General features: G+C 64.5%; 54 protein-coding genes and 1 riboswitch (2 of these 55 only partly in view). Of the genes, 27 read left to right on the top strand and 27 right to left on the bottom strand.

Translation table 11 applies throughout. From position 1 onward, the window contains the following. A protein-coding gene (locus HV823_RS13915; protein WP_176950312.1) for an EAL domain-containing protein crosses the window boundary here: on the top strand, positions 1-933 show its 3' end. Its footprint begins 1980 nt before the window's first position; the window shows 933 of its 2913 coding nt (coding positions 1981-2913); its start codon lies beyond the left edge, outside the window; the stop codon is at positions 931-933. A 56-nt stretch (positions 934-989) separates the two neighbouring features. On the opposite strand, the gene HV823_RS13910 is transcribed toward HV823_RS13915, so the two are convergent. Next, positions 990-2051, bottom strand: coding sequence for a zinc-binding metallopeptidase family protein (locus HV823_RS13910; protein WP_176950311.1), 1062 nt, complete (start codon positions 2049-2051; stop codon positions 990-992). Between the two features lie 239 nt (positions 2052-2290). Next, positions 2291-2896 (bottom strand): YqgE/AlgH family protein, encoded by a 606-nt coding sequence (locus tag HV823_RS13905; RefSeq protein ID WP_176950310.1) that lies wholly within the window; start codon positions 2894-2896, stop codon positions 2291-2293. Positions 2897-3086: 190 nt separating this feature from the next. Here HV823_RS13905 and HV823_RS13900 point away from each other — a divergent pair, with 190 nt between their 5' ends. Together HV823_RS13900 and HV823_RS13895 are read left to right on the top strand one after the other, a co-directional pair. After that, the gene (locus tag HV823_RS13900; protein ID WP_176950309.1) at positions 3087-3914 is read left to right on the top strand and encodes a protein-disulfide reductase DsbD domain-containing protein; all 828 of its coding nucleotides are present in this window, start codon (positions 3087-3089) and stop codon (positions 3912-3914) included. Positions 3915-3981: 67 nt separating this feature from the next. Continuing rightward, positions 3982-4467 carry a redoxin family protein gene (locus HV823_RS13895; protein ID WP_176950308.1) on the top strand — a complete coding sequence of 162 codons (486 nt, stop codon included), beginning with the start codon at positions 3982-3984 and terminating at the stop codon, positions 4465-4467. Positions 4468-4880: 413 nt separating this feature from the next. Here HV823_RS13895 and rnhA read toward each other — a convergent pair whose 3' ends face one another. The 11 genes from rnhA to coxB all read right to left on the bottom strand — a co-directional run bounded on the left by rnhA (position 4881) and on the right by coxB (position 14183). Next, the gene (rnhA, locus tag HV823_RS13890; RefSeq protein ID WP_176950307.1) at positions 4881-5321 is read right to left on the bottom strand and encodes a ribonuclease HI; all 441 of its coding nucleotides are present in this window, start codon (positions 5319-5321) and stop codon (positions 4881-4883) included. 10 nt (positions 5322-5331) lie between these two features. Next, positions 5332-6297, bottom strand: coding sequence for a homoserine kinase (locus HV823_RS13885; protein WP_176950306.1), 966 nt, complete (start codon positions 6295-6297; stop codon positions 5332-5334). A 138-nt stretch (positions 6298-6435) separates the two neighbouring features. Beyond that, positions 6436-7443 carry a 4-hydroxy-3-methylbut-2-enyl diphosphate reductase gene (ispH, locus tag HV823_RS13880; protein WP_425487662.1) on the bottom strand — a complete coding sequence of 336 codons (1008 nt, stop codon included), beginning with the start codon at positions 7441-7443 and terminating at the stop codon, positions 6436-6438. A gap of 139 nt (positions 7444-7582) precedes the next feature. Then, positions 7583-8347, bottom strand: a complete 765-nt coding sequence (locus tag HV823_RS13875) for an SURF1 family protein (protein WP_176950305.1) — start codon at positions 8345-8347, stop codon at positions 7583-7585. Further along, on the bottom strand, positions 8316-8699 hold the full coding sequence (locus HV823_RS13870; protein ID WP_176950304.1) for a DUF983 domain-containing protein: 384 nt from the start codon (positions 8697-8699) through the stop codon (positions 8316-8318). The genes HV823_RS13875 and HV823_RS13870 overlap by 32 nt, the downstream gene beginning before the upstream one ends. 198 nt (positions 8700-8897) lie before the next feature. Beyond that, entirely contained in the window at positions 8898-9776 is an 879-nt protein-coding gene (locus tag HV823_RS13865) for a cytochrome c oxidase subunit 3 (protein WP_176950303.1), read from the bottom strand. Between the two features lie 61 nt (positions 9777-9837). After that, a complete protein-coding gene (locus HV823_RS13860) occupies positions 9838-10443 on the bottom strand; it encodes a cytochrome c oxidase assembly protein (RefSeq protein ID WP_176950302.1) in 606 nt (201 codons plus the stop codon). 2 nt (positions 10444-10445) lie between these two features. Beyond that, on the bottom strand, positions 10446-10586 hold the full coding sequence (locus HV823_RS13855) for a hypothetical protein (protein ID WP_097135614.1): 141 nt from the start codon (positions 10584-10586) through the stop codon (positions 10446-10448). Continuing rightward, a complete protein-coding gene (locus tag HV823_RS13850) occupies positions 10586-11530 on the bottom strand; it encodes a heme o synthase (RefSeq protein ID WP_176950301.1) in 945 nt (314 codons plus the stop codon). The genes HV823_RS13855 and HV823_RS13850 overlap by 1 nt, the downstream gene beginning before the upstream one ends. 85 nt (positions 11531-11615) lie before the next feature. Then, positions 11616-13280 (bottom strand): cytochrome c oxidase subunit I, encoded by a 1665-nt coding sequence (gene ctaD, locus HV823_RS13845; protein WP_176950300.1) that lies wholly within the window; start codon positions 13278-13280, stop codon positions 11616-11618. Between the two features lie 18 nt (positions 13281-13298). Beyond that, entirely contained in the window at positions 13299-14183 is an 885-nt protein-coding gene (gene coxB, locus HV823_RS13840; RefSeq protein ID WP_176950299.1) for a cytochrome c oxidase subunit II, read from the bottom strand. A gap of 392 nt (positions 14184-14575) precedes the next feature. On the opposite strand from coxB, the gene HV823_RS13835 reads away from it, so the two are divergent. Further along, the gene (locus tag HV823_RS13835; RefSeq protein ID WP_176950298.1) at positions 14576-15109 is read left to right on the top strand and encodes an invasion associated locus B family protein; all 534 of its coding nucleotides are present in this window, start codon (positions 14576-14578) and stop codon (positions 15107-15109) included. A gap of 602 nt (positions 15110-15711) precedes the next feature. Here the strand turns inward: HV823_RS13835 and HV823_RS13830 are convergent. After that, on the bottom strand, positions 15712-16749 hold the full coding sequence (locus tag HV823_RS13830; RefSeq protein ID WP_176950363.1) for an aldo/keto reductase: 1038 nt from the start codon (positions 16747-16749) through the stop codon (positions 15712-15714). 125 nt (positions 16750-16874) lie between these two features. Between HV823_RS13830 and HV823_RS13825 the strand changes: the two genes are divergently transcribed. The 3 genes from HV823_RS13825 to HV823_RS13815 all read left to right on the top strand — a co-directional run bounded on the left by HV823_RS13825 (position 16875) and on the right by HV823_RS13815 (position 20135). Then, entirely contained in the window at positions 16875-17429 is a 555-nt protein-coding gene (locus HV823_RS13825; protein ID WP_176950297.1) for a TetR/AcrR family transcriptional regulator, read from the top strand. 135 nt (positions 17430-17564) lie between these two features. Further along, entirely contained in the window at positions 17565-18980 is a 1416-nt protein-coding gene (tldD, locus tag HV823_RS13820) for a metalloprotease TldD (RefSeq protein ID WP_176950296.1), read from the top strand. Positions 18981-19079: 99 nt separating this feature from the next. Continuing rightward, the gene (locus HV823_RS13815; RefSeq protein ID WP_176950295.1) at positions 19080-20135 is read left to right on the top strand and encodes a polysaccharide deacetylase family protein; all 1056 of its coding nucleotides are present in this window, start codon (positions 19080-19082) and stop codon (positions 20133-20135) included. A 174-nt stretch (positions 20136-20309) separates the two neighbouring features. Here HV823_RS13815 and HV823_RS13810 read toward each other — a convergent pair whose 3' ends face one another. The 3 genes from HV823_RS13810 to pdxH all read right to left on the bottom strand — a co-directional run bounded on the left by HV823_RS13810 (position 20310) and on the right by pdxH (position 23098). Then, positions 20310-20807 carry a hypothetical protein gene (locus HV823_RS13810; protein WP_176950294.1) on the bottom strand — a complete coding sequence of 166 codons (498 nt, stop codon included), beginning with the start codon at positions 20805-20807 and terminating at the stop codon, positions 20310-20312. 200 nt (positions 20808-21007) lie between these two features. After that, entirely contained in the window at positions 21008-22198 is a 1191-nt protein-coding gene (locus HV823_RS13805; RefSeq protein WP_176950293.1) for a DUF937 domain-containing protein, read from the bottom strand. A gap of 270 nt (positions 22199-22468) precedes the next feature. Further along, positions 22469-23098 (bottom strand): pyridoxamine 5'-phosphate oxidase, encoded by a 630-nt coding sequence (gene pdxH / locus HV823_RS13800; RefSeq protein ID WP_176950292.1) that lies wholly within the window; start codon positions 23096-23098, stop codon positions 22469-22471. 113 nt (positions 23099-23211) lie between these two features. Here pdxH and HV823_RS13795 point away from each other — a divergent pair, with 113 nt between their 5' ends. From HV823_RS13795 to HV823_RS13780, 4 genes are all read left to right on the top strand, one after another. Further along, on the top strand, positions 23212-23598 hold the full coding sequence (locus HV823_RS13795) for an RT0821/Lpp0805 family surface protein (RefSeq protein ID WP_343051864.1): 387 nt from the start codon (positions 23212-23214) through the stop codon (positions 23596-23598). Positions 23599-23783: 185 nt separating this feature from the next. Further along, the gene (locus HV823_RS13790) at positions 23784-24884 is read left to right on the top strand and encodes a DnaJ C-terminal domain-containing protein (protein WP_176950362.1); all 1101 of its coding nucleotides are present in this window, start codon (positions 23784-23786) and stop codon (positions 24882-24884) included. A 121-nt stretch (positions 24885-25005) separates the two neighbouring features. Beyond that, positions 25006-25824: an enoyl-ACP reductase FabI gene (gene fabI, locus HV823_RS13785; protein ID WP_176950290.1), complete on the top strand. Its 819-nt coding sequence runs from the start codon at positions 25006-25008 to the stop codon at positions 25822-25824. A 20-nt stretch (positions 25825-25844) separates the two neighbouring features. Continuing rightward, entirely contained in the window at positions 25845-26426 is a 582-nt protein-coding gene (locus tag HV823_RS13780) for a histidine phosphatase family protein (RefSeq protein ID WP_176950289.1), read from the top strand. Between the two features lie 94 nt (positions 26427-26520). Here the strand turns inward: HV823_RS13780 and HV823_RS13775 are convergent, their stop codons facing one another. Continuing rightward, the gene (locus HV823_RS13775) at positions 26521-26781 is read right to left on the bottom strand and encodes a DUF1344 domain-containing protein (protein WP_176950288.1); all 261 of its coding nucleotides are present in this window, start codon (positions 26779-26781) and stop codon (positions 26521-26523) included. A 339-nt stretch (positions 26782-27120) separates the two neighbouring features. Between HV823_RS13775 and HV823_RS13770 the strand changes: the two genes are divergently transcribed. The 3 genes from HV823_RS13770 (at position 27121) to HV823_RS13760 (ending at position 33115) form a co-directional block, all read left to right on the top strand. After that, entirely contained in the window at positions 27121-30627 is a 3507-nt protein-coding gene (locus tag HV823_RS13770) for an EAL domain-containing protein (RefSeq protein WP_176950287.1), read from the top strand. 150 nt (positions 30628-30777) lie between these two features. Then, positions 30778-31875, top strand: a complete 1098-nt coding sequence (aroC, locus tag HV823_RS13765; protein WP_176950286.1) for a chorismate synthase — start codon at positions 30778-30780, stop codon at positions 31873-31875. A 118-nt stretch (positions 31876-31993) separates the two neighbouring features. After that, positions 31994-33115, top strand: a complete 1122-nt coding sequence (locus HV823_RS13760) for a hypothetical protein (protein ID WP_176950285.1) — start codon at positions 31994-31996, stop codon at positions 33113-33115. Positions 33116-33122: 7 nt separating this feature from the next. On the opposite strand, the gene HV823_RS13755 is transcribed toward HV823_RS13760, so the two are convergent. After that, complete coding sequence (locus HV823_RS13755; RefSeq protein ID WP_176950284.1) at positions 33123-34316, bottom strand: winged helix-turn-helix domain-containing protein; 1194 nt, start codon at positions 34314-34316, stop codon at positions 33123-33125. 100 nt (positions 34317-34416) lie between these two features. Between HV823_RS13755 and HV823_RS13750 the strand changes: the two genes are divergently transcribed. The 8 genes from HV823_RS13750 to dxs all read left to right on the top strand — a co-directional run bounded on the left by HV823_RS13750 (position 34417) and on the right by dxs (position 41645). Beyond that, positions 34417-35097 carry an energy-coupling factor ABC transporter ATP-binding protein gene (locus HV823_RS13750; protein ID WP_176950283.1) on the top strand — a complete coding sequence of 227 codons (681 nt, stop codon included), beginning with the start codon at positions 34417-34419 and terminating at the stop codon, positions 35095-35097. After that, on the top strand, positions 35091-35696 hold the full coding sequence (locus HV823_RS13745) for an energy-coupling factor transporter transmembrane component T family protein (protein WP_176950282.1): 606 nt from the start codon (positions 35091-35093) through the stop codon (positions 35694-35696). The genes HV823_RS13750 and HV823_RS13745 overlap by 7 nt, the downstream gene beginning before the upstream one ends. Positions 35697-35753: 57 nt before the next feature. Further along, complete coding sequence (locus HV823_RS13740) at positions 35754-36317, top strand: biotin transporter BioY (RefSeq protein ID WP_176950281.1); 564 nt, start codon at positions 35754-35756, stop codon at positions 36315-36317. A 131-nt stretch (positions 36318-36448) separates the two neighbouring features. Next, positions 36449-37375, top strand: a complete 927-nt coding sequence (locus HV823_RS13735) for a histone deacetylase family protein (protein ID WP_176950280.1) — start codon at positions 36449-36451, stop codon at positions 37373-37375. Between the two features lie 2 nt (positions 37376-37377). Further along, positions 37378-37632, top strand: a complete 255-nt coding sequence (locus HV823_RS13730) for an exodeoxyribonuclease VII small subunit (protein WP_176950279.1) — start codon at positions 37378-37380, stop codon at positions 37630-37632. Positions 37633-38095: 463 nt separating this feature from the next. Then, the gene (locus tag HV823_RS13725) at positions 38096-38488 is read left to right on the top strand and encodes a winged helix-turn-helix transcriptional regulator (RefSeq protein ID WP_176950278.1); all 393 of its coding nucleotides are present in this window, start codon (positions 38096-38098) and stop codon (positions 38486-38488) included. A 91-nt stretch (positions 38489-38579) separates the two neighbouring features. Beyond that, on the top strand, positions 38580-39503 hold the full coding sequence (locus tag HV823_RS13720) for a pirin family protein (RefSeq protein ID WP_176950277.1): 924 nt from the start codon (positions 38580-38582) through the stop codon (positions 39501-39503). A gap of 183 nt (positions 39504-39686) precedes the next feature. Next, positions 39687-41645, top strand: coding sequence for a 1-deoxy-D-xylulose-5-phosphate synthase (gene dxs, locus HV823_RS13715; protein WP_176950276.1), 1959 nt, complete (start codon positions 39687-39689; stop codon positions 41643-41645). A 145-nt stretch (positions 41646-41790) separates the two neighbouring features. Here the strand turns inward: dxs and HV823_RS13710 are convergent, their stop codons facing one another. Continuing rightward, positions 41791-43626 carry a methyl-accepting chemotaxis protein gene (locus HV823_RS13710; protein ID WP_176950275.1) on the bottom strand — a complete coding sequence of 612 codons (1836 nt, stop codon included), beginning with the start codon at positions 43624-43626 and terminating at the stop codon, positions 41791-41793. A 273-nt stretch (positions 43627-43899) separates the two neighbouring features. On the opposite strand from HV823_RS13710, the gene HV823_RS13705 reads away from it, so the two are divergent. Together HV823_RS13705 and HV823_RS13700 are read left to right on the top strand one after the other, a co-directional pair. Beyond that, positions 43900-44655 (top strand): TlyA family RNA methyltransferase, encoded by a 756-nt coding sequence (locus HV823_RS13705; protein ID WP_176950274.1) that lies wholly within the window; start codon positions 43900-43902, stop codon positions 44653-44655. Continuing rightward, on the top strand, positions 44652-45902 hold the full coding sequence (locus tag HV823_RS13700) for a class I SAM-dependent RNA methyltransferase (RefSeq protein ID WP_176950273.1): 1251 nt from the start codon (positions 44652-44654) through the stop codon (positions 45900-45902). Before HV823_RS13705 ends, HV823_RS13700 begins: the two co-directional genes overlap by 4 nt. Before the next feature lie 18 nt (positions 45903-45920). On the opposite strand, the gene HV823_RS13695 is transcribed toward HV823_RS13700, so the two are convergent. The 3 genes from HV823_RS13695 to HV823_RS13685 all read right to left on the bottom strand — a co-directional run bounded on the left by HV823_RS13695 (position 45921) and on the right by HV823_RS13685 (position 49321). After that, positions 45921-46670, bottom strand: coding sequence for a crotonase/enoyl-CoA hydratase family protein (locus HV823_RS13695; RefSeq protein ID WP_176950272.1), 750 nt, complete (start codon positions 46668-46670; stop codon positions 45921-45923). 108 nt (positions 46671-46778) lie between these two features. Beyond that, positions 46779-48560, bottom strand: coding sequence for an acyl-CoA dehydrogenase (locus tag HV823_RS13690; protein WP_176950271.1), 1782 nt, complete (start codon positions 48558-48560; stop codon positions 46779-46781). Between the two features lie 218 nt (positions 48561-48778). Next, entirely contained in the window at positions 48779-49321 is a 543-nt protein-coding gene (locus tag HV823_RS13685; protein ID WP_246301344.1) for a BA14K family protein, read from the bottom strand. Positions 49322-49564: 243 nt separating this feature from the next. Here HV823_RS13685 and HV823_RS13680 point away from each other — a divergent pair, with 243 nt between their 5' ends. Continuing rightward, complete coding sequence (locus HV823_RS13680; RefSeq protein WP_246301384.1) at positions 49565-50587, top strand: glycoside hydrolase family 25 protein; 1023 nt, start codon at positions 49565-49567, stop codon at positions 50585-50587. A 42-nt stretch (positions 50588-50629) separates the two neighbouring features. Here HV823_RS13680 and HV823_RS13675 read toward each other — a convergent pair whose 3' ends face one another. After that, complete coding sequence (locus HV823_RS13675; RefSeq protein WP_176950269.1) at positions 50630-51727, bottom strand: FAD-binding oxidoreductase; 1098 nt, start codon at positions 51725-51727, stop codon at positions 50630-50632. A gap of 1 nt (position 51728) precedes the next feature. After that, complete coding sequence (locus HV823_RS13670) at positions 51729-52973, bottom strand: aromatic ring-hydroxylating oxygenase subunit alpha (protein WP_176950268.1); 1245 nt, start codon at positions 52971-52973, stop codon at positions 51729-51731. A 103-nt stretch (positions 52974-53076) separates the two neighbouring features. Beyond that, positions 53077-53271, bottom strand: a riboswitch (cobalamin riboswitch). 359 nt (positions 53272-53630) lie between these two features. Between HV823_RS13670 and HV823_RS13665 the strand changes: the two genes are divergently transcribed. Both HV823_RS13665 and HV823_RS13660 read left to right on the top strand, forming a co-directional pair. Further along, on the top strand, positions 53631-55307 hold the full coding sequence (locus HV823_RS13665) for an arylsulfatase (protein ID WP_176950267.1): 1677 nt from the start codon (positions 53631-53633) through the stop codon (positions 55305-55307). 145 nt (positions 55308-55452) lie between these two features. Beyond that, the gene (locus HV823_RS13660) at positions 55453-56061 is read left to right on the top strand and encodes a DUF6656 family protein (RefSeq protein WP_343051863.1); all 609 of its coding nucleotides are present in this window, start codon (positions 55453-55455) and stop codon (positions 56059-56061) included. Between the two features lie 123 nt (positions 56062-56184). Here the strand turns inward: HV823_RS13660 and HV823_RS13655 are convergent, their stop codons facing one another. Next, positions 56185-56847, bottom strand: a complete 663-nt coding sequence (locus HV823_RS13655) for a peroxiredoxin (RefSeq protein ID WP_176950266.1) — start codon at positions 56845-56847, stop codon at positions 56185-56187. A 158-nt stretch (positions 56848-57005) separates the two neighbouring features. Continuing rightward, a protein-coding gene (locus HV823_RS13650; RefSeq protein WP_176950265.1) for a GGDEF domain-containing protein crosses the window boundary here: on the bottom strand, positions 57006-57020 show its end. It continues 1050 nt past the right edge of the window; only the last 15 of its 1065 coding nucleotides appear in the window; its start codon lies beyond the right edge, outside the window; the stop codon is at positions 57006-57008.

Raw genomic sequence — 57020 nt, 5'->3', positions numbered from 1 at the left:
GCATCGATCGGGCTCGTCTCCTGGCTCGACCCGCAGCAGGACGCGGCAAGCCTGCTCAACGATGCGGAGCTTGCCATGTACCGCGCCAAGAAGGCCGGGGGGAACCGCGTCGAACCCTTCCGCCCCGCCTTCCGCACCATGGGCACCGACCGGCTGCAGCTGGAAACGGACCTGCGGCGCGCCATCGAGCGCAAGGAACTGTCGCTCGTCTACCAGCCGATCGTGCGGCTTGCGGACGCGGAGATCGCCGGCTTCGAGGCGCTGATGCGCTGGGAGCATCCCAAGCGCGGCAGCATTTCGCCGGAAGAGTTCATCCCGATCGCCGAACAATCCGACCTGATCAGCCAGCTCGGCGCGTTTGCCTTCGACAAGGCGGCAAGCGACCTGATGGACTGGCAGTTGCAGACCGGCGATCTGCCGATCTTCGTCTCGGTCAACCTCTCCAGTGCGCAGCTTCTCAACAACGAACTCTACAACGACGTGCGCGCGGTGCTTTCCAAAACCCGCTGCGAGCCGCACAAGCTGAAGTTCGAGCTGACGGAATCGGTAGTGATGGAGAATGCCGAGCAGGCGCGGCTGGTGCTCAACAAGCTGCGCGAGGCAGGCCTCGGACTATCGCTCGACGATTTCGGCACCGGCTATTCCTCGCTCGCCTATCTCACCCGTTTCCCCTTCGACACGATCAAGATCGACAAGGCGCTGGTGCGCGACAGCTCCGACAAGCGCACGGTCCTGCTGCGCTCCGTCATCTCGATGGCGCGCGAGATGGAAATGCAGGTTGTCGCCGAAGGCATCGAGACCGAAGAGGATGCGATCGAACTCGGTCGCATGGGCTGCGAATACGGCCAGAGCTACCTGTTCGGCCCGCCGATCAACTACGATTCCGTGCTGCGGCTGCTGAAGGAACGGTTTCCCCTGATGAAGCGGGCGTGAGCCGGCGACCAATCGTCCCTACCCTGACACGCCGTTTCTTCATACGCCTTGTCCCCTCACTCCCGTGGCTTTGACACAAGGCTGCGGACGAATTCCAGCTTCTCGACCACCGCGGGCGACAGCACGAACGGATAGCTGTCCGGCTGCCCCATGGAGCGCTGGATCTCGTTGACGGCGACGCTGAGCGGCACCCATGAGACGACCAGCCGCTTGGCACTTCGGACGCGGTAGGGATCAAAGGTCACATCCGCCTCCAGTTCCTCGTGCCCCCCCGGGTCGGTGTTGAGGCCGAAGGCACGCGCCGTCTCCAGCGTATCGACGATGTGGACGTAATGCGCCCAGCATTCGGCGAAATCCTCGGCCGGGTGGGCGCTTGCATAGGGGCTGATGAAACGCTGCTCCCAATCGGCCGGGGGGCCTTCGCGATAATGCCGCTGAAGTGCAGTGCCGTAGTCCTCGCTCTCGTCGCCGAAGACGGCGCGGCAGCGGGCGAGATCCTCCTCGTCTTCGACCAGCCGCCCCCAGTAGAAATGGCCTACCTCATGGCGGAGATGACCGAGAAGAGACCTATGGCGCTCATCCATCGCGACGCGGACGGCCTCGCGCACGTCGTCGTCCGCCTCCGCCGCCCGCAGGCTGATCTGGCCGTTCTCATGGCCGGTCATCGCCGGAACGAAGTTGCCGTTCGCGTCGAGCTCGTCGGCCAGGAAGTCGAAGACGAGACCTTTTTCCGGCTGCTCCTCTCGGGTCGGATGCGGCAAGTTCCAGCGCAGGATCGAATAGAAGAGATGCTGCTGCGCAGCGCCGATGCGTTGCCAGCGCTGCAGGCCGACCGGATCGGTGGTCGGTACGATGCGATTGTGCATGCAGGCAAGGCAGAAGGGCCGGTCGCTTCCTTCCGGCACCAGCCAGTTGCACACGTCGATCGCCGCATTGTCGCACAATCGCCTGAGCACACCCGGCTTGCCGACGACCTCGAAACTCCCGTCCTCGACCGGGACAAGTGCGCGCAGGCACATTTCCGACGTGTCGAAGCCGAGCCGCGCGCCGCAGCGAACGCATTGGCGGTTGCGGAAATGAAGCGTCTGACCGCAGGTGTCGCACTGAAAGAGCCGCATAGGGGTCTCCAACGGCAGGCCGGATGCCGCGCCGTGAGGATTGCTGGCACACAACGCACCTGTCCGGCTTCGGTTCCCGCACGATCTTCTATCCGCCCCAATCGACCTGCGTCGGCCATCCAAAGGCACCTCGCCCGACCGATCTGGACGACGGGGAGCGCGACGCGTGTCGGGGCTGCATCTGATGCGTGTGCATGCGCCGGGCGGGCGGCTGCCCACCCGCGTTCGAGCATCGGGCGTCAGGCGTGGCCAGCTTCCATCGAGAGCATCGCGGGCGTGACCCCCATGGAGGCAAGGGCGCGGTCGTACTTCTCGCCGATCGGCGTATCGAAGATCAGCTCGTCGAAGGCCGGGCAGGTCAGCCAGCCGTTGGAGGCGATCTCGTTTTCCAGCTGTCCCGCGCCCCAGCCGGCATAGCCGAGCATCAGCAGGCCGCGCCGCGGGCCTTCGCCACGCGAAATGGCGCGGACGATATCGAGGGTGGCGGTCAGGCTGATTTCGTCGCTGACGGGGATGCTGGATTCGGAACTGTAGTCGTCCGAGTGCAGGACGAAACCGCGGCCGCTTTCGACCGGACCGCCGCAGCGGATCGGAAAGTCGATCGTGCGCGTCGGCAGGCGGATCAGCTCATCCTCCTCGACCAACTGCAGGTGCAGCAGGACGTCGGAAAAGCTCATCTGCTGGGGCCGGTTGATGATGAAGCCCATCGCTCCATCGTCTGAATGGGCGCAGATATAGACCACCGTGCGCTCGAAATTCTTGTCGAGCATTCCCGGCATGGCGATCAGGAATTGACCGTCAAGGAAGCCCCGTTCACGTCTGTTTTTCAGGACCGACATCGCCATAATGCAAACAGCCTATCAATTCGCGGCGAAATGAAAAGCGACTTCTAGACGCCGCGACCCTTTTGTTCGATGCTCGGCGAGCACCCCTCTCCATGAACTGGGCTGGCGAATGCGACATTCAAGAGAATATGATCGGGAATTGCCGGAAATTGATGGAATCTCGCTCCGAGCGACGCTACATGCGCATCTTATGAAACGCTTTCGTTTGCTCCTGTCCGGTCTCTGTGTCCTTGCCCTGTCGCCGGGTATGGCGGCGGCTGCGAGTTCGCCATGGTTCGAAACACAGGGCGGCGGTGTGCGGCTGGTAGTACTGCCTGAGGAGCCGGACGGCGCGATCCCGGCCCTGCTCGACATCAAGCTCGAACCCGGCTGGAAGACCTATTGGCGCGATCCGGGGCAAAGCGGCATATCACCGTCGATCACGTTTTCGAAAGAGTCCGGGCTGACGCTGCAGTCGGTCGGCTTTCCGGCGCCCAAGCAGTTCGACGACGGCTTCACGCGCTATGCCGGCTACGACCGCTCGGTCGCCCTGCCGCTGACGCTGCGGCGCACCGGCGCGCCCGCCGATGGCGGCGACATCTCTGCGTCCATCTTCCTCGGCATGTGCAAGAACATCTGCATTCCCGTCCAGGCTGACCTGTCGGTCGGCGTCAAGGCGGCGATGACGACCGATCCGGTCGAAAAGGCAATCGTCGCCGCCGCCGTGGCGGCGCTGCCGGCTGCCCCTTCGCCCGGCTTCACCGTCACCGACGCGCACTGGAACAAGGCGGGCGACGCGTTGATGGTGTCGTTTACCGCGCCCGAGCCGACGACCGAGCGGCCGATGCAGGTCTTCGTTTCCGGGCCGCCCGGCTACCAGTTCGACACGTCTGCTACACCGGTGCGGGAGGGCGATGCCTATCGCATCGAGGTGCCGCTGCGCTACCGGCCGAAATCGGCGAACCTCGCCGATGGCGATTTCCTGTTCACCGCCGAGAGTGGCGGGAAGACGCTGGAAATGCAGCTTGCCATCGATTGAGCGCGGCCTATATTCCGCGGCGACCGCCGTGCGTCCGCACGGACGTTTCAAGCCAAGGAGAACGATCGTGACGATTGCCGTAGGAGACAGACTGCCCGACCTGAAGCTCAAGGAACGCACCGCGGACGGCCCGGTGGACGTATCCACCGGCGACCTGTTTTCGGGCAAGCGCGTCGTCCTCTTTGCCGTTCCCGGCGCGTTTACGCCAACCTGCTCGCTGAACCACCTGCCGGGCTATCTCGAAAACCGTGACGCGATCCTCGCCAAGGGCGTGGACGACATCATCGTCGTCGCCGTCAACGATCACCACGTCATGGGCGCCTGGGCGAATTCCACGGGTGCAGCCGGCAAGCTGCGCTTCATCGCCGACTGGGACGCAGCCTTCACCAAGGCGCTCGGCCTGGACGCCGACCTCTCCGCAGGCGGCCTCGGCGTGCGCTCCAAGCGCTACTCGATGCTGGTCGAGGACGGCGTGGTCAAGACGCTCAACGTCGAGGAAAGCCCCGGCCAGGCGACCGTCTCGGCCGCCGCTGCGATGATCGGGCAGCTCTGAGGCGAGCAGAAGGACCTGCGGCACTGGCCCCACCTGCACGCCTTGCCGACTGGCCATCCCTGCTCCCGTCGCCCCGGACTTGATCCGGGGTCCAGCAGCGCCGCGTCGGCTGCGCAGGCAAATGCATTTTCGCGCAAGGACTTGCGCGGCTGGATGCCGGATCAAGTCCGGCATGACGGAGAATATTGAAGCCCGGGCATGACGACGAGATGTGTGGCAGCTTCATGCTACCGTCACCCCGGCCTTGAGCCGGGGTCCAGCGGCGCCGCGTCTGCGGCGCGGGAAATGCTCTATCGCGCAAGGATTTACGCGGCTGGATACCGGATCAGGTCCGGCATGACGGAGAATATTGAAGCCCGGGCAGGTTCAGGGCGCGTGACCAGCCCTGACCTGCTGCCCCTGCTTAAAGGCCCTCACCGCTTCTTGAACGGCTCCATGCCCATGCGCGCCAGCTCGTCGGCGCGTTCGTTCTCGGGGTGCCCGGCGTGGCCCTTGACCCAGTGCAGCGTGACCTTGTGGCGGCGGCGGGCCTCGTCGAGGGCCTGCCAGAGCTCACCGTTCTTCACCGGCTTCCTGTCGGCAGTCTTCCAGCCGTTCTTCTTCCAGCCGTGGATCCACTTCTCGATGCCGTCCATGACGTATTTCGAGTCCGTGTAGAGGTCGACCTCGCAAGGCGCCTTCAGCGCGTCCAGCGCAGAAATGGCCGCAAGCAGTTCCATGCGGTTGTTGGTCGTCTGCGGCTCGCCGCCGGAGAGTTCCTTCTCGACCTCGCCGTAGCGCAGCACGGCGCCCCAGCCGCCCGGACCCGGATTGCCCGAGCAGGCGCCGTCGGTGAAAATGTCGACATGCTTCATCGATGCACCATCATCGCACCAGGCCGTATTCTTCGGCCGACTTCACCTGGCGATGGAAGCGCAGCTTCTTCAGGTATTCGAGCGGGTCCTTCTTGACCACCAGGGCACCCGGCGGCGTCATCAGCCAGTCGTAGAGCCGGGTGAGGAAGAAACGCAAAGCCGAGCCGCGCGCCAGAAGCGGCAGCGACTTCAGCTCCGCCCCGTTCAGCGGGCGCACCTGCTCGTAGCCGTCCAAAAGCGCCATGCCCTTGGTCATGTTGAACGAACCGTCCTTCTCGAAGCACCAGGCATTGATGCAGACGGATACGTCATAGGCATAGGTGTCGTTGCAGGCGAAATAGAAATCGATAAGGCCCGACAGCTGGTCGCCGATGAAGAAGACGTTGTCGGGGAAGAGGTCAGCATGGATGACGCCGTGCGGCAGCGTCTTCGGCCAATGGCTTTCGAGGAAATCCAGCTCGTCGGCGATCTCGTCCTGCAGGCCGGCCTCGACCTCGTCGGCACGGGCTGCAGACTTGTCCCAGAGCGGCCGCCAGCCGTCGACGGAAAGCGCGTTCTTGCGGGTGAGCTGGAAGCCAGCGCCTGCGACATGCATCTCGGCCAGCGCACGGCCGACCTCTCGGCAATGCTTCGCTGCCGGCTTGCGCAGCCACATGCCTTCCAGAAAGGTGATCATCGCGGCCGGGCGGCCGGAAAGCTCGCCCAGCAACTCGCCATCCTTGCGCGACAGGGGTAGAGGGCAGTTCAGGCCGCGGTCGGCGAGATGGTGCATGAGGCCCAAGAAGAACGGCAGGTCCTTCGGATCGACGCGCTTTTCGTAGAGCGTCAGGATGAAGGCGCCCTTCGTGGTGTGCAGGAGGAAATTGGAATTCTCGACCCCCTCGGCAATGCCCTTGTAGGAAAGCAGCGTCCCGGCCTCGTAGTTGGTCAGGAAGCGGGCGAGGTCGTCTTCGGTGATATCGGTATAGACTGCCAAATCTCTAGCTCACGCTTGAAGGCCATGCACGGACGCGATCTTTCAGAATCGTTTCCCGCGCTTCGGTTCTAGATACTACGCATATGTTTTCGCGCAAAACCGCAACGCACTTTTGCGCGATGCGCGTGACGGCCAACTCTATTCCCCGTTGACGAATGCCATGTCGGCCTGCGTCAGCTCGATGCCGCGAAGCTCGCGGTTGACGAGGAAGTTCTCGGTCTCCTCCACGGTATCGGCCAGCTCCACCGTCGTGTCGTATCGGGCGCGGAACGCCTCGATGATCTCGTCGACGATGACCTCCGGCGCCGAAGCACCTGCCGACAGGCCGACGGTGCGTATTTCGCCGAGGTCGTTCCAGTCGATCTCGGCGGCGCGCTGGACCAGCAGCGATCTCTTCGCGCCTGCCCGCAGGGCCACCTCGACGAGGCGCTTGGAGTTGGAAGAGTTCGGCGCGCCGACGACGAGAAAGAGATCGCAGCCCGGAGCCGCCTGCTTCACCGCCTCCTGGCGGTTGGTGGTGGCGTAGCAGATCGAATCGGCCGCGGGTGCCGTCAGGTTCGGAAAGCGCTCCTTCAGGCGCGCGATCACACCTGCCGTGTCATCCACCGAAAGCGTCGTCTGCGTCACGAAGCCAAGGTTGTCGGGATCTGCGGGAACATAGGCATCGGCATCCTCGATGGTCTCGACCAGCGAGACAGAGCCTTCCGGCAACTGCCCCATGGTGCCGATCACCTCGGGATGGCCGGCATGGCCGATCAGGACCACGTGACGGCCGAGCCGCTGGTGGCGCATGGCCTGCTTGTGGACCTTGGAGACCAGCGGGCATGTGGCATCGAGATAGAAGAGGTTGCGGGCGACCGCGTCCTCCGGCACCGACTTCGGGACGCCGTGGGCGGAGAAGACGACCGGCTGGGCGCGATGCTCCTCGGGGATCTCATCGAGTTCCTCCACGAAGATCGCCCCCTTGGCCTCGAGCCCTTCCACGACGTAGCGGTTGTGGACGATCTCGTGGCGGACGTACACCGGCGCGCCATAGGCCTTCAGCGCCAGGACGACGATCTGGATCGCCCTGTCGACGCCGGCGCAAAAACCGCGCGGGCCGCAGAGGCGGATCGTCAGGGGAGAAAGGGCAGTGGAAGAAGCCATGTTCAGGATGTCACCGGTGTCCAGTTCATTTGGGCGCTTGCAGGCGTGTCCGCCAGACGTCTGGTCGCAATTTTGCGAAGTCACCGGCATTTATCACAAATCGCCGTCGATGAAAGCGCCAACCGGCAGCCGGCCGGACTCAACGCCGCGAGCGCCAGATATAGAAGCCGCTGACACCGACCAGCGCCAGTGCCAGCCCGTACCACGTCATTGCATATTGCAGGTGGTTGTTCGGCAGGTCGAACTGGGTGACGCCGCCGACCGGCAGGCCGCCGGGATTGGGCGCGTCGCCGGCATCGACGAAGAAGGGCACGAGCGCTTCGGGCGCAATACCGTCGCTCGATGCCATCGCCGAAAGGTCCTTCCAGTAGAACACGTTCCTGGCCAGATCATTGTCGGGGACAAGCGAGGACGGCTTGCCGGCAAGCCTGTCGCGCGCAAGGCCGCTGATCGCCTGAACGCCTTCGACCTCGCCTTCCCGCCGCGTTTGCGGCTCCTTCCTGTCATAGGGCACGAAGCCGCGGTTGACGAAGACGAAGCGCCCGTCGGCCATCTGCAGCGGCGTATAGACGTGATAGCCGGACTGGCCGTCGAAGGTTGCGAGGAAGTGCCGCTCGCGACCGTGGTCGAACACGCCGGTGACCGTGACGGGACGGTATTCGATGTCGCCACCTTCCCGCTTCACCTGCTCGATCGCCTCGATTGCAACGGGTGCGGCATGGCGCCGCTCCGTCATGTCGGCAAGAAGCCTTTCCTTCCAGGCGAGACGCTGCATCTGCCAGGTGCCGAGCGACAAGAGGACTGCAAGGGAAGCGACCAGCGCGCAGACCGCGAACACTGCCCTGCCGCGCCCGGTCCTTGTCGCCGCCTGTTCAGCCACGGTCGATTTCCCCGGGGCGGGCATTGTTGCGGTATTGCAGCGCGACCAGCACGCCCTTGAGCATCCGCGTCAGCGCGAGGCCGAGCCCGATCGCAAGCGGGATCCACAGAATGAAGTGCAGCCACATCGGTGGGCTGAAGTTGACTTCCATCCAAAGGGCGGCACCGACGACGAGGAAGCCTACGATCAGAAGCACGAAGACGACGGGACCGTCGCCGGTCTCGGCAAAGGCGTAATCCAGCCCGCAGGCGGCACAGCGCGGCTTCAGCTTTAGGTATCCGTCGAAAAGCTTGCCCTGGCCGCAGCGGGGGCAATGGCCGCGCAGGCCCGTCGAAAACGGATCAACCGGCGGGTACAGGGCCTTGTCTTCGCTCATTATCGCACTCCGTCCACGCGACCGGTCGCGCACCTTGCCCAGCCTGACGCCATGCCCGTTCAAAATGCAAGGGCACGGCGCGGTCGCTGCGTCCTGCGCAGAGGCTTTGCCGGCCCGATCGCACGGAGGCCGGCGAAGCCATTCCAAAATGAAAACGGCCGCATCTCTGCGGCCGTCTCCGGTATTGCTTGCGGCAGATCACATGTGGGCGACCGGCGCACCCCAACCACCCCAGATGTAGATGGAGAAGAAGAGGAACAGCCAGACGACGTCGACGAAGTGCCAGTACCAGGCGGCGGCTTCCAGGCCGAAATGCTGCTGCGGCGTGAAGGCGCCGCGGGCGGCGCGGATCAGGCAGACCAGCAGGAAGATCGTGCCGACCAGAACGTGGAAGCCGTGGAAGCCGGTGGCCATGAAGAAGGTCGCGCCGTAGATGGAATCCTTGAACGCGAACGGAGCGTGGGCGTACTCGTAGGCCTGCACGAAGGAGAACAGGACACCGAGCAGAACGGTCAGCGTCAGGCCGTTGATGAGGCCCTTGCGGTCGTTGTGCAGGATGGCGTGGTGCGCCCAGGTGACGCAGGTGCCCGACAGAAGCAGGATGATGGTGTTGTAGAGCGGCAGGTGCCAGGGATCGAGAACCTCGATGCCCTTCGGCGGCCAGACGCCGCCGGTGTGCTCGACACGGGTTGCCTGGATCGCCTCGGCCGGGAACAGGCTGGCGTCGAAGAAAGCCCAGAACCAGGCGACGAAGAACATCACCTCGGAGGCGATGAACATGATCATGCCGTAGCGCAGGTGCAGCGAAACGACGCGGGTGTGGTGACCTTCGTCGCCTTCCTTGATCGTATCCGCCCACCAGCCGTACATCGCATAAAGCGTGATCACGAGGCCGATGAGGAGGATCCAGGGATTGGCCATCTCGATGCCGAACAGCTTCAGCGAGCCGCCGGCGTGATAGCGCATGTAGACGATGCCGCCGATGGCGAGCACGAATGCACCGACCGAGGACAAGAGTGGCCAGGGGCTCGGATCGATGATGTGGTAGTCGTGATTCTTCTGGTGCGCTTGCGCCATGTCAGTGATCCCCGAATGTCTCCCGTTGACGTCCTCCGGCAGGCCGGAAAACGCGTGTCTCCTAAAGTTTTTTCGCAGCCTCGCCCCCGGCATCGGATGCCGAAGCCACCGGCTTCGTCTTCTCGTGCGGGAAGAAGGTGTAGGAAAGCGTGATCGTATGCACGTTCTTCGTCTCGACCGGGTCGACGATCGCCGGATCGATGAAGAACAGGACCGGCATTTCCATTTCCTCGCCGGGCTTCAGCGTCGTCTCGGTGAAGCAGAAGCACTGGACCTTGTTGAAATAGGCGCCGGTCGCCTCCGGCGTGACGTTGAACGTCGCCTGGCCGGTGGTCTCGAAGCTGGCGTTGTTGCGCGCCCGGTAGTTCACCATCACCGTCTCGCCGATCTTGAGCTCGATCTCGCGCTGGACGGGCTGGAAGCTCCAGGGCAGGCCTGGCGCCGTGTTGGCGTCGAAGCGGACCTTGATCTTCCTGTCGAGGATGACGGAGGATGCCTGCTCGACGCGCTGCGTGGTGCCGCCGTAGCCGGTGACCTTGCAGAACATCTCGTAGAGCGGAACGGCCGCATAGGCCATGCCGAGCATGGCGATGACAAAGGTGAGGCACACGGTCACGATCGTGCCGTTGCCAAGCTTTCCTTCGTTTCCGGCTCCGCCCTTGCTCATCGTCAGCCTGCAATCCCGCCGGCAATCTTCACCAGCGTGATGATGTAGAACATCACGACCAGCACCGCGAGCACGACGGCAAGTGCCACGTTGCGCCCGCGCCGGGACTTCTTCTGCTTTTCGCTGAGGCTGACCGTTTCCATCACAGGCTCCATCCTGCCGCCATCACGGCATGGTCGATCATCAGGCCGGAGAAGATGGCGAAGAGGTAGAATATCGAATAGGCGAAGAGCTTCTTGGCCGGCACCATGACGCGATCGCTTTCCGGCATGCGCAGCACGCCGATGGAATAGGCGACGAAGGCGAGACCCATGACGGCCGCGAAGATGCCGTAAGCGATGCTGGCAAAGCCAAGACAGCTCGGCACCACGGAAATGATCGCCGTCAGAACCGCATAGATCAGGATCTGCTGCTTGGTCGTCTTCTCACCCGCCACGTTCGGCAGCATGGGCACGCCGACATCGGCGTAATCCTTCATCTTGAAGAGCGCCAGCGCCCAGAAGTGGGCCGGGGTCCACAGGAAGGTGATCAGGAACAGCACGATGCTCTCGATCGAGACGCCGCCCGTGACGCAGGCCCAGCCGATCATTGGCGGGAAGGCGCCTGCAGCACCGCCGATGACGATGTTCTGCGGCGTCGAGCGCTTCAGCCACATCGTATAGATGACGGCGTAGAAGAAGATGGTGAAGGCGAGAAGCCCGGCCGACAGCCAGTTGACCGCAAGCCCCAGGATCGCAACCGAGAAGGCCGACAGCGTCAGCCCGAAGGCCAGCGCCTCGCGCGGCTTGACGCGGCCGGAAGGAATGGGACGCTTTGCGGTGCGCGACATGACGGCATCGATGTCGGCGTCGTACCACATGTTCAGCGCGCCGGACGCGCCGGCGCCCACGGCGATGCAGAGGATGGCGATCGCCCCGATGATCGGGTTGATATGGCCTGGCGCCAGCACCAGTCCGGCAAAGGCGGTAAAGACGACCAGGGACATGACGCGCGGCTTGAGAAGCTCGAAATAATCGCGCGCAGTCGCTTCGGAGAGGAGCGTATCCCCGCCGTCCGCAGCCGCTTCGTGATGATCGATGATTGCCATATCGTCTGTCGCTCGCTTGGCCGGTTCATCCGGCCCTTGATATGAGAGGCCGCCGGACCGGCGGCCTCCATGTTCGAATGGGATCCTACTTGATCCGGGGCAGTTGTTCCCACTGGTGGAACGGCGGCGGAGAAGAGAGCTGCCATTCCAGCGTGTTTGCACCTTCGCCCCACGGGTTGTCGCCGGCGACGCGCTTCCTTGCGAAGGCCTCGAAGACGCCGAAGAGGAAGATCAGCACGGCGACGCCCGAGATGTAGGAGCCGTAGGAGGATACAGCATTCCAGCCTGCAAATGCATCCGGATAGTCGATGTAGCGGCGCGGCATGCCGGCCAGACCCAGGAAATGCTGCGGGAAGAACACGAGGTTCACGCCGATAAACATGACCCAGAAGTGCAGCTTGCCGATGAACTCGGAGTACATGTAGCCGCTCATCTTCGGGAACCAGTAGTACCAGGCCGCGAAGATCGCGAAGACGGCGCCGAGCGACAGCACATAGTGGAAGTGGGCGACCACATAGTAGGTGTCGTGCAGCGCACGGTCGAGGCCGGCGTTCGCAAGCTGGACGCCCGTGACGCCGCCGACGGTGAACAGGAAGATGAAACCGATCGCCCAGACCATCGGCGTCGTGAAGCGGATCGAACCGCCCCACATCGTCGCGATCCAGGAGAAGATCTTGATGCCCGTCGGGATGGCGATGACCATCGTGGCGAAGACGAAGTAGCGCTGCGTGTCGAGCGACAGGCCGACCGTGTACATGTGGTGCGCCCACACGATGAAGCCGACGGCGCCGATCGCCACCATGGCGTAGGCCATGCCGAGATAGCCGAAGATCGGCTTCCTCGAGAACGTCGAGACGATGTGGCTGACGATGCCGAAGCCGGGCAGGATCAGGATGTACACTTCCGGGTGGCCGAAGAACCAGAACAGGTGCTGGAACAGGATCGGGTCGCCGCCGCCGTCGGGCGCGAAGAAGGTCGTGCCGAAGTTGCGGTCGGTCAGGAGCATGGTGATCGCGCCTGCGAGAACCGGCAGCGAGAGCAGCAGCAGGAAGGCGGTGATCAGCACCGACCAGGCGAAGAGCGGCATCTTGTGCAGCGTCATGCCCGGCGCGCGCATGTTCAGGATCGTGGTGATGAAGTTGATCGCGCCGAGGATCGACGAGGCGCCGGCGATGTGCAGGCCGAGGATGGCGAAATCCATCGCCGGTCCGGGCTGGCCGGAAGTCGACAGCGGCGGATAGATTGTCCAGCCGCCGCCCGAACCGTAGGCGCCCGCGGGTCCCTCGACGAACATCGACAGGAACACGAGGAGGAAGGCGGGGATGATCAGCCAGAACGAGATGTTGTTCATGCGCGGGAACGCCATGTCCGGCGCGCCGATCATGATCGGCACCATCCAGTTGGCGAAGCCGCCGATCAGCGCCGGCATGACCATGAAGAAGATCATGATGAGGGCATGCGCGGTGGTGAACACGTTGAACATGTGCTTGCCGCCGTCGATGGCGGCATCGCCCTCGAAGCCGTAGACCATGGCGGCCAGGCCGTGGAAGATCTGGATGCCCGGCTCCTGCAGCTCGGCGCGCATGGCGACCGAGAGCGCGCCGCCGACGATGCCGGCGAAGATCGCGAAGATCAGGTAGAGCGTCCCGATGTCCTTGTGGTTCGTCGAGAGGAACCAGCGGACGAAGAACGAGGGCTTGTGGTCGTGATGACCGTGGTGGTCATCGTGGGCAGCGGTTGTTCCGGCCATTGAGGCTCTCCCTTGGAATTACTGCGCGGCGTTCTGTGCGACGTCGACGGACTTCCGTTCGCCGTCGACGGACGCTACCAGAGCCTTGTTGGCCTCACCGATATTGGTCGCAGCTGCGGCAAGCCAGGTGTCGAACTTGTCCTGCGAGACGACGCGGACAGCGATCGGCATATAGGCATGGTCCTTGCCGCACAGCTCGGAACACTGGCCGTAGAAGAGGCCTTCACGCTCGGCCTTGAACCAGGTCTCGTTCATGCGACCCGGCACGGCGTCGATCTTCACGCCGAAGGAAGGCATCGCAAAGGCGTGGATCACGTCTGCGCCGGTCACGAGGAGACGGACGTGCTTGCCGACGGGAACAACAACTTCGTTGTCCACGGCGAGCAGGCGCGGATAGACCGCCTTGTCTTCCTTGCCGAGAGAAGCGCGATCGGCATCCTGCAGCATCAGGCTATCGAAGGAAAGCGGGTTTTCGCCGACCTGGTACTCATAGCCCCAGTACCACTGAAAGCCGGTCGCCTTGATCGTCAGCTCGGGCTCCTCGGTGGGAGCGAGCTGCTTCGTCAGCAGCTGGAAGGAGGGAACTGCGAGGAGGAGCAAGATCACCACCGGACCGATTGTCCAGATGACCTCGATCGCCGTGTTGTGGCTCGTCCTGGAGGGAACCGGATTCGCGCCCTCGCGGAACTTCACCACGATGATGATCAGGAGGAGAAGAACAAACAGCGTGATCGGAACGATGAACCACAGGGTGTACTGTTCGAACCAGCGGATCTCTTCCATGATCGAGGTTGCCGCGGGCTGCAATCCCTTCTGCCAATCGACCGGCTGGTCGGCGAAGGCGCCCGAAGCAAACAGCAGACAGCATACCGCCGTCATCGCTGCAAAAGCCTTGTTAATCACAACATATCTCCCCAAAGCGTTTGATAGGGATCAAACGATTGCCGCAGAATCCCTGCTATGCTGACTGCTTAAAATCACAGTTTCCCGTTTGCCGCAACAGCCACGAACCGTTGCTCGTGCGGCATTTTTGCGCAAAGACAAGTCCTGGCGGGACATAGCCAAACTTTCGTCCAACTCTTTGTAAACGCGAACGCGCGAGCGCCGGCCGGCAATCTGGGAGCGATGCCGTGGCGGGGGCGGACAGATTATTACTGCGCCGGCCGGGCAATCGCGACGTTTCGTCCCGGCGGTCCAATTTCCGCCGTATAAACTGGAAAAGACGGCAAAGGGCTTTTCATTTCAACGTTCGCTATTCAAGAATGGCGCGTGTGATTCGAGATTTCGAGGTTTTCATGAGTTCCCGCTCTCCTTCGGGCCTGGCCAGGACGATCCGCGCGCTGGCGGCGCTTGCCATCGCAGCGACCAGCACCCCTGCCCTGGCACAGTCCCAGCAACAGCCGGGCACCGTGAAGGCGAACCACGGTGCCTGGTCGATCGTCTGCGACCAGCCGGCAGGCGCCACGGGCGAACAATGCGCGCTGATGCAGAACGTGATCGCCGAGGACCGACCTGAAGTCGGCCTGTCTGTGGTCATCCTCAAGACGGCCGACCGCAAGGCAAAGATCCTGCGCGTGCTCGCGCCCCTCGGCGTCCTGCTGCCCAACGGGCTTGGCCTGAATGTGGACGGTAAGGATATCGGCCGCGCCTATTTCGTGCGCTGCTTCTCCGACGGCTGCTACGCCGAGGTGGTGCTTGAGGACGAACTGCTCAAGACCTTCCGCTCCGGCGCTACCGCCACCTTCATCGTCTTCCAGACCCCGGAAGAAGGCATCGGCATCCCGGTCGACCTCAAGGGCTTCGGCGAAGGCTACGACGCGCTGCCGTAAAGGGCCCGGGGCCAACCGTCCCCGCACCGAAAGCCGGCTTCTTGTGCATGAGCGTTTTGCCTGACGTCGATGTGACGCTCCCTCAACTCCCCCGTCAATCCGGACTTGGTTCGGGATCCGGCGGCACCGCGTCCGCGGCGCGGGAAATGCTCTATCGCGCAAGGATTTGCGCGGCTGAATGCCGGCTCGGGGGCCGGCATGACGGAGAGACAGTAGGGGGCGACGGCGGTGCCCGCAAGGCGCAATGAGGTTGCGAGCGCAATGGACGCGCTGCCGGCAATGCGATGCGCACAGCGTTTCGCAAGACGTCGATGTGGCGCGCCCTTCAACTTCCCGGCATCCCGGACTTGATCCGGGATCCAGTGGCCCGCGTCCGCGGCGCGGGAATGCTTTATTGCGCAAAGACTTGCGCGACTGGATGCCGGCTCGGGGGCCGGCATGACGGAGAGGCAGTAGGGGGCGACGGCGGTGCCCGCAAGGCGCAATGAGGTTGCGAGCGCAATGGACGCGCTGCCGGCAATGCGAGCCGCAGAGGCAGCAGCCCGGCCTTTGCCATACCTCACCCCCTACCCCTAACCCCTCAACCCTTACCGCATCTCACGTCACCGAACGGGCGCCGCGGGCCAGTCGATCAGGTCGGGCCTTAAGCCGGCGAGCACGCCACGCGACTTGGAGACGACGTCGAAGGGGAAGCCGAGAGCGATCTCGCTTGCGGCATCCAGCCTGCCGATCTGCTCCTCAGTCAGGCGAACGTCGAGTGCCGCCAAGTTGTCCGCAAGCTGCTCGGGCGTTCGCGGACCGATGATCGGCAGCGTCGCGCCCTTGGCGAGCACCCAGGCGATCGCCACCTGCCCGGCGGGCAGGCCCGTCTCCCCGGCAATGGCCAGAACCGCATCGACCGTCGCGGTCTTGCGTGCATCGCTCTCGGCATGGATGACGGCGCCCAGCCCCTGCGCCCTGCCCTGCTCGCCCTTGCGGTACTTGCCTGTCAGCAACCCGCCGCCGAGCGGCGACCAGCTGACCGTGCCGAGCCCGAAGGCCGACGCCATCGGCAGGAGTTCGCGCTCGACGGAACGCTCGACCAGGCTGTATTCCACCTGCAGCGCCGAGACAGGCGCCCAGCCGCGCAGCTCGGCAAGCGTTGCCGCCGTCGCCACCCGCCAGGCGGGGAAATCGGAAAAGCCGGAATAGAGGATCTTGCCGGACCGGACGAGATCGTCCAGCCCGCGCACGATCTCGTCGATCGGGGTGACGTCGTCGGGCATATGCACCCAGAGGAGATCGATGCGATCGGTGTTGAGCCGCTTGAGGCTGGCCTCCACGGACTGCACCATCGCCTTGCGGCTGTTGCCGGTGCGCTGCAGACCCGCGCCATGGCTGTCGCCGAGCGAAAACTTGGTCGCAAGCACGACGTCATCCCGGTCGGCGGCGACGAATTCCCCCGTCAGCGTTTCGGACTGGCCGAACTGGTACTGGTCGGCGGTATCGATGAAATTGCCACCGGCTGCGCGATAGCCGTCGTAGATGGCTCTGGCCGCCTCCTGGTCGGCGCCATAGCCCCAGCCGGTGCCGAAATTGCCGGTGCCGAGCGCCAGCTGCGAAATGCGAAGGCCAGTGCGGCCGAAGATCCGATAGCGCATGCTCATGTCCGAACTCCCTGTTGTCGGTGAACTTTTCGATTCAATTTTAAATGACGATCGTCATATGTTGAATATAAATGACGATCGTCATATAACTTGTCAAGACAATTTCGGAGGATGACAAAATGCGGCCGACCAAGGAGCAGGCGAAGGAAAACCGGAAGCGCATTCTTGATGCGGCGGCACGGCTGTTTCGCGAGAACGGCATTCATGCCGTCGGCGTCGATGCCGTCATGAGTGGCGCCGGACTGACGCATGGCGGTTTCTACGGCCATTTCAAGTCAAAGGGCGACCTTACCGAGCAGGCGCTGTCGGAGGCTATGCACAAGACCCTCGAAGCCGAGCCGGCGACACTGACGCTCTCGCAGTTCGCCGGGGCCTATCTGTCCGCCGAGCATCGCGACCATGCCGGTGCGGGCTGCGCGGTCGCAGCCCTCGGACCGGAAATGGCGCGGTTGCCGGAAAAGGAGCGACAGGCCGCGACCGACTATGTCCGCGCCCGGATCGCGCGGATGCAGGAGCTGCAAGAGCGGCAGGGAGAGGCGCCGGACCGCAGGAAGGCGATCGCCGACCTCTCCAGCCTTATCGGCGCCCTGGTCATGGCCCGCCTTGTCAACGACCCCGCACTTTCGGACGAAATCATGGAAAGCGTGCGAAACGAGGTGGCAGGCGCCATGTAGGCCGGCGGAGCCGCTTCGCTTGCCCCGGCCGGGGGGAGCCTCTACATAAGCTGGCAACCCGCTTAGGCGCGCCGGCACCGCATGCATGCGAACCGTGTGGCGCGACGTTTCAGATCTGTGCACCAGGAGTTGCCAATGAACACCGACCTGACCTCACTGTTCGATGCCGACGAGGCGACGGTTCGCGTGGTGCTGGCGGAGACGCTGAAGAACGCCGACGACGGCGAGCTCTACCTGGAGCACGCGCAGGCGGAATCGCTGACCTTCGACAACGGGCGCCTGAAGGGCGGCAGCTTCAACACCGACCAGGGCTTCGGCCTGCGCGCCGTAGCCGGCGAGGCGGTGGGCTATGCCCATTCCGGCGAGATGTCGCTTTCCGCGCTGAAGCGGGCGGCGGACGCTGCGGGCGCTGTCACGCGCGGATATGCCGGCACCTATTCCGCAGCACCCCAGGGAACCAACCGCCGGCTCTACGGCCCGGAAAACCCGATCGGCAGCCCCGGCTTCGAGGAGAAGGTGACGCTGCTGCAGGAGATCGACGCCTATCTGCGCGGCAAGGACGCAAAGGTTCGGCAGGTATCCGCCTCGATCGCCGCCAGCTGGCAGGTGGTCAACATCCTGCGCGCCGACGGCCACAAGGTGACGGACATCCGTCCCATGACCCGCATCAACATTTCCGTCGTCGTCGGCGAAGGCGACCGGCAGGAGACGGGCTCGTTCGGCATGGGCGGCCGGCGCGGCTTCGGCGAGTTCCTCACCACCGAAAGCTGGAAGCAGGGGGCGGACGAGGCGTTGCGCCAGGCGCTCGTGAACCTCAGCGCGATCGAGGCGCCGGCCGGCACGATGGACGTGGTGCTTTCCTCGGGCTGGCCGGGCGTGATGCTCCACGAGGCGGTCGGCCATGGACTGGAGGGCGACTTCAACCGCAAGAAGACCTCGGCGTTTTCGGGCCTGCTCGGCGAGCAGGTGGCGGCCAGGGGCGTCACCGTGGTCGACGACGGCACGATCGAAAGCCGCCGCGGCTCGCTGACGGTGGATGACGAAGGCACACCGTCTGGCTACAACGTCCTGATCGAGGACGGAAAGCTCGTCGGCTACATGCAGGACCGGCAGAACGCGCGGCTGATGGGCATGCAGGCGACCGGCAACGGCCGCCGCCAGTCCTACGCGCATGTGCCGATGCCGCGCATGACCAACACCTACATGCTGTCCGGCGACAGGACGCCCGATGAGATCATCGCTTCGGTGAAGAACGGCATCTATGCGGTCTCCTTCGGCGGCGGCCAGGTGGACATCACCTCCGGCAAGTTCGTCTTCGGCTGCACCGAGGCCTACCTGATCGAGGATGGAAAGATCGGCGCCCCGGTGAAGGGCGCGATGATCATCGGCAACGGGCCAGACGCGATGCGGCGCGTGACGATGGTCGGCAACGATTCCAAGCTCGACACGGGGATCGGCATGTGCGGCAAGGCCGGCCAGAGCGTGCCCGTCGGCGTGGGCCAGCCGCATCTGCGTATGGACCAGATCACCGTCGGCGGCACGAAGGCCTGATCGCAGCGCGGGCGCGATATGCCGCAAGGGGTCGTTAACCGCACGGATACCATGACGCGCTCATAAAGACGGCAGGAAGAACCGCCAACCGGAGCGCAAATGCCGACATTGAAAAATGTTATGCGCCGCAGCCTGAAGCATGCGGCCATCACCGGCGGACTGGAACTGTCCAATCTCGCCGGGCGTGCCGGCCTGATGACGTCCGCACGCGGGCGCGGCGCGATCTTCACCCTGCACCACGTGCGGCCGAAGACGTTCCACGACTTCGACCCCAACGCCCATCTGGAAATCACGCCTGAATTCCTCGACGAGACGATCCGGCTCTTGGAAAGCGAGGGCTACCAGTTCGTGGCCCTGCACCACATGGCCGCCCGCATGGCGATTGCACGGCCCGAGGAGCGCTTTGCCGCCTTCACGCTCGACGACGGCTACCGCAACAATGCGGTGCATGCGCAGCCGATCTTCACCGAGCATCGCGTGCCCTTCACCGTCTTTATCACCGGCGGCTTCGCCTGCCGGACCCACAGCATCTGGTGGGAGACGCTGACGGAGTTGCTGCGGGCGCTGCCGCATGTCGAATTCGACTTCGGCTCCGGCCTCGTCACGCTGCCGCTCGCCACGACATGGCAGAAGGACGCCGCCTTTGCGCGCTTTGCCGCCTTCATCCAGACGGGCGACGAGATGACCTCCGTCGCCGCCCTCGACAGGCTGGCGAAGCAGCACGGGATCGATCCGCTCCTGATCACCGAACGGCTGATCATGCGCGAACCGGAACTGAAGAGCCTGGCTCTCAACCCGCTCGCGACGCTCGGCGCCCACACGATCAGCCACCGAGCGCTTTCGCGGCTTGAGGAAAACGAGGCGCGGGAGGAAATGCAGGCGTCGGCCGAGCGGATCCAGTGCCTGACCGGCGTGCGCCCCGTCGCCTTCGCCTATCCCTACGGCTTCAGTCCCACCGTCACCGCACGCGAACATCGCCTCGCCGTCGAGGCAGGATTCGACCTCGCGGTGACGACGGTGCCGGGCACGCTGGACGCCCGCAGCTTCGACCAGCCGATGGCGCTGCCGCGCATCTCCGTCAACGGCCTCTACCAGAAGCGCAAGTATGTATCCGCGCTGGCTTCGGGCATCCCGTTCCGCCTGATGCGGCGATAGGACAGCTCCGGCGAAGGACGCCACGGTACGCGACAATTGTAATTTTGCCCATCACCCCGACCTTTTCCCCGCAAGCGGGGAGAAGGTGCCCGGCAGGGCGGATGAGGGGGAGAGCGAAAGCGGTCGTGTAATATGGAAGGACCGAACCGGCCGCCTCGCGAGACCGGACAGCCGTCAGGCGACCTTCAGCGCGCTCGAGATTTCCGCCACGGTCGCCTTCTCGGCGTCGCTGACCGGAGTGCCGCCGAAGCCGAGGAACCCTCCCTCCTTGGCCGCCTCGGCAACGCTCTGGCTGATCTGCAGCAGCCAGCCCTTGAAGCCGGCTGCATCCGACGGTGCCTTGGCCTCGACAATCCCTGCGGCCTCGCGCACCGTGTCGATGCAGCGCGCCTTGATCTCCTCGGGCTTGGCGCCCTTCAACCGCGCCTCCAGCCCCTCGCGCGCGGCTTTCCGCCCCTCGGAGCTCTCAAACCCCTCGACGATCGCCGTCGTCAACGTTGTCGCATCCGTGCCTCCCTTGCCCTGCAGCAGCGTCCGGCTGCTGGCCATGCCTTCCTTGAGCATGCCCCAGAGGCCGCTCGGTTCGGCGGCCGTGACGGCAATGCCTGCGGCCATGACACCCTGCAGCAGTACGCTCCATTCCTCGGGCGTGAACGTCGACTTGTCAGCCATGCTGAAATCTCCCGGTTTGGTTGGGTTTCGTCTCTTGGTTCGCGGTGTCCCCACGCCACCATGGCTCTGCGCGTCCCGTGCGGCGCGCGACGGAGACCGCCTGTCCATGAGAGTACGGCTTGTTTCGGGCGGCGCATCTCACCGGTGGGTGATTGCGCCGGCCGGATTCGAACCCCGCTCAGACTCGTTTCACGCGCGGTTCAGGCCGCAAGTGCCGCCAGCTTCGGGCGCAGGGCGTCGATCGCGGGCTTGAGGATGTCGGATACACCGGGGATCGCCAGGACCTTGTCGAACAGCGCATTGAGCGTGTCGATGGACGGCTTGGCGAGCGCGGCAAGGGACGCCTTCTGCTCGGCGGAGAGCTGTCCCAGCATGCCGCTGACCTGGTCGATCGCGCCGGTGGCGGTCTGGAGCTGGGGCAACGCGCTCTGGGCGGTCGCCGCATCGGTCACGCCGCTGAGCGCCGTCTGCAGGCTGGCGAGCGTATCGGTCACCTGCTTGCCGACATCGACCCCACCGACGACGATGCTGCCTGTCGGCGCCGGGGTGGCGGCCGGCGTTTCGGCCTGCGTCTGCGGCTGCGGCTCGGCAGGCGCCGGCTGGGTCTCGGTCTGCGCGGGTGGCGTCGGCTCGGGGGCGGTCTCCGCCGTCTGTTGTGCCGGCCGGCCGAACAGATAGTAGAGGATGGCTAGCAGAGCGAGGGCCCCGATCAGCCAGTAGAGCCAGTTGCTGCCGCGGCTGGCGGTGGCCGTGGCGGCGGAAGAGGTCTGCCGAGCGGCAGATGTTGCGGTCGCTGCGGCGCGCGCGGCAGCATCGCTGCCGGCACTTGCGGCAGAGCGCGCCGTTCCACCGAGCGAACCGAGAAGCCCGGAGCTTGCCAGCATGTCCTTGAGGCCTGGCGGCAGGGCGGCAGCGATGTTGTCCTTCTCGCTCGCCAACAGACCGGCAATCCCGCTCGCGCTGGTATCGGAGCCCATTTTCTTGGCAATGCCGCCAAGAACCAGTGGCGCCAGCATGCCGAGCAGGGAACCCCCGCCATTCGTGCCAAGGCCGGAATAGTTTCCGACCGCATTGGCAAGCGCATTGCTGTTGCCGCCGAAGATCGACGAGAGCAGCTGCGTCCCGGTCTGGGCCAGCGAACCGGGATTGCCGCCCGAAAGCAGGCCGCCGAGATTGTCGAGCACGCCGCTCTGCTGGCGGGCGGCATCGGCGATCTTCTCGGCGCCGCCCGGCTGGGTGGCGGTGCTCGCAAGCCCCGCGAGAACGGCCGGAACCGCCGCCGCGACACCGCGCTGGACCTTGTCGACATCGAGCCCGAGCGCCGCCGCAAGTCGCGCGATCGTGTCGGGCGTCAGAAATTGCATGAGATAGGAAACAAGATTGCTGGCCATAGAACTCTCCTCCGCGTCAATGCCTTGGATTCAGTCTCGCCCGTATGCGTTGCACGGCTTTGCGTGAACGAAACCCGCACACCTGGTCCCCAAAAATGGACCGTGGGTCGTAATCGCTTTCCTGCTTGCCCGGAAATATATCACACCAATTGGAGTTGTATACTGCGCGCCCTTTCGCGGGCGGCACTCCGACGCGCCTTCTGCCGGCGCCACGCCCGTTTGCGGGCCGAAGTACAAGGAGATGGCGGCCAAAGTGGCCGCCATCTCTTATCAGGGGTACATGCGGACCTTTTCCCAGCCCCCCTCGCCTTCCAAGCCGACCGGGCGGCGGAACTCGACGCGGTCATGCAGCCGGAAGGGGCGATCGTGCCAGAACTCGATCGACACCGGCCTGATGCGGAAGCCGGACCAGTATGAGGGACGCGGAATCTCGCCGATCGCATAGCGGGCGGTGTACTCGGCCACAGCCTTTTCGAGGGCAAAACGACCTTCCAGCGGCCGCGACTGCTTGGACGCCCAGGCGCCGATGCGGCTGCCACGCGGACGGGAAGCGTAATAGATGTCGGCCTCCTCGTCGGAGACGACTTCGACGGGACCGCGCACGCGGACCTGTCGGCGGAGCGATTTCCAGTGGAAACACATTGCCGCCTTGCCGGCGTTCAGGATCTCCTGGCCTTTCTGACTTTCGAAATTGGTGTAGAAGACGAATCCGCGTTCATCGAATCCCTTCAAGAGCACCATGCGTACATTCGGCAATCCAGAAGCGTCCACCGTGGCCAGCGCCACCGCGTTTGGATCGTTCGGCTCGCTCTTGCCGGCATCTTCCAGCCACTTTCCGAAAAGCGAAAAGGGCTCGCTTTCCTCGGTGAAGTCACCGGTTGTTAACTCAATCTCGCTCATATTTGAATCCAATGCCGATTTTCGTCCCGTCGGGGCGCGCAGGAGTTGAAGTCATAGCAAAGTCGCGACGGGAGACAACGATATTCTGGACGAGGCCGCCGCGGCTTTTGGCCGTGGCGCTGTGCGTCCTGCCGCTCGCGGGCTGCATGGCCGGCGGCCTCGATCTCGCCTCCGACATGCAGGTGGACAGGGCCATGAAGACCAGTGCCGTGCCGGGCGAACGCACGGACAACACCTCCGACGCCGCCACGGTGCGCAACGCCGTTTCGTCGGCCGACCTGACGCGCAACGCCGGCAGCCCGATCCCCTGGGCAAATGCCGTGTCCGGCAGCACCGGCGTCGTCACCGGCGTCGCCGAGCGCAGCGACGGTTCCGGGCAGACCTGCCGCGACTTCACCACGACGCTGCATTCCTACACCGGGATTTCCAACTACGACGGGCGCGCCTGCGTGGGTGGCGACGGAACCTGGTCGCTGACGCGCTTCGACCGCCAGGGATAAGGGCCGATTCCAACCCGGGGACCGGCCTGATAACGGCTTATATACCTTATGTGATCTGCCCCCTGCGCCTGTAACCATCAGTTAGGAGGTTACCGGCATCATCGATCCCCGCGGGCTCCGCAGCGAGTCCGGCCAAAGACCGGGAGCAGCGAGGCTCCCTCAAGGGACGAGACGGGCTGATGTTGATGCGTGATCCTTACAGGGTGCTGGGCGTCCGGCGCGATGCCGAACAGGAAGAGATCAAGGCTGCCTGGCGCACGCTTGCCAAGGCCGTGCACCCCGACCAGAATCAGGACGACCCGTTCGCCAACATTCGCTTCACCGAAGCGGGCCGCGCCTACGATCTCCTGCGCGATCCCGACAAACGCAGCAAATACGACCGCGCGCACCGCGACGCCGAGGTCCGCCGCGAGATGGAACTGCGGCGCATGGAGCAGATGCGGCGCCAGCAGAGCGCCCGCAAGACACAGCCCGACCCCGCCCAGAATGCGAGCGAAACGGCCGAGGACATGGTCTCGCGCATCTTCGGCGTGGATGCCCGCCAGCAGGGGCCGGCATCAGGTGCCGCTGCTACCGCCGGCGCCACCGCCCAGCCGTCGGCTGGATCTGGGACCGGGACTGGGACTGGGGCCGCAGAAAAATCCGCATCGGCCAAGGCTCAGCCGGCTGCCTCCTTCGACGAGAGCCCCTCTGCGCCAGCCCCGGCCCGCCGCACGATTGCGGCTGCAGATATCATTTCCGGCCTGATGCGCCGGATCCGCGGCACCCGTCCGGCGGTCGAAAAGGCACCCGATCTCGCCTGCGACCTGACGGTATCTGTCGAAGACCTCCTCAAACAGGCGAAAATGACGCTCGAGGTCGAGGGCGAATCGCTGAAGGTGCCGCTCGCAGCTGGTACGACCGAAGGTACGGTCATCCGCCTGCGTGACCAGGGGCATCGCATCAACGACCTCAAGCGTGGCGACGCCGTCGTGACCATCCGCGTCGCGCCAGGCGCGTTCCGGGTGGACGGTTTCGACCTGCGCACGCCCCTGCCGGTGACGATCGAGGATGCTGTGCTCGGCTGCGAGACCACCGTGATGGGACCGGCCGACGAACCGCTGCCGGTCACAGTCCCCGCCTGGTCGAGCTCGGACCACGTCATCAGGATCGAGGGCCAGGGCCTTGTGGATGCGCAAGGAAAACGCGGCGATCTTCTCGTCGAGATCCGGCTTCTTCTTTGGGAGCGGCCCGACGACAAGATGATAGATCTCATGCGCAGCCTGCGCGAAGGGCTCTATTTGTGAAGTTTCGGTGAATACGCACCCATTGTTACGCGCGCTAACAGTTCCTGAACCCGGTGTGCTTGAACCCGCAGGCGGCCTATGCCATAGGCTCAAATCGAATTAAATCTGCAAGGGACATTCCATGGTTCAGGTATCCGGTCTGATGAGCGGCAAGCGCGGCGTCATTATGGGCGTTGCGAACAACCGGTCTATCGCTTGGGGTATCGCCAAGGCCGTTCGTGCCCAGGGGGCCGAAATCGCCCTCACCTACCAGGGCGACGCTCTGAAGAAGCGTGTCGAGCCACTCGCGGCTGAACTTGGCGGCGTACTGGCCGGGCATTGCGACGTCAGCGACGAGGCATCCATCGACGCGGTCTTCGACAACATCGAGAAGATGTGGGGCAAGATCGACTTCATCGTGCACGCGATCGGCTTCTCCGACAAGGACGAGCTGACCGGCCGCTACGTCGACACGACGCCCGAGAACTTCGCCAAGACGATGCAGATCTCGGTCTACTCGTTCACCTCGGTGGCGCGCCGTGCCGAAAAGCTGATGACGGACGGCGGCTCGATGCTGACGCTGACCTACTACGGCGCCGAAAAGGTCATGCCGAACTACAACGTCATGGGCGTCGCCAAGGCGGCGCTTGAGGCGAGCGTGAAATATCTGGCGGTCGACCTGGGCCCGAAGAACATCCGCGTCAACGCCATCTCGGCCGGCCCGATCAAGACACTGGCCGCGTCCGGCATCGGCGACTTCCGCTACATCCTGAAGTGGAACGAGTACAACGCGCCGCTGCGCCGGACCGTGACCATCGAAGACGTGGGCGACGTCGGGCTATACATGCTTTCGGACCTCTCGCGCTCGGTTACCGGCGAGGTCCATCACGCCGACAGCGGCTATCATGTTGTCGGCATGAAGGCCGTCGACGCCCCCGATATCTCGGTCGTCAAGGACTGAGCCGGCTTCGGAGCGCAAACGTGCTTGTCTACATGATCCGACACGGCCAGACAGACTGGAACGCAGAAGGTCGTCTGCAGGGTCAAAAGGACATCCCCCTGAATGCGACCGGGCGTCAGCAGGCGTCCGGCAACGGCCTTGCCCTGAAAAAGATCCTCGGCGAAACGGCCGGGGACTTCGACTATGTCGCAAGCCCGCTCGGGCGCACGCGCGAGACGATGGAACGCGTGCGCGCTGCCATGGACCTCGATCCCCTCGACTACCGCACCGACGAACGCCTGGTGGAGGTCTGCTTCGGCGACTGGGAAGGCTTCACCATCTCCGAACTGAAACAGACGGTGCGCGACAAGGTGAAGGCCAGGGCGCGCTCGAAGTGGGATTTCATTCCGCCGGGCGAAAACGCGGAAAGCTACGAGATACTGTCTTGGCGTGTCGGCTCGTGGTTCAACAACATCGAGCGTCCGACGGTCTGCGTCAGCCATGGCGGCGTGTTCAGGGCGCTGTTCAAGTTCAGCGGCATGCCCGTGATCGACGCGGCCAACGCCCCCGTGCACCAGGACCGAATCTTGCGCGTCGACGAGACCGGCGCAGCCTGGGTCTGACAGCGATGCCAACGCGCTGACACGCATGCGGCACAAAGCTTCCGCAACGGCGCCGCCGACACTTCTCAGCGCCGGACGTCGCAATCCTCAGTTGTTACTGAATGATTTCCAGATCGTCGATGACGCGTTTGCCATCGACCTCGGTGTAGAACACCAGGACCTTTACGCCGGGCACAAGGCCCTCGAAATTGAACTCTTCCGGCGCCTGATACTTCTTGCCGTCGTCGAGCGACAGGCTGAGGCCAGTGGTATCGACCTTGGTGATGACCGCCTCTACGTCGGCACTTTCGGCATAGACGGTCAGCGGCGCCAAGATACTTGCCGCGGCCAGAAGCGCGGCAACGATGAATCGCATCTTGAACCCCCCTTTCAATGGAATCGTGTTCTTCTCGATCACGCTTGATGCCCCTCGAATATGGCGAAATTCGCCCCTGCGCCGTTCCCCTGGTAACTGGATGCCCGGAACCATCTGCCCTAGCAAGGCTCAGCAAACGCCATCCCGGACAATTTCATCAGCATGCCACCAAAGCCGGCAGGCGGATGCCGGAAAGCCATCAATGCAATCTTAATCGCCCCCTCATAACGTGCAGTTGAAACGAGGGGATGAAAACGGGTGCGGGTTGCGGGTCTAGCACGTGGTATCAGGATTGCCGGGGCGTGGGCCAAACCCTCGCTGTTGCCGGCTGCAATCGCCGTGACCGTCGTCCTTGTCGCCGGGCACGCCTACGAAAGGCAGAACGAGCGCCTCTACCGCAGCGACCTGCGGGCCCGGGTCGCAAGCGAGCTCACCCTGGTCAGCGCGCGGCTGGAAGGCGAGATCGGCAAGAGCGTGACGGCGCTCCGCGGCATCGCGAACCTGTTTTCCAGCCAACCTTTGCAGGCGCGCGACCAGTTCAACGTCTCTGCCCGCAAACTTCTGGTGCAGAACGTACAGTTCCGCAGGCTGGCTGTCGCCCCGGACGGGGTCATCGACCAGATATTCCCCTTGCGTGACAACGAACGGTATCTCGGCGCCGACCTCAACCGCTTCCAGTCGTTCCGCAGGCCGGCGGAGTCCAGCCGCGCCTTCGGACACCCGCTGATGCTCGGGCCGATGCACCTGCCCGATCGCAGCCGCGCCTTCAACCTGGTGATCCCGGTTTCCGGCACCGCACGGGGCGCCTTCTCCTTCTGGGGCTACATCGAGGGCGTGCTGGACGAGCGCCGGCTGTACCTCGACGCTGGCCTCCTCAGTCCTGGCGACGGCGATACCAGCATGCACTGGCGCGGCAGCTCGAACCTGCGCCTTTCGATCCGCGACATCAGCTTTCCCGCCGCGATCGAGGACCCGTTCTTCGGCGACCCCTCGATCTTCGATGGCGAGGCGGTGCGCCGGACGGTCGAGTTCCCCGGCGGGAAATGGGAACTGGCGGCAGTCCCGGCCAAGGGCTGGGAACGGCCTCCCGAGGACGTGGCCCATATCCGCATCATGACGGCCGGCGCAGCGCTCGCGATCATCATACCGATCTTCCTGACCGGCGGTCTCGTCAGCGAACGGCACCGCCATCTCGCCGGGCTGCGCGCCCGGGAGACGGAAATCCACTCGCTGTCACAACGGCTCGACCTTGCGCTGGAAGCCTCGAAGACGGGCACCTGGGAGGTTGCAATCGGCGACCGGCAACGCATCTGGGACCGGCAGATGTATGCGCTGCACGGCCTGCCGGCCAACACGCCGCTCTCCAACGGCACTTGGGCGTCGGTCGTGCATCCGGACGACCGCGCCTCGGCCACCGCCGCCTTCGAAAGAGCCATGGAGGGCGAGGCGAGCTACTGGCTGCAATATCGCGTCGTCCTGCCCGACGGCAGTGTTCGCCATATCCGCAACGTCGGCTCGCGCATGACGATGGACGGCATCGAAAAGCTGACCGGCGTCAGCTGGGACGTGACCGACGACGTCCAACTGAACGCGCGGCTTCAACGCGCGAAAGAACGCGCCGACCGGCAGAATGATACGCTCCTGAAGACCACGCAGCGACTAGAGCTGGCTCTGGACGCCTATCAATGCGGCCTCTGGGAGGCCGATCTGGAAAGCGGCCTGACGCACTGGGACGACCGCATGTTCCAGCTCTATGGCGTCGCCGGTACCGGCGAACCGGTCACCCATGACGTATGGCTCAACGCGCTTCACCCCGACGACCGCGCACATGCGGAGGCCACGGCGAAGAACACGATCGAAAACGGCGCGCCCTATCTGCGAAAATCGAGAGTTGTCCATCCCGACGGCACGATCCGCCACCTGCAATCGGTCGGCAAGCTGCATATGGATGCGGATGGCCGCCGGAAACTGGTCGGACTGGCCTTCGACATTACCGATGACGTGGAGATGAACGAGCGGTTGAGATCCGCCAAGACGCAGGCTGACCAGCAGAACGCCGAACTCGAAATGGCCCTGCGTGTCCTTTCCGAGCGCGAACAGGAACTGGAGGCCACGACGCGACGGCTGGACCTGGCGCTCGATTCCTATCAATGCGGCCTGTGGGAGGCGGACCTCGATCGCGGCGGGACATACTGGGACGAGCGCATGCACCAGCTCTACGGGCTCCTCTATGTCGACGGAATGGTAGCGGAGCAGGACTGGCTCGGCGCGATCCACCCCGACGACCGCCAGCCGACGCTCGACAACGTCAACAAGTGCATCGCCCGCGAATGGCCCTACGTGCAGCAGGCGCGGATCGTGCTTGCGGACGGATCGATTCGCCACGTGCGCTCCGTCGGCAAGATCCATCGCGCACCTGATGGCACCAGGAAACTGATCGGGATCGCGTTCGACGTGACCGACGACGTGCGTATGACCGAACGGCTCAGGGCCGCGAAGGAAATCGCCGATGCCAAGAATGCGGAACTCGAACAAGCCAAGATCCGCATCGAGCACAACGCGCTGCACGATCCGCTGACGGGCCTCGGCAACCGCAGGCTGCTCGACGACCAGCTGTATGCGCTGGCGACCCGCAGCAACGAGGAAGACGTCAGCCTCGGCATCCTCCACATCGACCTCGACCGTTTCAAGCAGATCAACGACACCCTGGGGCACGCCGCAGGCGACGCGCTTCTCGTCCACGCCGCCAAGGTGCTGCGCGACTCGGTGCGTCCGGGCGATCTCGTGGCGCGAATCGGCGGCGACGAATTCGTCGTCGTGACCGACCGCAACAACAGCGCCGACCTCTCCGCGCTTTCCAACAGCATCATCGAACTGATGCGCCAGCCCGTCGACTACAACGGGCACATGTGTCGCTTCGGCGTCAGCATCGGGATCGCGGTGGGCAGCGGCAGAGACCTTGATACGCGTAAGCTTCTCGTCAATGCCGATATAGCGCTCTACCGGGCGAAGGCGCAGGGCCGCAGCCGTCACGAGTTCTTCAATGCAGTGCTCGAAGCGGCGATCATCCGCAACAAGCGAACTGCCGACGATATCCTGACGGGCATCGAGAACAACGAGTTCATCCCCTATTACCAGCCGCAGATCTGTGCCCGCACGCTCGAGCTTGTCGGCGCGGAGGCCCTGATCCGCTGGCGACATCCGCAGAAGGGCCTGCTCGTTCCCGGGCACTTCCTGGAAATCGCCGAGGACCTCAACGTCACCGCGACGCTGGACCGCATCATGCTGGAAAAGGCGCTGACGGATTGCAGCCTCTGGGCGGCGCGCGGCTTCACCATGCCGAAGATCTCGGTCAACGTCTCGGCAAGGCGGCTTCGCGACGAGACGCTGGTCGACAGCCTCGCGGGACTGTCGATCGCGCCGGGCCAGCTTTCCTTCGAGCTGGTGGAGGCCATCTTCCTCGATGACGCCGACGACCTGGTGCAGACGAACATCGAGCGCATCAAGGATCTCGGCATCGACATCGAGATCGACGATTTCGGCACCGGTCACACCTCGATCGTGAGCCTCCTGAAGCTGCGCCCGAAGCGGCTTAAGATCGACCGCCAGCTCGTCGCGCCGATCCTGAACTCGCGCCACGAGCAGGCGCTGGTGCGGTCCATCATCGAGATCGGCCGGTCGCTCGGCATCGCCGTCGTGGCGGAAGGGGTGGAAACCATGGCGCATGCGGAAATGCTGAGCGCGCTCGGCTGCGACCTGCTGCAGGGCTATGCCTTCTCGCGTCCGCTCGCGCGCGACGATTTCCTCGACTACGCTGTCGAGAAGCGGTGGAGATCCGCTTCCTGAACTGGCGTGCGGTCGCACACTTGACCCGCCTCTGGCCCGTCTCAAGCGAAAAGACTTCAACTTTTCCGCAATCGGTTCTATGAGTGCGGCCGAACAGAGCGGAACGCGGGCGCTCCCGCGGACCGGCACGAGGCGTTCCGGCAGGGTTTCATGTCACACAATACATTCGGCCAACTTTTCCGCGTCACCACGTGGGGCGAAAGCCACGGACCGGCACTGGGCTGCGTCGTCGACGGCTGCCCGCCCGGCCTGCGCTTCACGCTTTCCGAAATCCAGGCCTGGCTCGACAAGCGCAAGCCCGGCCAGTCGCGCTTCGTCACGCAGCGGCGCGAGGACGACCTGGTGCGCGTCCTCTCCGGCGTCATGACCGACGAGGACGGCGTGACCATGACGACGACCGGCACGCCCATCTCGATGATGATCGAGAACACCGACCAGCGCTCCAAGGACTATTCCGAGATCGCCAAGCGCTATCGCCCGGGCCATGCCGACTATACCTACGACGTGAAGTACGGGATCCGCGATTATCGCGGCGGCGGGCGCTCTTCGGCGCGTGAGACGGCCGCGCGCGTTGCCGCGGGCGGCATCGCCCGCAAGGTCGTTCCGGGCCTTAACGTTCGGGCCGCCCTCGTCCAGATCGGCAAGCACCGCATCAACCGCGACAACTGGGACTGGAGCGTGGTCGATACCAACCCGTTCTTCGCCCCGGATCCGGAAATCGTCCCCGTATGGGAGGACTACCTCGATTCCATCCGCAAGGCGGGGTCCTCCGTGGGCGCCGTCATCGAAGTGGTGGCCGAGGGCGTGCCGGCGGGCATCGGCGCACCGATCTACGCCAAGCTCGACCAGGACATCGCCGCCAACCTCATGTCCATCAATGCGGTGAAAGGCGTGGAGATCGGCAACGGCTTCGGCGCTGCGGAAATCACCGGCGAGGAAAACGCCGACGAGATGCGCATCGGCCCGGACGGCCAGCCGGTGTTTCTGTCGAACCACGCCGGCGGCATTCTGGGCGGAATCTCCACTGGCCAGCCGGTGATCGCGCGCTTCGCCATCAAGCCGACCTCCTCCATCCTGACCGAGCGCCGCTCGATCGACAGCGACGGCAAAGAGGTGGACGTCCGCACCAAGGGTCGGCACGATCCGTGCGTCGGCATCCGCGCCGTTCCGATCGGCGAGGCTATGGTGGCATGCGCGATCGCGGACCACTACCTGAGGGACCGCGGCCAGACCGGCCGGCTGAAGTAAAAGCAGAACAGCATTCCTCCAGCGTGCGCAAACGCGGTTCAGCCACAATCCGCCGATATGGCGGCCCCGCCGAGGGCGGATGCCGGCATGAACATCAACCGTGGAACGTAGAGTCCGCATGAAGCAACACGAGCAATTGCGACTGGTGATGCATATCGGTCCCCACAAGACCGCGACCACCTATATGCAGGCGAACTTCCACCACAATGCCGAGGAGCTACGGCGACGGGGCTGGCTCTACCCGGTGGTCGGCGAACGTGTCGCCACCGCCCACCATGACCTGTCCGACAACGAAGGCCAGTTCCTGCGGCGGAAGGGAAAGGCCTTCGAGGATTTTCTCAAGGTGATCCGCAAGGCGGATCGCGAAGGGCTGAACGTGCTTCTGTCGTCGGAAGGCTTCCGCCGCTGGAAGAGGGAGCATTTCGAGGCGATCCGCGAGATCATCGGCGAACGGCGGCTGCACGTGGTCTATGCGCTGCGCGACCCGCTCGACACGCTCTATTCCTTCTGGGCGCAGAAGGCGAGCATGGGGCCTGCGCCGAGCCTGCCGGCCTGGCTCGCACGACCGCTGAAAAATCCCTCGCGGGCGACCTACCTCAACCCGCTGAGAGAGATCGAGCCCGTGATGGAACTGCCGGGCATTGACTACACCGTGCTGCTCTTCGAAGAGATCCGCCGCCGCAAGCTGGATATCTACGCCTATTTCCTGCAGACCGTGCTCGACATCCAGGACATGAAGGCGACCAGGCCGCCGGCAAACGAACGCCTGCCGATCGAGCTGACCGAATTCATCCGCCTTCTGGCAAAGGACAGCGGTTTTCCGACGGGACGCGGCAACAGCCGAAGGGCGCTGCATATCGGCCAGGTTATGCGCTTCCTGTTCAAGCCGGAGGAAAAGGCGAAGATCGTCGAGACGATCGCCGCCAATGCTGCGGCTACGCGCCGGACGCTGACGCTTTCGCGCGAGACGCGGCACTTCCTCAATTCCGAGAGGCGGCTGGTCGCCACGCTGGGGGAGCGCATGCATCCCCTGCCCGACAGCGGGCACATCTTCTTGCGCACGCCCGCGACCTACACCTATTACGACGAGGACGAACTGCGCCAGGTCCCGGCCGTGCGGGAATTGCTGCAATCGGCCATGCGCAAGACGCGCAAGACCTATCCCCCCCTTGCGGCGATGAACATCGGCAAGCGCATGCTGGTGAATTGGCGCAAGATCCGCAAGCACGTCCGCTTCTGAGCCGGTTTCAGTCGCCTAGCCAGCCGTCCATATAACGGACGCGCTCGACGCCTGTGAAACGGGAAAGGCGCGCCAGTTCCGCCTCCAGCCTCTCCAGCCGGCCGGCCGTCGCCTTGACCTTCGGCTCCAGCCAGAGCCTGCGGACGACGAGCTCGCCGGCCTTGCGATCCGCCTTCATGTCGATGCGCCCGACCAGCCGGTCGCCCTCCAAGAGCGGAAAGACGTAGTAGCCGTACTGGCGCTTCGGCTCCGGCACGAAGACCTCGATGCGATAGAAGAAGCCGAACAGCCGCTCCGTCCGGTTGCGGTCCCGGATCAGCGGATCGAACGGCGACAGCACCCGCAGGCGGGCCGGTGCCTCCGGTGCCTCCCGCGCCAGATCGTCGAAGCCTGTGAAGGCAAAGGACGGCCTTGGCCGGCCGCCATCCAGCGGCTCGATGCGGACTTCGCACAATTCAGGCCTGTGCGCATCGATCCATGCCTTGGCCTCTTCCGGCAAGACGAGATCCCAGAAGGCGGCGATCTCGCCATGCGTCGCAAATCCCAGTCGCAGCAGCGCGCTGCGGCAGGCCCAGTCGACGAAGGCGTCGTGATCCACCTCCGGCTCGTGGTGACGGCCGGGGAGCACCCTCTCGGCCAGATCGTAGACCTTCTGGAAATTCTCTCGCCGCGCGATCGCGACCTTGCCGGTGCGCCAGAGATATTCCAGCGCCGTCTTGCTCGGATGCCAGTTCCACCAGCCACCGGATTCATGCTCGGCCGCCTTCAGCTCGCGCGACATCACAGCCCCCCCTTCGGCGATCCGCCGGTAGGTTTCTTCGAAGCTGGAATCGAACCCCTCGCCCTGCCAGCGGCGCCAGCGATCGAGGATTGCCGCGTCCTCGCGGCGAAACTTGTGCTTCCAATAGGGATAGAAGACGCTCGGAATGATCGAGGCGTCATGCGTCCAGTTCTCGAACAGTTCGCCGTCTTTCTCCAGAAGGTCGGCAAGATGCTCGCGCCGGTAGGTCTGGTTGCGCGAGAAAAGGATCTGGTGGTGCGCGCGTTCGACGGTGGCGATGCTGTCCACCTGGACGAAGCCTATGTCGTGGATCAGCTGCAACAGGCCGCCCTTGCCGAGCAGGCGACCGGGCGGCCCGCTGAGGCCCTGCTTTGCCAGGAAGATGCGCCGGGCATCCGCGTTCTTGAGAAGAATCGTCATGGGCGCATGATAGGCATATATTCCCACGCCTTCCAACCCGGTTTCCTTTGAGGGGCGAACCGGCTATAGCCGCCTCACCTTACCGGTTGGGAGTGCCCTTTTGGAGATCGTTTTCAGCGACGCGTCGGTCAGTTTCGCCGGGCGAACGGCGCTGCATCCGCTTTCCCTGACGCTTTTTGAACGGCGCATCGGCATCATCGGCCTGAACGGCTCCGGCAAGACGACGTTCGCGCGGCTGATCAACGGGCTGGTGCGTCCGACGAGCGGGCGCGTCACGGTAGGCGGCCTGGACACGGTCGCCGACGAAGAGGCGGCGCGCGGCCGGGCCGGGTTCATCTTCCAGAATCCGCAGCACCAGATGATCCTGCCGGTCCTGGCGGAAGACATCGCCTTCGGGCTGAAAAACCGCGGCCTTTCGGCCACCGAGATCGCGGGCAGGACCGAGGCGGTGCTGGAACGTTTCGGCATCCCGCATCTCGCCCGGCGGCGCATCCACGAACTGTCCGGCGGGGAAACCCAGCTCGCCGCCATCGCAAGCGTGATGGTGACAGGCCCGGACGTGCTGATCCTCGACGAACCGACCAACCAGCTGGACCTGAAGAACCGCCGCCTCATCGAGAAGACCGTCGCCGACCTTCCCGAACAGGCAATCGTCATCACGCACGACCTGGCTCTGCTGGACGGCTTCGATCGCGTGCTGCTGTTTCATCAGGGCAGGCTTGCCGCCGACGCCCCTCCCCACGACGCCATTTCCCGCTACCGAGAGATCGCCGCATGCTGACCGGGCTCGACATCGAGGGCACGACGCTTTTGCACCGGGCGTCGGCACGGCTGAAACTGATCGCGCTTTTCGCGGTGGCGGCCGGCCTCTTTGCCGTCTCCAACGTCTGGCTTCTGGCCGCCTTTGCAATCATTGCCGCCGGGCTCTATGCCTCGACCGGCATTGGACTGCGCGAAGCCTTTCGGCGTGTCCGCTTCGTGCTCTTCACCGTGCTTCTGGTGGCGTTGGCGAACTATCTCTTCCACTCGCTTTCCGACGCGCTGGCCGTCCTTTTCCGCCTCGGCACGCTGGTTCTCCTGGCAGCCGCGGTGACGGCGACGACCACCGTTTCGGCCTTCATGGACGAAATCGCCGTGCTGCTGCGCCCGCTGGAACGGCTCGGGCTGCTGCGGGCTGCCGATGTGAGCCTTGCCGTCGGGCTCGTGCTGCGCTTTGCACCCGAGATACTGGCGCGCTACGGCGATATCCGCGAGGCGCACCGGGCGCGCGGTTTGCGCGTGCGGCCGCTCAGCGTGCTCGTGCCGCTTGTCATCCTCACCCTGAAGGACGCCGATACGATCGCGATGGCGATTGACGCCCGCGGCTTTCGGCGGCAATAACCTAGCAAATCCTGACCCTAGATATTCCCAACACCCAGACAGGCAGCAGGCACCTCCATGAGCACCAGAGACATCGTCCTCGTCGCACTGTTCGCAGCCATCATCGTGGTGCTCGGCATGCTGCCGCCGATCACCTTCGGCTTCATACCGGTGCCGATCACCGCGCAGTCGCTGGGCGTGATGCTGGCGGGATGTATCCTCGGCGCCAAGCGCGGCGCGGCCGCCTGCCTCCTCGTCGTTCTTCTGGTCGCGATCGGCCTGCCGGTGCTGTCGGGCGGTCGCGGCGGTCTCGCCGTCTTTGCCGGGCCTACCGCCGGCTATCTGGTCGGCTGGGTTGCCGGCGCCTTCGTCACCGGTCTGATCGCCGAACGGCTCGTGCGCGACAGCCAGACGGAGTTCATGCAGTTCGCAAGCTTCTTCCTCGCAGCTGTCGTCGGCGGCATCGGCGTCGTCTACCTGCTCGGCATCGCCTGGCTGTCCTTCATGAGCGGCAAGGCATTTGTCGAGACCGCGATCGCTTCGCTCGTCTTCATCCCCGGCGACCTGATCAAGGCATTCGTGGCGATGCTGGCGGCGCGCGCAGTCCAGGCGGGATATCCGCTGCTGCCGGTCAGGACCTGAATTCGCGAGCGGCGGCCAACCAGCCTCTCTTGTGCGCGAAGATATGAGTGACGACCGGCGGCTGTTGAAAAACAGGGCCTTGGAACCCATTTCCCGTGGACCCTGCCCGTGACAGAAGGTAGCGTCGGACCATGACGACGATCCTCTTCGAGAACCCGATCTTCCTCGAGCACAAGACCCCCGAAGGCCACCCCGAGCGGCCGGACAGGCTGCGGGCGCTGAACCTTGCGCTCGAGCACGAGCGGTTTCAGCCGCTCATCCGGCGCGAGGCCGAAAAGGCGAACGAGGATTTCGTTCTCCTTGCCCATCCCGAAAGCCATCTGCGCAGCGTGATGGCCGAGATACCCGAGGAAGGCATCAACCAGTTCGAGGCCGACACCTATGCCAGTCCCGCCAGCCTGCAGGCGGCGCTGACCGGCGTCGGCGGCGCGATCGCTGCCGTGGACGCCGTCTTTGCCGGCGAGGCTGACAACGTCTTCGTCGCCTCGCGCCCGCCGGGTCATCATGCCGAGAAGCTGAAGGCCATGGGCTTCTGCTTCTTCAACAACGCGGCGATCGCCGCCCGGCACGCGCAGCGGGCGCACGGCGTCGAACGTGTCGCGATCGTCGACTGGGACGTCCATCACGGCAACGGCACCCAGGACATCTTCTTCGACGACCCGTCCGTGCTGTTCTGCTCGACGCACCAGATGCCGCTCTATCCCGGCACCGGCGCGAAGGACGAGACCGGCGCCGGCAACATCGTCAACGCGCCGCTGTCGCCGGAAACCGGAAGCGATCATTTTCGCGAAGCCTTCAAGAGCCGGGTGCTGCCGCGGGTGAAAGACTTCCGTCCGGACCTGATCATCATCTCGGCCGGCTTCGATGCCCACCACCGCGACCCCCTCGCCCAGCTTCACCTCGTCGCCGATGATTTCGACTGGGCCACGGCAAAGCTGATGGAGTTGGCGGAGCGCACCGCGTCGAACCGGGTGGTCAGTCTGCTGGAAGGCGGCTACGACCTGCAGGGGCTGGCCGAATCGGCCGCCACGCACATCCACCGGCTGATGAGAGGATAATCATGACCACGTCGACGACCGCCGCGGACGTTTCCGCCCTTTCCTTCGAACAGGCCGTTGAGGAACTGGAGAAGATCGTGGCCGCGCTGGAGCGTGGCGACGTCGCCCTCGACAAGTCGATCGAGATCTACGAGCGGGGCGAAGCGCTGAAGAAGCACTGCGAGAAGCTGCTGGGCGCCGCCGAAAATCGAATCGAGAAGATCAGGCTGGACCGCGCGGGCACCCCGCAGGGCGTCGAGCCGCTCGACAACGGCTGACCGCCGACAGCCGCCGTTCAGCGAAAGGGTCACGCATTCGTGACCTTCCCGGCATTCGCCGGAAAGCCTCCCGCAACACTTGCGAGACCCGGCCTCAGGAGCCGGGTTTTCAGTGTCTTGGCGATCCCTGCCTCCGGGACACACAGAATTGTCAGGAAAGGCCTTGGGCTCGCCCAAGTTTGCAAAATGATATCTAGGGTGTTGATTTTTTCACCGGATCATATCAAGTAGCCCCCATATATGGAGCTACCTCAATAAATGGGGCTTTCATATATTCGCGCTGCTCCTCCCACGGCGCGACACAATGGCGATAGCAGGTGGCAAGCGGCTCATGGAACGACGAGCGGAAAAAGCGGACGGTACAGGATTTCTCCCACCCTTGTTCCGGCAACACACGCGCTCGAGCGTTCAGCCCACAAGCCCAGCCCCTCAGATTGCCCAAGTCAAAAAGCAAGGCCATAAGATGCTTAGTCATTCCCAAACTCCCGAATACCGACAGACCGTCACCGGCGGCAGCCGTGAAATCCTCGACCGCGTCGGCGACAAGTGGTCGCTCTCGGTCATCGGCGCGCTCCGCGCGGGGCCGCTGCGTTTCAACGAACTGAAAAAGCAGGTCACCGGCATCTCCCAGCGCATGCTGACCCTGACGCTGCGCTATCTGGAACGTGACGGGCTCGTCACGCGCACGATGTTTGCCACCATCCCGCCGCGCGTCGACTATGCACTGACCCCGCTCGGTTTCAAATTGCTGAAGCCGGTGTGCGAGCTCGTCGAATGGGTGCAGGAAAACAGTGCCGAGATCGAGGCGGCGCAGAGGTCGTTCGACGAGCAGACGGTCCCCGTCCCGCTGACCTGAACAGTCCGTTCACAGCAGCTGGCCGGCAAATTCCTTGCAAGCCTGCACGGCCTCCTGTTCACTGCCTAAAACTGATGACAGGAGGCGAGACATGAGCTTTTTCCCCGGACCGGACCCCGTTGCAGGCGATTCTGCCGCCTGCAGCGCGCTCGAAAACCTCATCATTCCGCGCACCAGTGACCTCGGCGGCTTCGAGGTCCGGCGCGCGCTGCCCACCGCCAAGCGCCGCCTTGTCGGCCCGTTCATCTTTTTCGACCGCATGGGGCCGGCACTGTTTCGCGCCGGTGACGCGATCGACGTGCGCCCGCACCCGCATATCGGCCTTTCAACCGTCACCTACCTCTTCGACGGCGAGATCAAGCATCGCGACAGCCTGGGAACGGAAATGGTGATCCGTCCCGGCGACCTCAACCTGATGACGGCCGGGCGCGGCATCGTCCACTCCGAACGTTCGCCCGAGAACGTGCGCGGGCATCCGCACGGCCTTTCCGGCCTGCAGACCTGGCTCGCCCTGCCCGACGGTCAGGAGGAGGTCGACCCCGCCTTCATCCATGCGACGCGGGACAAGCTTCCCGTCTTCGAAGCAAACGGCATCAGCGGCCGCGTGATCATAGGCCACTACGAGGGCCACCGCTCGCCGGTCAAGGTGCCGACCGACACGCTCTACACCGACCTGACGCTGAGCCCCGGCGCGAGCGCTCCGCTTGCTGCCGACTGGGAAGAGCGCGCTGTCTACGTTCTATCCGGCGAACTCGACGTTGCCGGCGATCTCTTCGGCCCCGACCGGCTGCTGGTCTTCCGTCCCGGGGACGCGATAACGCTCAAGGCCGGCGCCGAAGGCTGTCACGTCGCCCTGTTCGGCGGGGCCGCACTGGGCTCGAAGCGCTATATCTGGTGGAACTTCGTGTCGTCGTCGAAGGAACGGATCGAACAGGCGAAGGAAGAGTGGCGCACGGGCCGCTTCGACATCGTTCCCGGCGACGAGGAGGAATTCATTCCGCTGCCGGAAAACTGAGCCTGGGACAAGTCAGGGGATGGTTCTTTGCCCCGACAATGCCTACTTGTCACGTCAGGAAGCACCGAATGCGACGCTTGCCACGTTTCCTTGACCAGAATGGCGAACTATTCCGGCGTAAAGGTTGCAAACAGCGCCGCATTCGGCAATGACAGAAAATGAGAGGATTTCGGCTGCGCCCGAATGAGGCCCAGCCGCCTATCCGCAAACAGCGCATCAAGAGTGAGACAATTGCCAGCCACACCCCTGCTCGACCAGGTCAACATCCCGGCGGATCTGAAGAAGGTGGACGACAGCGACCTGCCGCAGCTCGCAGCCGAGCTCCGCAGCGAGATGGTCGACGCCGTCTCGGTGACCGGCGGCCACCTGGGTGCCGGTCTCGGCGTCGTGGAACTGACGATTGCCATTCACAAGGTCTTCAATACGCCGCATGATCGCCTGATCTTCGACGTCGGGCATCAATGCTACCCGCACAAGATCCTGACCGGGCGGCGCGACCGCATCCGCACGCTCAGGCAGGAAGATGGCCTGTCCGGCTTCACGCGGCGCGCCGAAAGCGAATACGATCCCTTCGGCGCCGCCCATTCCTCGACCTCGATCTCCGCCGGCCTCGGCATGGCGGTCGCCTCCGAGCTTTCGGGTACGCAGCGCAACGTGATCGCGGTGATCGGCGATGGGGCGATGTCGGCCGGCATGGCCTACGAGGCGCTGAACAATGCAGGAGCGCTCGACGCGCGCCTGATCGTGATCCTCAACGACAACGACATGTCGATCGCCCCGCCGACGGGCGCGATGAGCGCCTATCTGGCCCGGCTCGCCTCGGGCCGCACCTACATGGGCTTCCGCGAACTCGGCAAGAAGATGACGGCCTATCTCGGCAAGACGGTCGACCGGGCGATCACCCGCGCCGTCGAGCATGCGCGTGGCTACGTCACCGGCGGCACGCTGTTCGAGGAAATGGGCTTCTACCATATCGGCCCGATCGACGGCCATTCGTTCGACCACCTGCTGCCAGTTCTGCGCAACGTGCGCGAGAACGCCAAGGGCCCCGTCCTGATCCACGTGGTCACGCAGAAGGGCAAGGGCTATCCGCCGGCAGAAGCCGCCGCCGACAAGTATCACGGCGTCAACAAATTCGACGTCATCACCGGCGCCCAGGCGAAGGTGAAGCCGAACGCGCCCTCCTATACCGCCGTCTTTGCCGACGCGCTGATCGAGGAAGCCGCCCACGACGACAAGATAATCGGCATTACCGCCGCGATGCCGAACGGCACCGGCCTCGACAAGTTCGGCGGGATCTATCCGAGCCGTCTGTTCGACGTCGGCATTGCCGAGCAGCACGCCGTGACGTTTGCCGCAGGCCTTGCCGCCGAAGGCTACAAGCCGTTTGCCGCGCTCTACTCGACATTCCTGCAACGCGCCTACGACCAGGTGGTGCACGACGTCGCCATCCAGGGCCTGCCGGTGCGCTTTCCGATCGACCGGGCGGGTTTCGTGGGCGCGGACGGGCCAACCCATGCCGGCGCGTTCGACACGACCTATCTCGCCTCACTGCCCGGCTTCGTCGTCATGGCGGCCGCCGACGAGGCTGAGTTGAAGCACATGGTGCGGACCGCCGCAGCCTATGACGAAGGCCCGATCTCGTTCCGCTTTCCGCGCGGCGAAGGCGTCGGCGTCGACCTGCCGGTACGCGGCGAAGTCCTTGCGATCGGCAAGGGACGCGTGGTCAAGCAGGGCTCGAAGGTGGCACTCCTCTCGTTCGGCACGCGACTTTCGGAATGTCTGCTTGCCGCCGAGGATCTCGATGCGGCCGGACTTTCGACCACAGTGGCCGATGCCCGCTTCGCAAAGCCGCTCGACCATGACCTGATCCGCCAGCTTGCCCGCCACCATGAGGTGCTGATCACGATCGAAGAGGGCGCCGTCGGCGGCTTCGCCAGCCATGTCCTGCAGTTCCTCGCCCATGAGGGCCTGCTGGAAACCGGGCTCAAGGTGCGGCCGCTGATCCTGCCTGACGTCTGGATGGAGCAGGCCAAGCCCGAGGCGATGTATGCCAAGTCGGGCCTCGACCGCGCCGGCATCATTTCCGCCGTCTTCAAGGCGCTCGGCCAGAAGGATCTCGGCGTCGGCGCAGCCGGCTGATCCGGACTTCCAAGCCTGCGGGAAAGGTCGTCCGCCACCAATAGGTGGATTTCAGCGACCACGAGGACTTCGCACAGCAGCGCGATCGCGCCCTTGGCGCATGTGTTCGAACGCCGCGCGCCGTCACCAGCGCGCGGCGCCAGGATCAGGCAGCGCGCCTCTGGGCGGGGCGGGCTTCTGGGGCATCGTCGCGCGAGTTGCCGAGCTTGAACTGCGTCAACAGGGCGTTCAGCGCGGCGGCTTCCTGCGCCAGGCTGTGGCTTGCAGCGGTCTGCTGCTCCACCATCGCGGCGTTCTGCTGCGTGCCCTGGTCCATGGTATTCACGGCGGTGTTGATCTCGTGCAGGCCGGTTGCCTGCTCGCGCGTGGCGACGACGATGGCCGCGACGTGACGATTGATTTCCTGCACCTCGCCGACGATCGCCTCCAGCGCCCTGCCGGTCTCCTCGACCAGTTCAACGCCGGAATGGACCTGCTGACCGGACGTGGTGATCAGCGCCTTGATCTCCTTTGCGGCGTTGCCGGAGCGTTGCGCGAGTTCGCGCACCTCCTGGGCGACGACGGCAAAGCCCTTGCCGGCCTCGCCCGCCCGTGCGGCTTCCACTCCGGCATTGAGCGCCAGCAGGTTCGTCTGGAAAGCGATGTCCTCGATGACGCCGATGATGTTGGAGATCTCTCCGGACGAGCGCTCGATCGCGTGCATCGCGGAAACCGCGTTGCGGACGATCTCGCCGGAGCGCTCAGCGCCTTTGCGGGTATGCTCGACGAGGCGGCCTGCCTCTTCCGCGCCCTTGGCGGAATCGCGGACGGTCGAGGTCACTTCCTCGAGCGCTGCGGCGGTCTCCTCTACGGAAGCAGCCTGCTGTTCGGTGCGCCGCGCCAGGTCATCGGCCGCCGAAAGGATCTCGGAAGCGCCGGCATGGATCGCCGCCGCATTGCTGCCGACCGAGCGAAGCGCGCCGCGCAACTTGTCGAGCGAGGTGTTGAAATCCAGCCGCAGGCGGTCGAGATGCGCGGCGAACGGGGTGTGGATACGATAGCCGACATCGCCATCGGCAAGGCCGGCAAGCCCGGCGGCGAGCGCTTCGACGGCGGTACCGAGTTCGGCTGCTTCCTGCTTCTTCTGCGCGTCGGCATCGAGGCGCTGGCGCTCGGCATCGCCGCGCATGCGCTCGGTTTCACCGGCAAGCCGCAGTTTCTCCACCGCAGCCTGCTTGAAGATGAGAACCGCATTGGCCATGCGCCCCACTTCGTCCTTCCGGTCGAGCGCGGGCACTGCGACATCGTTGTCTCCGCCCGCAAGCTTGTCCATCGCCGCCGTCATGCCGACGATCGGCCGGACAATCGCCCGCGACAGCAGCCAGGCGAGCAGCACGGCAATCGCGATCGCGGCGAGCATGCCGACGATGAGCGTGAGCGACAGATCGGCGTTGGCCCGGGCCTGATTTTCGACCTGCTGCCTGGACCATGCGCCCGCCTGCTCCTTGATGGTGGCGGCGGCGGCGCGGAAGACGTCAAGCTGCCCCTTCGACGTGTTGCGTCCGATTTCGATGATCTCTGCGATCGGCGCCTCGGTGGTCTTGCGGGCCTCGAGCTGCGGCAGGGCCAGCTGCGTGTGGAAGACGTCGGCGGCGGCCTGCATCGCTTCGATCGACTTCAGCATTTCCGGCTGGTCGGTGGCGAGCTGCTTTGCATCCTCGATGTTCTTCAGCATCTTTTCGCGGTTGGCGAAGACATCGCCGTAGGTGCTGTCGCTGCGGAAGAGCAGGAAGCCGCGCTGGTTGACCGCCTGCTCCAGCATCGCCTGCAAGGCGGCATCGATGACGTTTACGAGCCGTTCGGCGCGCAGCTGGCTTTCGGAGGCAAGCTGCGACGTGCGCGCCTTGGCATAGACTATGCCGGATACGGCGAGAAAGACGAGGATCAACCCCGCGAACGTGACGCTGAGCTTTGCGCTCAGCGAAGTGCTCCTGGACAACATTGCAAACTCCTGCGGGCCGGTCGCGCGGGCACATGGGAGGATGCGGCTGCGAGCGGCGTCATTATGCGGGGACATGATCGGGAGGTGTGGCGTAGGCGCATGTCATTGCGCACGGAAGACATCGCCAGCCTCGAAAATCGCTGCATTTGTAAGAATTTTACATAAAGACTTTATGAATTATCGACTCCCGCAAATGCGTTGCCGCGAGCGCCGCACCATGGGTTTCCGCGGAAAGCGCCTTGCCATGGACGCGGCGACGCGCCATGAGAGGCCATGTCAGACCAGAGCCCATCGTCACAGCGCCTCGACCAGTTGCTGGTCACGCGCGGCCTTTTCGAAAGCCGCTCGCGTGCACGCGACGCGATCGCGCGCGGCACGGTGACGGTGGATGGGCGGACGGTGACCAAGGCCGGAACGGTGGTGGGCGCCGGCGCGGAGATCGGGCTCGACGACCCCGCGCGCGCCTACGTCTCGCGCGCGGCACTGAAACTCGTCGCAGCTCTCGATCATTTCGGCTTGGATCCCGCCGGAAAAGCCTGCCTGGACATCGGCGCCTCGACCGGGGGCTTCACGCAGGTCCTGCTTTCGCGCGGCGCTTCCCACGTCGTCGCCGTCGATGTCGGCCACGGCCAGTTGCATCCGAGGCTGGCCGACGATCCGCGCGTCACCAGTCTCGAAGGCCTCAATGCCCGCAGCCTGAGCGCCGACGATCTTGGCGGACGCACGATCGATGGCGTCGTCTCCGACGTCTCCTTCATCTCGCTGAAGCTGGCCTTGCCGCCGGCGCTGACGCTGGCCCGCCCCGGCGCCTTCTGCGTGCTTCTGGTCAAGCCGCAGTTCGAGGCCGGACGCGATGCGATCGGCAAGGGCGGGCTTCTCCGGGACGCCTCGTCAGGACCGGGCATCGCGGCCGAATTGGAGCGCTGGCTGAGCGAAGACATGGGCTGGGAAAGCCTCGGCATCATCCCTTCGCCCATTGCCGGCGGCGACGGCAACCAGGAATTTCTTCTCGCAGGATTGAAAACATGAGCACGGAAACGGTGACGATCGGCAGGCTTGGCAGCGGCGGGGATGGCATCGCCGCCGGGCCGGACGGCCCCATCTACGTGCCCTTCACGCTGCCCGGCGAGACGGTGGCGATCGCCCGGGTGAAAAACCACGGAACGGTGATCTCCACCTCGGTCGCCTCGGCGGACAGAATAGCGCCCGCCTGCCACCATTTCGGGCCGGAGGGCAAGAACGGCACCTGCGGCGGCTGCTCGCTCCAGCATGCCTCAGACACGCTCTACCACGCCTTCAAGCGCAGCATCGTCGCAGATGCGCTGAAGGCGAAGGGCCTGTCTGCAACCGTGGCCCCCCTCATCCCCTGCGCGCCCGGCCAGCGGCGGCGCGTGGTATTCACCGCGCGCAAGACCGAGAAGGGCATGCTCCTCGGTTTCAACCAGGCCGGCAGCCATCACATCGTCGACATCGACCAATGTCCCGTCGCAAGCCCCGGCATCGTCTCGCGGCTGGATGTGCTGCGTATGCTGGCCGCCGCCATCGCGACGGACAGCCAGGGGTTTCGGCTGACCGTTCTGGAGACGCTGTCCGGGCTGGACATCGCCTTCGAGGGCGTTCGCAAGGTGGGAGACAAGCAGCGGCGCGCGGTGACGGAACGCGTGCTGGCGCTGCGCGGCATCGCCCGCGTCTCCAGCGACGCAGAAGTGCTGATCGAGCCGCAGAGGCCGCAGCTCGATTTCGGCGGCGTGCTCGTGGGCCCGCCCCCCGGCGGGTTTACCCAGGCGACGAAGGAAGCCGAGGATGCCATGGCAGCCCTCGTGCTCGCACATGTCGGCAAGGCCAAGCGCGTGGCCGACCTCTTTTCCGGCTCCGGCACCTTCGCGCTCCGGATGGCGCGCACCGCGCGCGTCCACGCCGTCGAAGGCGACGACAGGGCGCTGACGGCGCTCGACCATGCGGCGCGTCATGCACAGGGACTGAAACCCGTCACGGTGGAAAAGCGCGACCTGTTTCGCCGGCCGCTGATGACCTCGGAACTGAAGGCTTTCGATGCGGTCGTGTTCGATCCGCCGCGGGCCGGCGCCGAGGATCAGTGTCGCGAACTGGCCCGCTCGGGCGTGAAGAAGATCGCCGCCGTCTCCTGCAATCCGGTGACGCTCGCCCGCGATCTCGCAATCCTCGTTGCCGGCGGCTACCGGATCACGGCCGTCACGCCGGTCGACCAGTTTCTCTGGTCGCCCCATGTCGAGGCGGTGGCGACGCTGGAGAAATGACCCGCCGCAGACAGCGCGCTATTTCTTCGCCATGAAGGCCTCGAAAGCGGCGCGGGCCTCGGCGCTGCGCAGGCGCACGGCAAAATGGTGCGCCTCCTCGTCGATGCGCCCGGCGATATCCTCGCGGTTGCCGCGCAGCAGCTCGCGCGACGTGCGCAATGCCTCCGGCGGCTTGCTTGCCAGCCGGCTCGCAAGTTCCATCGCGTCGGCCTCGACCGCCTCGCTCACCTTCCAGATCAGGCCGGCTTCCCTTGCCTGTTCGGCGGAGAAGCCCTCGCCCGCAACGAGCAGGGCAAAGGCGCGCTGATGCCCCATCAGCCGCGGCGCGATCAGGCTGGAAGCTGCTTCCGGAACCAGAGCCAGATCGACGAACGGCGCCTTGAAGATCGAGGCAGGCGAAACAACCGTCATGTCGCAATGCATGTGGATGGTCGTGCCGATGCCGATCGCAATCCCGTCGACCCCGGAAACAAGCGGCTTGTTGTGCGCCGTCAGCGCATGCAGGAAGTCCACCACCTCCCGCCCCATCGTTCCCCCCATGGCGAAGGCGAGGAAGTCGGCCATGTCGTTGCCGGCGGAGAAGCAGCCCTCGCTGCCGAGCAGAAGCGTGGCACGCACGGCCGGATCGACATCGCCGGCGCGCAGGGCATCCGTCATCGTCCGGTACATGTCGCGCGTGATGGCGTTCTTCTTCTCCGGCCTGTTCAGCCGGATCACCTGCACGCCGGGCGCGGCTTGCGGACGTTCGACGAGGATATGCTCGCTCATTTTGTTCCTTTCCTCCCAGGGCAGCATGCATGCCCGTCCGTTTGTTCCGGTTCGTCGGCGGCAGCCCTCGCTCCGCCGCGGGTCACATCCGTCCGTGCAAACGGGGCGCTATTCGAGCAGCGTTTGCGCCGCCAACAGGCTCGCGGCGCCGCTTACGACACGGTCCTTGAGGGCGGCGGTTTCAGCGATGATGTTCTCGGCTGCGAAACGGCAGAGCGCGATCCGCTCGCGCCCGCGGCCGTCGCCTGCTTCCGCCAGCGCCCCCCTGGCGAGGTAGGCGCCGGTCAGCGCAAGGCCGAAGAGCCGCTGATAGGGCGTGGCGCCGGCGAGCGCATCCGCCTGCCGGCCTTCCGCAAGCGCTCTTTCGAGCCAGTCCGTTGCGGCCTGCAGGTCGTCCAGCGTGGCGGCCAGACGCGCCGCGGTCTCGCCAAAGGCCGTGTCGTTCGAGGCGCCGACCGAACCGGCGATCCCGCGCAATTCGGCGATGAGACCGGCAATCTGATCGCCACCTGACAGCGGCAGCTTTCGCGTGACCAGGTCGATCGCCTGGATGCCGTTGGTGCCCTCGTAGATCGGGGCGATGCGCGCGTCGCGGTAAAGGCGCGCCGCCCCCGTCTCCTCGATGAAGCCCATGCCGCCATGGACTTGCACGCCGAGGGAGGCGACATCCACGCCGACGTCGGTGGCGAAGCTCTTGGCGACCGGAGTCAGCAGGCTGGCACGCTCCGCCCAATGGCGGGCCTCCTCGCCCTCAGTCGCATGCGACATGTCCACGGCATGGGCGCAGGCATAGGTGATGGCGCGTGCGCCTTGGGTGAGCGCCTTCATGGTCAGCAGCATGCGGGCGACGTCGGGATGCTCGACGATCGGGCTCATGCCCGATCCCTGCCAGCCCGGTGCCCTGCCCTGCGTGCGTTGCCTTGCATAGGCAAGCGCCTTCTGCGTCGCGGCTTCGGCGATTGCCACACCCTGCATGCCGACGGCCAGGCGGGCATTGTTCATCATGGTGAACATGCAGGCGAGCCCCTTGTTCTCCTCGCCGATCAGCCAGCCGACCGCGCCCGGCTCCTTGCCGAACCTGCCGTCGCCATAGATCATCGTGCAGGTGGGAGAGCCGTGAATGCCGAGCTTGTGCTCCAGCGAGTGACAGAAGACGTCGTTGCGGGCACCGGGCAATCCGTCTGCCTCGACGAGGAATTTCGGAACCAGGAACAGCGAGATGCCGCGCGTGCCGGGCGGTGCATCCGGCAGGCGCGCCAGGACGAGGTGGACGATGTTGTCGGTGAAATCGTGCTCGCCGTAGGTGATGAAGATCTTCTGGCCGAAGATGCGGTAGGTGCCGTCGTCGCGGCGTTCCGCGCGCGTCTTCATGACACCCAGATCGGAGCCGGCATGCGGCTCGGTGAGGTTCATCGAGCCCATCCATTCGCCGGACACCATCTTCGGCAGGTAGACGTCCTTCAGGTGAGCGGAGCCGTGGGCGCTCAGCGCCTCGACCGCGCCGATCGTCAACGTCGGGCCGATCGCAAAGGCCATGGAACCGCTGTTCCACATCTCCATGGTCGCGACATGCAGCATGTGCGGCAGCCCCTGCCCGCCGAACTTCGGCGCTGCGGTCAGCGAATTCCAGCCGCCTTCCGCCCAGGCGCGGTAGAGCGCCGGCCAGCCCGGCGGCGTCGTCACCGCGGCATCCTTCAGCGTTGCGCCCTGCCGGTCACCGATCTCGGCCAGCGGCGCGATCTCGTCGCTCGCAAAACGGCCGGCTTCGCTCAGGATCGCATCGACGAGGTCGTCAGAGAGGTCGCCGAATCGGCCCTCCGCCAAACCGGCACCAAGACCCGCCACATGGCGAAGCGTGAAAGCGATCTCCTCGACCGGAGCCTTGTACATGTGTTCCTCCTCGATCCCTGCCATGCAGCCGCGCCGATCAGGATGGGCGATGGCGCGTGCCGATGCAACGCGCTGCGAACTTATTTATTTTTACGTAAACGTCAATCATCAAGCTAGGCTTTCACGGCAATGCGCCCCGCCCGACGACAAAGCGCCTCGACCGTTGCGGGTCGAGGCGCCTCTCTAGAGTCAAACCTCAATCAGGACGGGATGCCGGCTCAGTACGGCGAGATGCACTGGCGGCGCGGACCGCTATAGGGCTGGTAGGTGTTGTCGTATGCGCGATAGGAGCGATAGCGATTGTAGCACCACTGGGTATGCGCATTGCCGGAATAGACAGGAGCAGGCGTTGCAATGGCGCCGCCGATGATGGCACCGGTCGCAAAGGCGGCCAGCGGGAACCAGTAGCCGTCGTAGTAGCGGTAGCCGGGACGCGCATAGCGATAGCCGCGATGGCCGTTGTGGTAGCCGCGGCGGTAGCCACGGTCATAGTTGCGACGGACCTCGCGGTGATGCCGCCAGTCCCGCCGATCCCTGTCGTGCCGGCCTGAGTGATGCCGGTTGCGATCGTGCCGGCGCGATTCGTGGCGACGCCCGTCGCGGCAACGCGGTCCTTCGCAACGCACGAGATCGACATGCGAATTTCCCGCCTGTACGGGCTGGACGAGCATCTTCGGCATGGCAAAGCCTTGGGCGGGCACGAGCGGGCTGAACGTGAACAATGCTGACAGCGCGATGGCAATGGATCGGGTACCGAACATGGAGGGCGTTCTCCGGTGACTAAGAGCTAGAGTTGGGACGTTACCGGACAGAACGCGCCGAAAAAGAAAAAGTTTCGTGATCAGGGCGATAAATCGGCGCTGCGGAGAACATCCTTAACGTCTCGGTAACCATATCGAAACACCATTTCCCGATCGGGAGGTCGTCAGGCGGAGATCGAAGGCATGGGGACGGATGGAAAATGGCCGGCGCTGCTTTTGGGCGCACTTCTTGCGGTTGCCCCCATGGCGGTTGCCTCGGCGGCGGACGTCGAGCCCTGGCGCAACCCGGACCACGCCATCGTCATCGACGCCTACGAGATGAACGAGATCGACTGGCCGAAGATGCTGACCGACAAGCGCATCACGGGCTTCATCTCGAAAGCGTCCGACGGACTGCCGGAGAGCTTCGACTGCAAGGGGGAGCATGACGGCGACACCGTCGCCCACTGCAGGACGATGTGGCGCAAATATGCGGTCAGCCGCGAACTCTACGAGACACGGCGGCTGCTGGCCCGGGCGCACGGCCTGCTCTGGGGCACCTACCACCTCGCCCGGCCCGGCAATCCCGTCGACCAGGCGAACCACTTCCTCGACTACGCCAAACCGCAGGCGGACGAGATGATGGTGCTCGACATCGAGGGCATTGATCCTGACAAGTTCATGTCGCTGGAGGACGCGCAGGTCTTTGCCGGGCACATCCGGACGCGCACCGGTCGCTACCCCGTGCTCTACACGAACCACGCGACCGCCAAGCATATTGCGGCCAACCGGCACAGATACCGCATCCTGTCGCGCCTGCCGCTCTGGTACGCGCGCTACAAGCCCGGGATCCGCAACGTCTTTCCGCTCGGCAACTGGGAAAACTACGCGCTCTGGCAGTTTTCCGCGGCGGCGAATTGCAACAAGCGGCGCTGCCCCTACCGCGTCAAGGGCACGTTCAACGACATCGACGTCAACGTCGCGCCGATGGACCGCACGGCCCTGACCAAGATCTGGGCGCATGGCGATCTCGTGGCGGAAAAGCCGTTCCACAAAGAGAAATTGCCGCCGGACGAGATGACCACGGCATCGATCCCGCGCGCTGCGGCTGCCGATGAACCGAAGTCCTTGCGGTTCAAGGTAAATGCGATCGGAAGCGCCGGCCTTGCGGCGACTGCCGCAGCAAGCATGACAAGCGCAGAACGCAACGGTGAGGCAGGTTTTCTCATAACGGGCGGCATGGGTGTCGTGAAACCTGCCGCCATCAAGGCATCCGCCGGAAACTGAACGGTCGGCGAATGCCCTGCCTATATGCCGGCAAAGCCTGCTTCACGCCTCGATCTGGACGTCGCCAACCGGGCGGGAGCAGCAGGCGAGGATGTAGCCTTCGGCGATCTCGTCGTCGAGGATGCCGCCGTTGTGGTTCATCTCGACTTCGCCCGATACCTTCATCACGCGGCAGGTACCGCACAGGCCACCCTCGCAGGCAGCACCGATGCGCACGCCGGCGGACCGGGCGGTCTGGAGGATAGTCTGGCCGGGCGGGCAGGCAGCCTCCTTGCCCGCCATGGTGAAGGTGACGGTGGAGACGGCCGAGGCATCGACCTCGCCGGGGCCGGCGCGCACGGCAAGCTCTTCGGCTGCGGGTGCCGCCGCCGGCTGAAAACTCTCCTCGTGGTAGCGCGCCATGTCGAAGCCGCAGACCTTCAGCATGTCCTTCACGCCGCGCATGAACGGTTCCGGGCCGCAGCAGAAGACGGTGCGGTCGCGGAAGTCGGGCGCAAGCAGCGACAGTCGCGGTCCATCGATGCGGCCACGCAGCCCATGCCAGCCGTCACGCGGATTGCGACCCTCGACGACGAAGCCGAGCGAGAGGTTCGGCATCTGCGCCGACAGACATTCGAGCTCCGGCCGGAACAGGATGTCCTGCGGCGTGCGCGCGCAGGAGACGAAGGCGACATCGCTCTGCGGCGCACAATCGGCCATCCAGCGCGTCATCGACATCATCGGCGTGACGCCGGAGCCGGCCGAGATGAACAGGTACTTTTCGCCCGGATGCCGGACGAAGGAGAAGTCGCCGAGCGGCCCGAAGGCCTTCAGCTGCATGCCGGGCTTGAGATGGTCGAACATCCAGCGCGTGCCGATACTGTCCTTCTGCGCCTTGACGGTGACGGCGACCGAGAACGGCCGCGACGGCGTCGAAGACAGCGTGTAGGTGCGCATGACCGGATCGTCCGGCGTCACCGGCAGCTCCAGCGTGACGAACTGGCCCGGAAGGTAGCGGAACCAGTTCTCGCGGTCGGAGCGGAAGGTGAACGTCATCACGTCGGCCGTCTCGACCGTGACCGCGATGCACTCCAAAAGGTGCTGGCGATCGTTCCAGGGCTGGAGTTCGTCGAAATGCCGGAACTGGCTTGCGATCGTCATCTCACGCCACCCGGATCAGAGGTTGCTTTTCGCCCTGCAGGCGTTTTTCCATGAACTGGCAGTACCACTCGACGAACTGCATCACGCCGCCCTCGTCCTCCGGCGAATAGGGGCCGGGCTCGTAGGCGGGCGAACGGATGCCGAAGGCGTTCTCCTCGACGATCTGGCGGTCCTGGTCGTTGGTCTCGGTCCAGACGTGCGTCAGTTCCTCGAGATTGTAGTCGATGCCCTCGACGGCATCCTTGTTGACGAGCCACTTGGTGGTGACTTGCGTCAGTTCCGGGCCGAGCGGCAGCACGCGGAAGGTGATCGCATGGTCGCCAAGAACGTGGTTCCAGGTGGTCGGATAGTGGAACATCAAAAGCGTGCCGATATGGCTTTCGGTGACGTCGCCCGACAGCGGGCGGCGGACGGCGCGCGCACCGGACATGGTGTAGCTCTCGGCGTCGCCGATCAGCGGCATGCGCGCCAGGCGGAACTGGCCCGACGGCGACATGCGGAATTCGCTCGGCAGGCCCGCCGCCTCGCACTTGGCCCAGTGTCCGGAAATCACCGGATCGTCCTTGGCGCCCTGGACGCCGGTGGCGCTCGGCGCCTCGGGATAGGTGCGGCAGAGTTCGGGATGGTTGGCCGCGCAGTGGTAGCACTCGCGGTTGTTTTCCCAGACCAGCTTCCAGTTGCCCTTCTCGACGATGGTGCTTTCGAAGGCGACCTTCGTTTCGCCGAGCCGGTGGCGGACCAGATAGGGTTCGGCCAGTTCGCGGTAGGGGGCGAAGTCCGGCGCCTCGTCGGCCAGACAGATGAAGATGTAGCCGCCGACCGTCTCGCAATGGACCTGCTTCAGGCCGTGCTGGCTCTTGTCGAAATCTTCCGCCATGTGGCGGGCGAAAAGCAACGTGCCATCCAGTTCGTAGGTCCACTGGTGGTAGGGACAGACGAGCTTGGCCGATGCGCCCTTGTGCTGGGTGCAGACGCGGGAGCCGCGGTGGCGGCAGGAATTGTGCAGCGCGCGGATGACGCCCTGGCGGTCGCGGGTGATGACGACCGGATAGTCGCCGACCTGGACGGTGAAGTAATTGCCGGCGCGCGGGATCTCGCAATCGTGGCCGATGAAGAGCCAGTCGCGATACCAGATCGTCTCCAGATCCAGCTTGTAGTAGTCCTGGTCGATGTAAAACGCCTGATCGAGGCTGTATCCCCCGCGACGGTTCCTGATCCTGCGAAGCACTTCACTGCGAATGTCCATTGCCGCTTCCTCAAAAGCTTGCTCACCTGAAACGGGCATGGACGGAAGCGGCCAGCCGCACGGCATGGCTTCGCTGCGCCCCGACCGCCCGCCGCAGTCGGTTACGTTTCGTCGTTTCAAGGCTGGTTTCCGGGCTTGAGAGATGTCCTCTGCGGACCGCGCGGCGCCTTCCCGGAATATCCAGTGGCCTTATGCCGCGATTTCTTCCCTTACCGTTGCGGGGGCAGCTCCGGATTTCCACCGGCTTCCCAATTATCCGCCCTCCCTAAAGAGGCAGCACCTTGAACGTCTTCATCTAAGCGAAAAGCCCTGGTTCTGAGCGGCTTAAATGCGACGTCGCCTTCCGCTTTGGCGACAATGCACATCGGAGGGTTCTCGATTAAAAATACATTTATTTCAGACAGTTAGCTGACAAGAAGTAGTCAAACGATCAACAAATGTGCGACAAGACCGCAAAAGAGGCAGATATTCTCTTTGCGCCAATTCCGATGACGATGCCTGCTTCTGGTTGCGGAACGGTAGTGCGGATGCAAGCGCTGCAATTTCATGATAGCCTAATATCGCATTATCCGCTCGGGGAGCCCGCTCCTGTCCTACGAGCCCAGCCAGCAAGAGCATTGAAGGCACAACATGAACCTTGTCACTGGAGGGTGAAAGATGACTGCCGCAATCGCATCTGACGACAACGATCGGGACAAAGAGCCGGCCAAGACGGATCTGAGCCGGCGGAGCGTGCTGCTCGCCGGAACCGCACTGGCAGCCGCCTCTGCGCTCGGAGGATCGGGCCTAGCGTCGACCGCGCAGGCACAGACCCAATCGACCGAGACACCCGGCGGAAGGCAGCCGAATATCCTCGTCATCTGGGGCGACGACATCGGGATCTGGAACATCTCCTTCAACAACCGCGGCATGATGGGCTACCGGACCCCCAATATCGACCGGATCGCCGAGGAGGGCCTGTCGTTTACCGACTACTATGGCCAGCAGAGCTGCACCGCTGGCCGCGCCGCGTTTCTCGCCGGCAACGTGCCGGTGCGCACCGGCATGACCAAGGTCGGCCTTCCCGGCGCGCCGCAGGGTTGGCAGAAGACCGACGTGACGGTGGCGACGGTGTTGAAGGCCCAGGGCTATGCGACCGGCCAGTTCGGCAAGAACCACCAGGGCGACCGCGACGAACACCTGCCGACGATGCACGGCTTCGACGAGTTTCTCGGCAACCTCTATCACCTCAACGCCGAGGAGGAGCCGGAGAACCGCGACTATCCGCGCGACCGGATGATGCCCAGCGGCAAGACATTCCTCGAGCAGTTCGGCCCGCGCGGCGTACTCCACAGCTGGGCCAATCCCGACGGGACGCAGAAGATCGAGAATACCGGCCTGCTGACGAAGAAGCGGATGGAGACGATCGACGAGGAGACGCTGGCCGCCGCCAAGGACTTCATTACCCGGCAGCACCAGGCGGGCAAGCCGTTCTTCTGCTGGTGGAACGGCACGCGCATGCACTTCCGCACCCACGTCAAAGAACAGAACATCGGCATTTCCGGCCCGAGCGGCGACGAATACCATGACGGTATGGTCGAGCACGACATGCATGTCGGCGAACTCTTGAAGCTCCTCGACGACCTCGGCATCGCGCAGGACACCGTGGTACTATACTCGACCGACAACGGCCCACACTACAACACCTGGCCCGATGCCGGCACGACGCCGTTCCGCAGCGAGAAGAACTCCAACTGGGAGGGCGCCTACCGCGTGCCGGCCTTTGCCCGCTGGCCGGGACGCTTCCCGGCGGGAGAGACGCTGAACGGCATCGTCGCGCACGAGGATTGGCTGCCGACCTTCGCCGCGATCGCCGGCGAACCGGAGATCAAGACGAAACTCGCCAACACCATCGAGCTCAATGGCCGCTCCTACCGCAACTATATCGACGGCTACAACCAGCTGGACTATCTCGGCGGCAAGGTGGACCAGTCGCCCCGGCACGAATTCTGGTACGTCAACGACGACGGGCAGGTCGTGGCGGCGCGCTATGACGACTGGAAGGTGGTGTTCCTGGAAAACCGCGGCGAGGCCTTCGGCGTATGGCGCGAGCCGTTCACCGAACTGCGGGTGCCGCTACTGTTCAACCTCAGACGCGATCCGTTCGAGAAGGCCCAGCACAATTCCAACACCTACAACGACTGGTTCCTCGACCGGGTCTTCATCATCGTGCCGATCCAGGGCCTGGCCGCGCAGTTCCTGCAGACGATGAAGGACTATCCGCCGAGCCAGTCGCCGGGGTCGTTCAACCTCAGCAAGATCGAGGCGCAGTTGCGGGGTGCCGGCGGCGACTGACGCCCCGCCGGCCATTGGGTCGGGTCACCCGTGGCGGCCCGCTTACGGCCCAGGCATTTTCCTGGCCTGCGCGGCGGCGTAAGGCGGGCGTTAACCATAAGCGGGCACTATCCGGACACGACTGTCATGCTTCCGGAGCCCCGCTGTGCTGCCCAACCCCGCACCCAAGTTCAGATACTACGACGCCGTGGCCTACAAGCGCTCGCAGCGCGGGGCCGCCGCCTATACCGACTATCTGCGGACGGGAAAGCTGGAACGGCGCACCTGGAGCGAGCCGGAAAAGCGCTATCTCACCTATCGCGAGGTCGCCGAACACACGGGCAGGAAGCTGGAACAGGCCGGCACTGTCACGCACGAGCGGATCAACGGATTTCACCGCTCGATCCGCTTTCCGAAGCTGATCTTCCATCGCACGCTCGCCTCCATGCCGCATCTCGGCTACTGCCACGTCACCGTCTCGAACACGCGCCTGCCCCAGCACGAGAACGTCCAGTGGTCGTTCTACATGGCGAACTTCTATTCGGAGATCGGTGAGGGCGAGCGCTTCTTCCGGTCGATCAGCCCCAAGTTCCGGCGCATGTATTTCGCCATCGCGATCCGCCCTTCGGAAATCGAGGGCCGGCTCGAGATCGACCGCAAGGTCGGCGAGGACGGCGTCCTCTTCCATACGCACGATCCCGAAGACGCGATGCGCAACGTGCTTCTTCTCGGTGCCCGCACCGAGGAACTGCGCAAGATCATCCGCGCGATCTGAAAATCGGAAACCTCGCCCCACGGATGCCGCGTCGCGGGACTGCGACGGACCTTGGCGCGACATACCGTAAGCAAAACGGCCCGGCGAATTGCCGGGCCGCTTCAATTTTCAGGCAGGCGAGCGTCAGGAGCCCGGCTGCGGTACGATGCGGATATAGGGCTTCGGTGCGTGCCAGCCGTCCGGATACTGCTTGCGGGCGTCGTCGTCCGACACGGAGCCGGCGATGATGACGTCGTCGCCGCTCTGCCAGTTGACCGGGGTTGCGACCTTGTGCCTGGCCGTCAGCTGCAGGCTGTCGATCACGCGCAGGACTTCGTCGAAGTTGCGCCCCGTCGTCATCGGGTAGACGAGGATCAGTTTCACCTTCTTATCCGGGCCGACCACGAAGACGTTGCGCACCGTCTGGTTGTCTGCAGGCGTGCGGACGGTCGGATCGCCGGAGACGGCCGCCGGCAGCATGCCGTAGAGCTTGGAGACGTTGTAATCGATGTCTGCGATCATGGGGAAATTGGGGGCATGGCCCTGCGTTTCCTCGATGTCTCTCGCCCAGCCGGCGTGGCGGTCGAGCGGATCGACCGACAGGCCGATGATCTTGACGCCACGCTTGTCGAACTCCGGCTTGATCCTGGCCATGTAGCCGAGTTCGGTGGTGCAGACCGGCGTGAAATCCTTGGGATGCGAGAACAGCACCGCCCAGGAATCGCCGATCCAGTCGTGGAACTGGATGGGACCGTCCGTCGTCTCCGCTTTGAAATCCGGCGCCACGTCGTTGATAGCAAGTGTCATGGCAACTCTCCTGTTGTTCGAGAGAAATTCGTCAATCAAAATCCGGCCCAGTTTGCACCAATCGACTTTGCAGGCAAAGATAAAATAGGCGCCCCGCGAGCCGCTTTCGTGCGGCATGCGGAAACCCGTTCGAACTTGGTGGAAACCGCGGATCGCCCTCAGCCGGCCCGGTA

The sequence above is a fragment of the Mycoplana rhizolycopersici genome (assembly GCF_013378445.1).
Taxonomy (GTDB): domain Bacteria; phylum Pseudomonadota; class Alphaproteobacteria; order Rhizobiales; family Rhizobiaceae; genus Mycoplana; species Mycoplana rhizolycopersici.
Note: the sequence above shows the minus strand (reverse complement) of the source record. Positions and strands in the feature narration are given on the sequence as shown.

Bases quoted from the DNA above. Each gene is read 5' to 3' on its own strand.
- HV823_RS13725 (WP_176950278.1), top strand. From the start codon at position 38,096: ATGCTTAGTCATTCCCAAACTCCCGAATACCGACAGACCGTCACCGGC.
- HV823_RS13870 (WP_176950304.1), bottom strand. From the start codon at position 8,699: ATGAGCGAAGACAAGGCCCTGTACCCGCCGGTTGATCCGTTTTCGACG.
- HV823_RS13755 (WP_176950284.1), bottom strand. From the start codon at position 34,316: ATGACGATTCTTCTCAAGAACGCGGATGCCCGGCGCATCTTCCTGGCA.
- HV823_RS13815 (WP_176950295.1), top strand. From the start codon at position 19,080: ATGCCGACATTGAAAAATGTTATGCGCCGCAGCCTGAAGCATGCGGCC.
- tldD (WP_176950296.1), top strand. From the start codon at position 17,565: ATGAACACCGACCTGACCTCACTGTTCGATGCCGACGAGGCGACGGTT.
- HV823_RS13710 (WP_176950275.1), bottom strand. From the start codon at position 43,626: ATGTTGTCCAGGAGCACTTCGCTGAGCGCAAAGCTCAGCGTCACGTTC.
- HV823_RS13760 (WP_176950285.1), top strand. From the start codon at position 31,994: ATGAAGCAACACGAGCAATTGCGACTGGTGATGCATATCGGTCCCCAC.
- HV823_RS13655 (WP_176950266.1), bottom strand. From the start codon at position 56,847: ATGACACTTGCTATCAACGACGTGGCGCCGGATTTCAAAGCGGAGACG.
- HV823_RS13700 (WP_176950273.1), top strand. From the start codon at position 44,652: ATGAGCACGGAAACGGTGACGATCGGCAGGCTTGGCAGCGGCGGGGAT.
- HV823_RS13855 (WP_097135614.1), bottom strand. From the start codon at position 10,586: ATGGAAACGGTCAGCCTCAGCGAAAAGCAGAAGAAGTCCCGGCGCGGG.
- ispH (WP_425487662.1), bottom strand. From the start codon at position 7,443: ATGGCTTCTTCCACTGCCCTTTCTCCCCTGACGATCCGCCTCTGCGGC.
- HV823_RS13675 (WP_176950269.1), bottom strand. From the start codon at position 51,727: ATGACGATCGCAAGCCAGTTCCGGCATTTCGACGAACTCCAGCCCTGG.
- HV823_RS13810 (WP_176950294.1), bottom strand. From the start codon at position 20,807: ATGGCTGACAAGTCGACGTTCACGCCCGAGGAATGGAGCGTACTGCTG.
- HV823_RS13875 (WP_176950305.1), bottom strand. From the start codon at position 8,347: ATGCCCGCCCCGGGGAAATCGACCGTGGCTGAACAGGCGGCGACAAGG.
- rnhA (WP_176950307.1), bottom strand. From the start codon at position 5,321: ATGAAGCATGTCGACATTTTCACCGACGGCGCCTGCTCGGGCAATCCG.
- pdxH (WP_176950292.1), bottom strand. From the start codon at position 23,098: ATGAGCGAGATTGAGTTAACAACCGGTGACTTCACCGAGGAAAGCGAG.
- fabI (WP_176950290.1), top strand. From the start codon at position 25,006: ATGGTTCAGGTATCCGGTCTGATGAGCGGCAAGCGCGGCGTCATTATG.
- dxs (WP_176950276.1), top strand. From the start codon at position 39,687: ATGAGGCCCAGCCGCCTATCCGCAAACAGCGCATCAAGAGTGAGACAA.
- HV823_RS13900 (WP_176950309.1), top strand. From the start codon at position 3,087: ATGAAACGCTTTCGTTTGCTCCTGTCCGGTCTCTGTGTCCTTGCCCTG.
- HV823_RS13790 (WP_176950362.1), top strand. From the start codon at position 23,784: ATGCGTGATCCTTACAGGGTGCTGGGCGTCCGGCGCGATGCCGAACAG.
- HV823_RS13825 (WP_176950297.1), top strand. From the start codon at position 16,875: ATGCGGCCGACCAAGGAGCAGGCGAAGGAAAACCGGAAGCGCATTCTT.
- HV823_RS13910 (WP_176950311.1), bottom strand. From the start codon at position 2,051: ATGCGGCTCTTTCAGTGCGACACCTGCGGTCAGACGCTTCATTTCCGC.
- HV823_RS13735 (WP_176950280.1), top strand. From the start codon at position 36,449: ATGACGACGATCCTCTTCGAGAACCCGATCTTCCTCGAGCACAAGACC.
- HV823_RS13680 (WP_246301384.1), top strand. From the start codon at position 49,565: ATGGCGGTTGCCTCGGCGGCGGACGTCGAGCCCTGGCGCAACCCGGAC.
- HV823_RS13835 (WP_176950298.1), top strand. From the start codon at position 14,576: ATGAGTTCCCGCTCTCCTTCGGGCCTGGCCAGGACGATCCGCGCGCTG.
- HV823_RS13665 (WP_176950267.1), top strand. From the start codon at position 53,631: ATGACTGCCGCAATCGCATCTGACGACAACGATCGGGACAAAGAGCCG.
- HV823_RS13745 (WP_176950282.1), top strand. From the start codon at position 35,091: ATGCTGACCGGGCTCGACATCGAGGGCACGACGCTTTTGCACCGGGCG.
- HV823_RS13850 (WP_176950301.1), bottom strand. From the start codon at position 11,530: ATGGCAATCATCGATCATCACGAAGCGGCTGCGGACGGCGGGGATACG.
- HV823_RS13740 (WP_176950281.1), top strand. From the start codon at position 35,754: ATGAGCACCAGAGACATCGTCCTCGTCGCACTGTTCGCAGCCATCATC.
- ctaD (WP_176950300.1), bottom strand. From the start codon at position 13,280: ATGGCCGGAACAACCGCTGCCCACGATGACCACCACGGTCATCACGAC.
- HV823_RS13865 (WP_176950303.1), bottom strand. From the start codon at position 9,776: ATGGCGCAAGCGCACCAGAAGAATCACGACTACCACATCATCGATCCG.
- HV823_RS13670 (WP_176950268.1), bottom strand. From the start codon at position 52,973: ATGGACATTCGCAGTGAAGTGCTTCGCAGGATCAGGAACCGTCGCGGG.
- HV823_RS13705 (WP_176950274.1), top strand. From the start codon at position 43,900: ATGTCAGACCAGAGCCCATCGTCACAGCGCCTCGACCAGTTGCTGGTC.
- HV823_RS13830 (WP_176950363.1), bottom strand. From the start codon at position 16,749: ATGCGCTATCGGATCTTCGGCCGCACTGGCCTTCGCATTTCGCAGCTG.
- HV823_RS13775 (WP_176950288.1), bottom strand. From the start codon at position 26,781: ATGCGATTCATCGTTGCCGCGCTTCTGGCCGCGGCAAGTATCTTGGCG.
- HV823_RS13685 (WP_246301344.1), bottom strand. From the start codon at position 49,321: ATGTTCGGTACCCGATCCATTGCCATCGCGCTGTCAGCATTGTTCACG.
- HV823_RS13720 (WP_176950277.1), top strand. From the start codon at position 38,580: ATGAGCTTTTTCCCCGGACCGGACCCCGTTGCAGGCGATTCTGCCGCC.
- HV823_RS13690 (WP_176950271.1), bottom strand. From the start codon at position 48,560: ATGTACAAGGCTCCGGTCGAGGAGATCGCTTTCACGCTTCGCCATGTG.
- HV823_RS13695 (WP_176950272.1), bottom strand. From the start codon at position 46,670: ATGAGCGAGCATATCCTCGTCGAACGTCCGCAAGCCGCGCCCGGCGTG.
- HV823_RS13730 (WP_176950279.1), top strand. From the start codon at position 37,378: ATGACCACGTCGACGACCGCCGCGGACGTTTCCGCCCTTTCCTTCGAA.
- aroC (WP_176950286.1), top strand. From the start codon at position 30,778: ATGTCACACAATACATTCGGCCAACTTTTCCGCGTCACCACGTGGGGC.
- HV823_RS13905 (WP_176950310.1), bottom strand. From the start codon at position 2,896: ATGGCGATGTCGGTCCTGAAAAACAGACGTGAACGGGGCTTCCTTGAC.
- HV823_RS13860 (WP_176950302.1), bottom strand. From the start codon at position 10,443: ATGAGCAAGGGCGGAGCCGGAAACGAAGGAAAGCTTGGCAACGGCACG.
- HV823_RS13805 (WP_176950293.1), bottom strand. From the start codon at position 22,198: ATGGCCAGCAATCTTGTTTCCTATCTCATGCAATTTCTGACGCCCGAC.